This is a genomic window from Rhodomicrobium sp. Az07 (assembly GCF_018619475.1).
In the GTDB taxonomy this organism is placed as follows: Bacteria; Pseudomonadota; Alphaproteobacteria; order Rhizobiales; family Rhodomicrobiaceae; genus Rhodomicrobium.
This window is the reverse complement of the sequence record NZ_JAHFZG010000004.1, coordinates 170,141-226,933: the sequence shown is the minus strand read 5'-3', so window position 1 is coordinate 226,933 and position 56,793 is coordinate 170,141. Positions and strand designations below refer to the sequence as shown.

51 protein-coding genes and 2 tRNA genes (2 of these 53 only partly in view) are annotated in these 56,793 nt (G+C 63.7%); 33 read left to right on the top strand and 20 right to left on the bottom strand.

What is annotated here, in order from left to right:
• The 4 genes from KKP04_RS04910 to KKP04_RS04895 all read right to left on the bottom strand — a co-directional run.
• Window positions 1-226, bottom strand: partial view of a metallophosphoesterase gene (locus KKP04_RS04910; protein ID WP_215027558.1) — the 5' end (the start) only. Its footprint begins 515 nt before the window's first position; the window shows 226 of its 741 coding nt (coding positions 1-226); it begins with the start codon at window positions 224-226; the stop codon falls past the left edge of the window.
• Between the two features lie 171 nt (window positions 227-397).
• Window positions 398-1,021 (bottom strand): hypothetical protein, encoded by a 624-nt coding sequence (locus tag KKP04_RS04905; protein ID WP_215027556.1) that lies wholly within the window; start codon window positions 1,019-1,021, stop codon window positions 398-400.
• Between the two features lie 16 nt (window positions 1,022-1,037).
• A complete protein-coding gene (locus KKP04_RS04900) occupies window positions 1,038-1,616 on the bottom strand; it encodes a DUF1214 domain-containing protein (protein ID WP_215027554.1) in 579 nt (192 codons plus the stop codon).
• Window positions 1,617-1,674: 58 nt separating this feature from the next.
• Window positions 1,675-3,846, bottom strand: a complete 2,172-nt coding sequence (locus KKP04_RS04895) for a PBP1A family penicillin-binding protein (RefSeq protein WP_215027552.1) — start codon at window positions 3,844-3,846, stop codon at window positions 1,675-1,677.
• A gap of 102 nt (window positions 3,847-3,948) precedes the next feature.
• Here KKP04_RS04895 and KKP04_RS04890 point away from each other — a divergent pair, with 102 nt between their 5' ends.
• The 6 genes from KKP04_RS04890 to KKP04_RS04865 all read left to right on the top strand — a co-directional run bounded on the left by KKP04_RS04890 (window position 3,949) and on the right by KKP04_RS04865 (window position 8,029).
• Window positions 3,949-4,410 (top strand): YcgN family cysteine cluster protein, encoded by a 462-nt coding sequence (locus KKP04_RS04890; protein ID WP_251133904.1) that lies wholly within the window; start codon window positions 3,949-3,951, stop codon window positions 4,408-4,410.
• Between the two features lie 231 nt (window positions 4,411-4,641).
• Window positions 4,642-5,058 carry a hypothetical protein gene (locus KKP04_RS04885; protein ID WP_215027548.1) on the top strand — a complete coding sequence of 139 codons (417 nt, stop codon included), beginning with the start codon at window positions 4,642-4,644 and terminating at the stop codon, window positions 5,056-5,058.
• Between the two features lie 81 nt (window positions 5,059-5,139).
• The gene (locus KKP04_RS04880) at window positions 5,140-5,406 is read left to right on the top strand and encodes a hypothetical protein (RefSeq protein ID WP_215027546.1); all 267 of its coding nucleotides are present in this window, start codon (window positions 5,140-5,142) and stop codon (window positions 5,404-5,406) included.
• A gap of 18 nt (window positions 5,407-5,424) precedes the next feature.
• Entirely contained in the window at window positions 5,425-6,117 is a 693-nt protein-coding gene (locus KKP04_RS04875; protein WP_215027544.1) for a response regulator transcription factor, read from the top strand.
• Complete coding sequence (locus KKP04_RS04870) at window positions 6,114-7,490, top strand: ATP-binding protein (RefSeq protein ID WP_215027542.1); 1,377 nt, start codon at window positions 6,114-6,116, stop codon at window positions 7,488-7,490. The genes KKP04_RS04875 and KKP04_RS04870 overlap by 4 nt, the downstream gene beginning before the upstream one ends.
• Window positions 7,491-7,579: 89 nt before the next feature.
• Window positions 7,580-8,029, top strand: coding sequence for an RT0821/Lpp0805 family surface protein (locus KKP04_RS04865; RefSeq protein WP_215027541.1), 450 nt, complete (start codon window positions 7,580-7,582; stop codon window positions 8,027-8,029).
• A 169-nt stretch (window positions 8,030-8,198) separates the two neighbouring features.
• Here KKP04_RS04865 and KKP04_RS04860 read toward each other — a convergent pair whose 3' ends face one another.
• The gene (locus KKP04_RS04860) at window positions 8,199-9,602 is read right to left on the bottom strand and encodes a TAXI family TRAP transporter solute-binding subunit (protein ID WP_215027538.1); all 1,404 of its coding nucleotides are present in this window, start codon (window positions 9,600-9,602) and stop codon (window positions 8,199-8,201) included.
• 155 nt (window positions 9,603-9,757) lie between these two features.
• Between KKP04_RS04860 and KKP04_RS04855 the strand changes: the two genes are divergently transcribed.
• On the top strand, window positions 9,758-11,407 hold the full coding sequence (locus tag KKP04_RS04855; RefSeq protein ID WP_215027536.1) for an acyl-CoA dehydrogenase family protein: 1,650 nt from the start codon (window positions 9,758-9,760) through the stop codon (window positions 11,405-11,407).
• Between the two features lie 7 nt (window positions 11,408-11,414).
• Here the strand turns inward: KKP04_RS04855 and hisF are convergent, their stop codons facing one another.
• Complete coding sequence (gene hisF, locus KKP04_RS04850) at window positions 11,415-12,203, bottom strand: imidazole glycerol phosphate synthase subunit HisF (protein ID WP_215027534.1); 789 nt, start codon at window positions 12,201-12,203, stop codon at window positions 11,415-11,417.
• A 21-nt stretch (window positions 12,204-12,224) separates the two neighbouring features.
• On the bottom strand, window positions 12,225-12,692 hold the full coding sequence (locus KKP04_RS04845; protein WP_215027532.1) for a hypothetical protein: 468 nt from the start codon (window positions 12,690-12,692) through the stop codon (window positions 12,225-12,227).
• Between the two features lie 167 nt (window positions 12,693-12,859).
• On the opposite strand from KKP04_RS04845, the gene KKP04_RS04840 reads away from it, so the two are divergent.
• A tRNA-Phe gene (locus KKP04_RS04840) sits at window positions 12,860-12,935 on the top strand.
• Between the two features lie 381 nt (window positions 12,936-13,316).
• Here the strand turns inward: KKP04_RS04840 and KKP04_RS04830 are convergent.
• Window positions 13,317-13,390, bottom strand: a tRNA-Cys gene (locus KKP04_RS04830).
• Window positions 13,391-13,520: 130 nt separating this feature from the next.
• Between KKP04_RS04830 and KKP04_RS04825 the strand changes: the two genes are divergently transcribed.
• The 5 genes from KKP04_RS04825 (at window position 13,521) to KKP04_RS04805 (ending at window position 22,182) form a co-directional block, all read left to right on the top strand.
• On the top strand, window positions 13,521-14,189 hold the full coding sequence (locus KKP04_RS04825; RefSeq protein ID WP_215027528.1) for a protein-L-isoaspartate O-methyltransferase: 669 nt from the start codon (window positions 13,521-13,523) through the stop codon (window positions 14,187-14,189).
• 266 nt (window positions 14,190-14,455) lie between these two features.
• Window positions 14,456-16,057: a TolC family outer membrane protein gene (locus KKP04_RS04820; protein ID WP_251133903.1), complete on the top strand. Its 1,602-nt coding sequence runs from the start codon at window positions 14,456-14,458 to the stop codon at window positions 16,055-16,057.
• A 265-nt stretch (window positions 16,058-16,322) separates the two neighbouring features.
• Complete coding sequence (locus KKP04_RS04815) at window positions 16,323-18,065, top strand: DUF2497 domain-containing protein (RefSeq protein WP_215027524.1); 1,743 nt, start codon at window positions 16,323-16,325, stop codon at window positions 18,063-18,065.
• A gap of 155 nt (window positions 18,066-18,220) precedes the next feature.
• Window positions 18,221-21,133: a valine--tRNA ligase gene (locus KKP04_RS04810; protein ID WP_215027522.1), complete on the top strand. Its 2,913-nt coding sequence runs from the start codon at window positions 18,221-18,223 to the stop codon at window positions 21,131-21,133.
• 299 nt (window positions 21,134-21,432) lie between these two features.
• Window positions 21,433-22,182 carry an outer membrane protein gene (locus KKP04_RS04805; RefSeq protein ID WP_215027514.1) on the top strand — a complete coding sequence of 250 codons (750 nt, stop codon included), beginning with the start codon at window positions 21,433-21,435 and terminating at the stop codon, window positions 22,180-22,182.
• A gap of 100 nt (window positions 22,183-22,282) precedes the next feature.
• Here the strand turns inward: KKP04_RS04805 and KKP04_RS04800 are convergent, their stop codons facing one another.
• The 4 genes from KKP04_RS04800 to fsa form a co-directional block, all read right to left on the bottom strand.
• Entirely contained in the window at window positions 22,283-22,837 is a 555-nt protein-coding gene (locus tag KKP04_RS04800; RefSeq protein WP_215027512.1) for a hypothetical protein, read from the bottom strand.
• Window positions 22,834-23,721: a ParA family protein gene (locus KKP04_RS04795; RefSeq protein WP_215027510.1), complete on the bottom strand. Its 888-nt coding sequence runs from the start codon at window positions 23,719-23,721 to the stop codon at window positions 22,834-22,836. The genes KKP04_RS04800 and KKP04_RS04795 overlap by 4 nt, the downstream gene beginning before the upstream one ends.
• A gap of 94 nt (window positions 23,722-23,815) precedes the next feature.
• Window positions 23,816-24,808: a tyrosine recombinase XerC gene (locus KKP04_RS04790; RefSeq protein ID WP_371818700.1), complete on the bottom strand. Its 993-nt coding sequence runs from the start codon at window positions 24,806-24,808 to the stop codon at window positions 23,816-23,818.
• Between the two features lie 61 nt (window positions 24,809-24,869).
• Window positions 24,870-25,550 (bottom strand): fructose-6-phosphate aldolase, encoded by a 681-nt coding sequence (gene fsa, locus KKP04_RS04785; RefSeq protein WP_215027506.1) that lies wholly within the window; start codon window positions 25,548-25,550, stop codon window positions 24,870-24,872.
• A gap of 251 nt (window positions 25,551-25,801) precedes the next feature.
• On the opposite strand from fsa, the gene KKP04_RS04780 reads away from it, so the two are divergent.
• Complete coding sequence (locus tag KKP04_RS04780) at window positions 25,802-27,496, top strand: thiamine pyrophosphate-binding protein (RefSeq protein ID WP_215027504.1); 1,695 nt, start codon at window positions 25,802-25,804, stop codon at window positions 27,494-27,496.
• A 22-nt stretch (window positions 27,497-27,518) separates the two neighbouring features.
• Here the strand turns inward: KKP04_RS04780 and KKP04_RS04775 are convergent, their stop codons facing one another.
• From KKP04_RS04775 to KKP04_RS04765, 3 genes are all read right to left on the bottom strand, one after another.
• Window positions 27,519-28,106 (bottom strand): hypothetical protein, encoded by a 588-nt coding sequence (locus tag KKP04_RS04775; protein WP_215027502.1) that lies wholly within the window; start codon window positions 28,104-28,106, stop codon window positions 27,519-27,521.
• Window positions 28,107-28,843: 737 nt separating this feature from the next.
• On the bottom strand, window positions 28,844-29,359 hold the full coding sequence (locus KKP04_RS04770) for a disulfide bond formation protein B (protein ID WP_215027500.1): 516 nt from the start codon (window positions 29,357-29,359) through the stop codon (window positions 28,844-28,846).
• Window positions 29,349-29,930 (bottom strand): YqaA family protein, encoded by a 582-nt coding sequence (locus KKP04_RS04765; RefSeq protein WP_215027498.1) that lies wholly within the window; start codon window positions 29,928-29,930, stop codon window positions 29,349-29,351. The genes KKP04_RS04770 and KKP04_RS04765 overlap by 11 nt, the downstream gene beginning before the upstream one ends.
• Window positions 29,931-30,054: 124 nt before the next feature.
• Between KKP04_RS04765 and KKP04_RS04760 the strand changes: the two genes are divergently transcribed.
• Both KKP04_RS04760 and KKP04_RS04755 read left to right on the top strand, forming a co-directional pair.
• On the top strand, window positions 30,055-31,164 hold the full coding sequence (locus KKP04_RS04760; protein WP_215027495.1) for a RuBisCO large subunit C-terminal-like domain-containing protein: 1,110 nt from the start codon (window positions 30,055-30,057) through the stop codon (window positions 31,162-31,164).
• The gene (locus KKP04_RS04755) at window positions 31,161-31,628 is read left to right on the top strand and encodes a cupin domain-containing protein (protein WP_215027493.1); all 468 of its coding nucleotides are present in this window, start codon (window positions 31,161-31,163) and stop codon (window positions 31,626-31,628) included. The genes KKP04_RS04760 and KKP04_RS04755 overlap by 4 nt, the downstream gene beginning before the upstream one ends.
• A gap of 15 nt (window positions 31,629-31,643) precedes the next feature.
• Here KKP04_RS04755 and KKP04_RS04750 read toward each other — a convergent pair whose 3' ends face one another.
• Together KKP04_RS04750 and KKP04_RS04745 are read right to left on the bottom strand one after the other, a co-directional pair.
• Window positions 31,644-32,675: a poly(3-hydroxybutyrate) depolymerase gene (locus tag KKP04_RS04750; RefSeq protein WP_215027491.1), complete on the bottom strand. Its 1,032-nt coding sequence runs from the start codon at window positions 32,673-32,675 to the stop codon at window positions 31,644-31,646.
• A gap of 14 nt (window positions 32,676-32,689) precedes the next feature.
• Window positions 32,690-34,312: a tetratricopeptide repeat protein gene (locus KKP04_RS04745; protein ID WP_215027489.1), complete on the bottom strand. Its 1,623-nt coding sequence runs from the start codon at window positions 34,310-34,312 to the stop codon at window positions 32,690-32,692.
• Window positions 34,313-34,438: 126 nt separating this feature from the next.
• Here KKP04_RS04745 and KKP04_RS04740 point away from each other — a divergent pair, with 126 nt between their 5' ends.
• The 8 genes from KKP04_RS04740 to KKP04_RS04705 all read left to right on the top strand — a co-directional run bounded on the left by KKP04_RS04740 (window position 34,439) and on the right by KKP04_RS04705 (window position 44,750).
• A complete protein-coding gene (locus KKP04_RS04740; protein WP_215027487.1) occupies window positions 34,439-35,761 on the top strand; it encodes a glycoside hydrolase family 3 N-terminal domain-containing protein in 1,323 nt (440 codons plus the stop codon).
• 57 nt (window positions 35,762-35,818) lie between these two features.
• Window positions 35,819-36,883: a glycosyltransferase gene (locus KKP04_RS04735; RefSeq protein WP_215027485.1), complete on the top strand. Its 1,065-nt coding sequence runs from the start codon at window positions 35,819-35,821 to the stop codon at window positions 36,881-36,883.
• A gap of 50 nt (window positions 36,884-36,933) precedes the next feature.
• Entirely contained in the window at window positions 36,934-37,326 is a 393-nt protein-coding gene (locus KKP04_RS04730) for an MAPEG family protein (protein WP_215027483.1), read from the top strand.
• A gap of 299 nt (window positions 37,327-37,625) precedes the next feature.
• Window positions 37,626-38,756 (top strand): AI-2E family transporter, encoded by a 1,131-nt coding sequence (locus KKP04_RS04725; protein WP_215027481.1) that lies wholly within the window; start codon window positions 37,626-37,628, stop codon window positions 38,754-38,756.
• 9 nt (window positions 38,757-38,765) lie between these two features.
• Window positions 38,766-39,461, top strand: a complete 696-nt coding sequence (locus KKP04_RS04720) for a DnaA ATPase domain-containing protein (protein ID WP_215027479.1) — start codon at window positions 38,766-38,768, stop codon at window positions 39,459-39,461.
• A gap of 281 nt (window positions 39,462-39,742) precedes the next feature.
• Complete coding sequence (locus KKP04_RS04715; protein WP_215027477.1) at window positions 39,743-41,968, top strand: RNA degradosome polyphosphate kinase; 2,226 nt, start codon at window positions 39,743-39,745, stop codon at window positions 41,966-41,968.
• Window positions 41,969-42,134: 166 nt separating this feature from the next.
• Complete coding sequence (locus KKP04_RS04710; RefSeq protein WP_371818699.1) at window positions 42,135-43,703, top strand: exopolyphosphatase; 1,569 nt, start codon at window positions 42,135-42,137, stop codon at window positions 43,701-43,703.
• 114 nt (window positions 43,704-43,817) lie between these two features.
• Window positions 43,818-44,750 (top strand): DnaJ C-terminal domain-containing protein, encoded by a 933-nt coding sequence (locus KKP04_RS04705; RefSeq protein ID WP_215027475.1) that lies wholly within the window; start codon window positions 43,818-43,820, stop codon window positions 44,748-44,750.
• On the opposite strand, the gene KKP04_RS04700 is transcribed toward KKP04_RS04705, so the two are convergent.
• Window positions 44,708-45,079: a hypothetical protein gene (locus KKP04_RS04700; RefSeq protein ID WP_215027473.1), complete on the bottom strand. Its 372-nt coding sequence runs from the start codon at window positions 45,077-45,079 to the stop codon at window positions 44,708-44,710. The genes KKP04_RS04705 and KKP04_RS04700 overlap by 43 nt on opposite strands.
• Before the next feature lie 184 nt (window positions 45,080-45,263).
• Here KKP04_RS04700 and KKP04_RS04695 point away from each other — a divergent pair, with 184 nt between their 5' ends.
• Window positions 45,264-46,208, top strand: a complete 945-nt coding sequence (locus KKP04_RS04695; RefSeq protein ID WP_215027471.1) for a fumarylacetoacetate hydrolase family protein — start codon at window positions 45,264-45,266, stop codon at window positions 46,206-46,208.
• Window positions 46,209-46,554: 346 nt separating this feature from the next.
• Here KKP04_RS04695 and KKP04_RS04690 read toward each other — a convergent pair whose 3' ends face one another.
• Both KKP04_RS04690 and crtD read right to left on the bottom strand, forming a co-directional pair.
• Window positions 46,555-47,316, bottom strand: a complete 762-nt coding sequence (locus tag KKP04_RS04690) for a carotenoid 1,2-hydratase (protein ID WP_251133902.1) — start codon at window positions 47,314-47,316, stop codon at window positions 46,555-46,557.
• Window positions 47,317-47,447: 131 nt separating this feature from the next.
• Window positions 47,448-49,016, bottom strand: a complete 1,569-nt coding sequence (crtD, locus tag KKP04_RS04685; protein ID WP_215027469.1) for a 1-hydroxycarotenoid 3,4-desaturase CrtD — start codon at window positions 49,014-49,016, stop codon at window positions 47,448-47,450.
• 157 nt (window positions 49,017-49,173) lie between these two features.
• On the opposite strand from crtD, the gene KKP04_RS04680 reads away from it, so the two are divergent.
• The 8 genes from KKP04_RS04680 to pufL form a co-directional block, all read left to right on the top strand.
• Complete coding sequence (locus KKP04_RS04680; protein WP_215027467.1) at window positions 49,174-50,298, top strand: methyltransferase; 1,125 nt, start codon at window positions 49,174-49,176, stop codon at window positions 50,296-50,298.
• A gap of 83 nt (window positions 50,299-50,381) precedes the next feature.
• On the top strand, window positions 50,382-51,347 hold the full coding sequence (gene bchC / locus KKP04_RS04675; protein WP_215027465.1) for a chlorophyll synthesis pathway protein BchC: 966 nt from the start codon (window positions 50,382-50,384) through the stop codon (window positions 51,345-51,347).
• Window positions 51,344-52,354: a chlorophyllide a reductase iron protein subunit X gene (locus KKP04_RS04670; protein WP_215027463.1), complete on the top strand. Its 1,011-nt coding sequence runs from the start codon at window positions 51,344-51,346 to the stop codon at window positions 52,352-52,354. The genes bchC and KKP04_RS04670 overlap by 4 nt, the downstream gene beginning before the upstream one ends.
• A gap of 18 nt (window positions 52,355-52,372) precedes the next feature.
• Window positions 52,373-53,968 carry a chlorophyllide a reductase subunit Y gene (gene bchY / locus KKP04_RS04665; protein ID WP_215027461.1) on the top strand — a complete coding sequence of 532 codons (1,596 nt, stop codon included), beginning with the start codon at window positions 52,373-52,375 and terminating at the stop codon, window positions 53,966-53,968.
• Window positions 53,962-55,413 carry a chlorophyllide a reductase subunit Z gene (gene bchZ, locus KKP04_RS04660; protein ID WP_215027459.1) on the top strand — a complete coding sequence of 484 codons (1,452 nt, stop codon included), beginning with the start codon at window positions 53,962-53,964 and terminating at the stop codon, window positions 55,411-55,413. Before bchY ends, bchZ begins: the two co-directional genes overlap by 7 nt.
• A gap of 392 nt (window positions 55,414-55,805) precedes the next feature.
• Window positions 55,806-56,024, top strand: a complete 219-nt coding sequence (pufB, locus tag KKP04_RS04655; protein WP_127077445.1) for a light-harvesting antenna LH1, beta subunit — start codon at window positions 55,806-55,808, stop codon at window positions 56,022-56,024.
• Window positions 56,025-56,043: 19 nt separating this feature from the next.
• Window positions 56,044-56,220 carry a light-harvesting antenna LH1, alpha subunit gene (gene pufA / locus KKP04_RS04650; RefSeq protein ID WP_127077444.1) on the top strand — a complete coding sequence of 59 codons (177 nt, stop codon included), beginning with the start codon at window positions 56,044-56,046 and terminating at the stop codon, window positions 56,218-56,220.
• A gap of 113 nt (window positions 56,221-56,333) precedes the next feature.
• Window positions 56,334-56,793, top strand: the 5' portion of a protein-coding gene (pufL, locus tag KKP04_RS04645; protein WP_215027457.1) for a photosynthetic reaction center subunit L. Its footprint extends 365 nt past the window's final position; only the first 460 of its 825 coding nucleotides appear in the window; it begins with the start codon at window positions 56,334-56,336; the stop codon falls past the right edge of the window.

Sequence of the window (56,793 nt, the reverse complement as noted above, 5' to 3'; positions counted from 1 at the left end):
GGATCGCGGGATCGCTCACGGCCGCGTCGTGATTGCCCATGACGGCGATCGCGCCGCCCGCCACAAGCTCCGTCGCCTTGTCGATGCACCAGACGGGGTCGGCACCGTAGCCCACGAAATCGCCAAGAAGCACGTGGCGTTCAGCACCGCGCGCCTTTGCATCATCGAGACACGCGGTGAACGCCTGCCGGTTCGCGTGGATGTCAGCCAGAAGCGCGATAAGCATGGGCTCTCCCCAAGGATTCGTTTTTGGATACCCTACAAAACTTTGCGGGGCCCGTCTGTTCGATTTTCGTTTGGGAAAGGCCGGTTCGCGGTCATTTCGTGCGCTTCGCCGAAACCGGTGCATAACTTTTGTGACGCGAGCCAGCTGCTCAAGTCCGCACCCGGAAGAAATTCAGCGGTTGCGCCGCCGCCGGGGACGAGGCTGCGGCGCGGGCGGTTCCTCGGGCGGCGCCGCTACCGCCGCGACCAGAGGCTCATCGGGCTGCAACTCGCAGCGAGCCTTTTGCAGTTCGCGGATGGTCTGGTTGCGGAAGCTCTCCCCGCGAATCGGCGCGCGGATCGCCACGATGCCCGCCTCGGCCGGCGCGACCACGATGTTCTGATCGTCGCCCTCCACGGTCGTTTCCGTGCTGGCTTCATCCGAAAGGCGATCCCGGCGGATCAGCAAAAGACGCACCTCGGATCGTTTCGAATCGGCACCGGCGACCAGATAGAAGTTTTCGCCGGAGCGGGTGGAAACGGCAAGCGTCCAGGCCGGTTCGGACAACGGGGCGCGTATGATCACATTGCGTTCGGCGAGATCGTAGAGGCAGTAGGCCGTCACGACGTCCGGCGACGAAAAAGGCAGCGCCGGGGCCGACTTGGCGTCCGGTAGAACGATGGCGTTACGCGGCATCGCGTCCGCAAGCCTCGACCATGCGTCTCCTTCGGCGAGCGACGATATGCCGAACACCGCGAGAATGTGGATAATGCCTCCGGCGACAATTCCGCCGAGCACCCAGGGCAACTTTCCCATCACGGGCACCCCGCCATTACGAGCACTCCATCAGCTTGATCGACGGCAGCACGTGCCTGCCCGCGTTCAGCAGTACGTCGGGAGCGAGCGGGCGAAGAACCGTCATGCGCAGCGCCACCCGCTCGCCTCGCTCCGAGGGAAGCCAGTTGCCGGGCTGGACATCGGGCGAGAGTCGCACGACGAAGGCGCCATCCGGAGCGGCGAGGATGTTCGCGCTTGTAAAGCTGGAGCGGCCGGTCTTGTTCGGCATCGTCTCACCGTTCTTGCGGAAAGCCGCGAGATTCCACCAGAGTGCCGGAATGGCATAGCCCTTCACTTCATAGGTGCAGTCGCCGATGAGCCGCGATCCGGCGCTGTCGCGCGTCGCGGTAAAGGTCATCGCGCTTGCCGAGGTAAGCGGTAGCGAGCCTTCTCGCGCCGTGTGCGCGGCCGTATAGGGATCGGCGTCGCCCGTGCCTTCGCGGAGCCAGAACGTCCACGGACCGTGGCGCGCGGTCGTGGCGAAGAAGCCGCCGCTGACGGCGCGCCATGTCGTGCCCAGACCCAGGATCAGGGCGATGCTCGCGAACAGCAAGAACCGTGTGAGGAATGGCATGGCGCTGACACCTGACGGGGGCCTTACCGGAAAGTGCGGCAGGCGGCGATTGCGAGTGTTATTGCGTCCTCACGGGGAGGTTGTCCAGAGTGGCGTCGTTCTGCGTGTCGGCGGCCTGAAGTTTCGGCGCTCCCTTCAGGAGCTTCGACAGCGAGGTCAGCGCCTTCCGCGTCTTGGCGGGCATGCGCCGCGCCGCATCCTGGCCGCTGGCGAAGCCCGGCTCGTCGCGCCGGATTTCCAGAAGCCGCTGCCGTTCCTCGACTTGCCGCGGATGCAGTGGAAGGCCCGGAATCTGCGGAATGTCCATGCTGGTGTGCGCCGCCGCCATGTATCGATGCCAGGTGGGGGCGGAGAGCTGGCCGCCAGTGGTGCCCGCCGCCATTTCGCTGAAGTCGTCTTTGCCGAACCAGACACCCGTCACGTATTGGCCGGTGAAGCCCATGAACCACACGTCGCGCGGCCCGGAGCTCGTGCCCGTCTTGCCGACGGCCGTCGTGAAGTCGAGTCGCGCCCGCGCGCCCGAGCCTTCCGTCACGACTTTTTCCAGCATCGTATTCAGCGTTTCGATGTCCTCGCGCTTGAAGATCTGCGCCGGCACCGGCTCGTCGCGCTCGCGCGAATAGACGAGTTCGTCCTTCGTATTGCGCAGTTCCAAGATGGCGTAGGGCTTGATCGCCTTGCCGCCGCTGGCGAAAACGGCGAAGCCCGCGGTGTGATCGAGCGGCGCGATGCCCGTGTCGCCGAGCGCCATCGAGCACGTCTTGCGCACAGAGGTCAGGCCGATCTTGTGCACATTTTCGAGCAGTTTGTCGCGGCCGACATCGAGCGAAAGCCTCACGGCGATCGTGTTGACCGACCGCGCCATCGCCTCGTAAAGTGTCATCGCACGGCCGCTGACGCCGCCGCCGTAGTTCGACGGCGACCAGTTTCCGCATCTCGGCGCGACGTCCGGATAAACCTTGTTCGGCCGGATGCCGCTTTCGATGGCGGTGAGGTAGACGTAAGGCTTGAAGGACGAGCCGGGTTGCCGCAAGCCCTTGGTGGCGCGGTTGAACTGGCTGTCGCCGTAGTCCCGGCCGCCGACGATCACCCGCACCGCGCCATCGGTATCCATCGAGACGAGCGAAGCCTGCGTCGCGCGCGCATATTTCGCCTCGCGCTCGAAGGCGTCGTCGATCACCTGCTCGGCGAGTTTCTGAAGCGGTACGTCAACGGTGGTGCGCGCCGTCAGCACATACTCGCCTTTACCCCTCATGAGGCGCTGCACTTCCTCGAAAGCCCAGTCGAGGAAATAATTCGGAACGTAGTCTTCCTGCCGGTCGATGATCTTCGCGGCATTGAGGCGCGCCGCGTGAACCTGCCCCTCGGTCATGAATCCGGCCTCGACGAGGTTCGTCAGAACCTGATTGGTGCGGGCGCGTGATTCGACCGGGTTCGAGTGCGGCGCGTATTTCGTCGGCGCCTTGAACAGGCCCGCAAGCACAGCGGCTTCCGCGAGGTTGATGTCGCGCACCGATTTGCCGAAATAGAACTGGGAGGCGGCCTCGACGCCGAAGGTGCCGCCGCCGAGATAGGCGCGGTCGAGATAGAGCTTCAGGATTTCCTGCTTGGACAGGTGCGCTTCGAGCCAAAGCGCCAGATACAATTCCCGGATCTTGCGCTGGATGGAGCGCTCCGAGGACAGGAACAGGTTCTTGGCGAGCTGCTGCGTCACCGAACTGCCGCCCTGCACGACGGTATCGGAGCGGGCGTTTTGCACGAGCGCGCGTGCCGTGCCGATGATGTCGATGCCGAAATGGTCGAAGAAGCGCCGGTCCTCTGTCGCCATGGTGGCCTTGACAAGGACGTTGGGAATTTCCTCAAGAGGGACCGCGTCGGAAAACTGGATGCCTCGCTTGCCGATCTCGTTGCCGTAGCGGTCGAGGAAGGTGACGGAAAATTCGCTGCCCGTCCGCCAATTCGGGTTCTTCGTGAGTTCTATGGCCGGAAGCTCGAACATGAGCACAACGGCGAGGCCCGCCGTGCCAAGCGTCATCGCCTCCGAAACGAACTCGGTGGCGATGCGGCGCGGACCTGTCACCCGAAAGCGCTGGAAGAAATTGTTGTAGTTTGCCCACGAGTCTTTAAATCTCGCATACAGGCCGTAGAGTGAGGAATCGATCCAGGAATCGAGCGCGAGCCAGTTGATGGTGCGATTGCGCTTGTTCGGTTTGGTGATCCAGTCCCGCACGTGTCTTCACAGCTTCCTGTTGTCTTCCGTCCGGCCGGTACTATGCCAAGAAACGAGTCTGCAAAACAGTTAAAACGGCAGGGCTTAATTGCCGATCCGGGCATGAAATCCACCGCCGGGGACGAAGCGCCGTTCTGGAAGACGAAGGCGCTCGAAGAGATGTCGACCGACGAGTGGGAGTCTCTTTGCGACGGCTGCGGCCAGTGTTGCCTGATCAAGCTCGAAGACGAAGACACCGGCCAGATCGGCGTCACGCGCCTCGCCTGCAAGCTCCTCGATCTCGGCACCTGTCAGTGTTCGAATTACTCCGAGCGGCAGGATCATGTTCACGATTGTGTCAAGCTGACGCCCGAAGATGTGCGCCGGATCACATGGCTTCCCGAAACATGCGCCTACCGCCTTGTCGTGGAGGGAAAAGCCCTCGGCTGGTGGCACCCGCTCATATCGGGCACGCAGGAGACCGTGTTCGAAGCGGGCGTCGCGATAAGGGGTTCTGCCATCAGCGAAAAAAAGGTGCGCGTGGAGCGCTACCCGGCCCATATCGTCGGCTGGCTGAAACCCTGATTCGAAGCCCGCTTTCCGGGCGCCATATTCTTCCGAAAAGCCGCAAAATGGCTTCAAAACCGTAGCACGGTTGCGCGCGCTTCGAAGCGGTTCCTTCGAAAAGCCTTGATCGTCGGTGATCCGCAACCCGGCTGTTAAAGGCATTGCATTCCTTCCGAACTGAAGTTTTTATTAAAATCGGAAAATATGGCAGCGATCGCGGGTGTCGCGCGGTTCGTGTGAGATTAGAGCATGACGTTTGCGCAGGGCGGCGAAATTTCTCTGGAGGTGGACCTCGGCGGAACCGGCGTTTTCGTGCCGGTTGGCCGCCTGTTTCAGCCGTCGCTCGCCCTGACCTCAGCGCTGAGGGAGCTTGACCGCGAGCAAACGCAAGGGGAACGGCACGGCGTTCTTCTTTACACATTCGCCACGAGAATTTCGGGCGAATGTGCGGTCGCCAACGAAACCATGCTCCGCGGCTTGAAGGAGGCGTGCGCCGCTTCGGTGGCGCTGGAATGGCGGATCGCGGTTCCCGCGCTCGGCGCGGTGCGCGCCCTTTTCGCGGTCGCGACGTTGGAAGAGACAGCCAACGCGGGAAGCTTTCGCATGACTTTACAACTCGCCGGCCAACCGGCGCTTGAGACTTTCTGTTGCGACAATAAGTGCTAGAATTCCGCGCGATCCGCATTCGTGGTCATTTGTTCATCGTGTGTTCAGCATCAGGAGTTCATCTCTGGCTTGGAACCGCACATGAAATACATGCTCGCTGCCCTCGTGATTTCGATCGCAGCCGGCGGAAGCTCTTCCGTTTCGGCCAGCGAAGCTGCATGCTCTGCAAGCTGGAGCCGAGGCAACTACAAGACTTATCAGCAGATCCAGGACGAGCTGAGGGATCGCCTCAGAAACGCGAAAATTCTGAAACTCTCGCTTTGCTCGGGCGCGTCCGAGCCGTATTTTCAGGCGACGATCCTTAACGAGTCCGGCAAGGTGGTGATCGTGAGGCTTGCCGCGCGCTGATCGAGGCGGGGTGACTTAATGCGCATTCTCGTGGTCGAAGACGATATAGATCTAAGCCGCCAGCTTGTCGCGGCGATGACCGACGCGGGCTATGCGGCCGATGCCGCCTTCGATGGCGAGGAAGCCGCGTGGCTTGGCGAAACGGAGCCTTACGACGCCATCATCCTCGATCTCGGCCTTCCGAAGCTCGACGGGCTGTCCGTTCTCGAACGCTGGCGCAAGGCCGACGTCAAGACGCCCGTGCTCATCCTCACAGCGCGCGATCGCTGGAGCGAGAAGGTAGCGGGCATCAACGCGGGCGCGGACGATTATGTCGCCAAGCCCTTCCAGATGGAGGAAGTGATTGCCCGCATCCGCGCGTTGGTGCGCCGGAGCGCGGGCGTGGCGAGGGCGGAACTCGAATGCGGCGAACTCAGGCTCGACACGCGCACCGCACGCGTGACCTTCGGGGGGACGGCGGTGAAGCTGACGGGCCTCGAATTCCGGCTCCTTTCCTATCTGATGCACCACAAGGCGCGCGTCGTCTCGCGAACGGAACTCGTCGATCACCTCTATCAGCAGGATTTCGAGCGCGATTCGAACACCATCGAGGTTTTCATCGGCCGACTGCGCCGCAAGATCCCCGCCGATATCATCCACACGGTGCGCGGGCTCGGCTATTGCCTCTCAGCCGCCGCCGACCCCGAAGGGAGCGCGAAGAAGGGCTCATGAAGGGCAATTCGCTCGCAGTACGCCTTCTGATCTCGTCGGCCGCGTGGATCGTCACTATCCTCTCGATCACGGCCGCGATCCTGATATCGCTTTTCAACAACATCCTCGAAGCCAGCTTCGACGCGCGCCTCAACCAGTACCTTGAAAACATCATCGCGCGGACCGCTCCGCAGGGCATGCATGACATCCGCCGCCCCGACGACGATGGCGAGCCGCTGTTCTCCAAGCCGCTGTCCGGCGCATATTGGCAGATTCGCCCGCAAGACACCGCGACCGAGCCCACGTTCAAGTCCGCCTCCCTCGTCGGAGAGGACTACAAGACGCCGAGCGACCTTGGGGTGAAGCCCGATGAGCGGCAATTGCGCCAATCCTATGCCGATGGCCCGGACGGGCAGCTTCTTCGCGTGCTGGAACGGGACATCGACTTCGGGCAGGAAAATGAACGCCGCATCTTCTCGATCTCGGTGGCTTTCGACACGGCGGACATCGACGCCGAAGCGAGATACCTCACCAACACCATTGTTCTGACGCTCGCGTTTCTCGGCGGCGGGCTGCTGCTGGCGACGTTCTTCCAGGTACGGTTCGGACTGAGCCCCTTGCAGGACATGGGGAGGCAACTCGCCGCCATCCGCGCGGGCGAGAAAGCGAAGCTCACAGGTACGCCGCCAGCCGAAATCCAGCCCCTTCAGGAAGAGCTGAACGCGCTCATCGAGGCGAATCAGAACGTCGTCGAGCGCGCGCGGACGCATGTCGGCAACCTCGCGCATGCACTCAAGACGCCCCTCAGCGTGATTGTGAACGAGGCCGCGCCGCAGGAGGGGGAGTTCGCGGGCAAGGTTTCACAGCAGGCCACGATCATGCGGCAGCAGATTTCGCACTATCTCGACCGGGCGCGCATCGCGGCGCAGATTCGGCCCGCCGTGGGCGTTACCGACGTCGGCGCGGAGCTGACCGCGATTTCCCGCGCGCTCAACAAGATCCACGAAACGCGCGCGCTGACGCTGGAGGTGGAGTGCCCTGGCGGCGTGCGCTTCTTCGGCGAGAAGCAGGATTTCGACGAGATGGCGGGCAACCTCATGGACAATGCCTGCAAATGGGCGCGGTCGAGCGTGCTGGTGAGGGTGGAGCAGCCGGCGGTCGTGCGCGGCGAGCGCACCTTCAGGCTGATTATCGAGGACGACGGGCCGGGCCTGCCCGAGACGTTCCGCCGGAGCGCGGTCAAGCGCGGCCAGCGCCTCGACGAAAGCGTGCCCGGCACCGGCCTCGGCCTGTCTATCGTCGCCGATTTGTCGCACCTTTATCGCGGCTCTCTCAGCCTTGAAGAGGCGGACGGCGGCGGCCTTCGCGCATGCCTGAAGCTGCCGGCTGCGTGACGGACGCAAAATTGCCCGAATGAGCCGTAAACGCTTATAAAAGGTTAACGGCTGGGACGGGCAGCGATTCGGCTGCCTTGCAGGGGACAATGAAGAAAATCACACTTGTATTCGCTTCGCTCGCGCTGGCAGTCGTGTCGACCGGGTGCGCCACCAAGGAAGACACGGGGACGCTCCTCGGCGCAGGCACCGGCGCGCTGATCGGCAATCAGTTCGGCCATGGCGGCGGACGCGTGGCTGCGACGGTCGGCGGCGCGCTGATCGGCGGCTTCATCGGCAACCGGATCGGCAAGTCGATGGACGAGGAGGATCGCCGCCGCGCCTATGAAGCGCAATATGCGGCCTTCAACAGCGGCCAGCGCACCGAGTGGCGCAATCCGAAGAATGGCCGCTACGGCTACGTGACGCCGCGCCGGAGCTACACCTATCAGAACTACCAGTGCCGCGAGTTCGAGCAGACGGTCTACATCGACGGCCGCCCTGAAACGATGGTCGGCAAGGCGTGCCAGCAGCCCGACGGAACGTGGCGCGAGGCATGATCGGAGCGGCGTAGCGAGACCGATGTCCGATCGACGAACCAGTTGACCGCACCGCCGCTCTATCGGTTTTGCGGCGCGGTTTGCCCTTTTCACTCCGTTCAGGCGGCCGCCTGAGCGGAGTTTGTCATTTGAGACGGCGAGCGGGAAACCTGGCGCCAGTAGCGTCTCTTTACACGCCCGCTTCAAGCGCGGGCTCATCGGCGCGCGCCGGATCTCTCGCGATTTCGGGCGTTGTTGACGCACCAGTAACCGTCGTGACGTCGCGCAACGACTGGATGCGCCGCCGCACGAACTCGACATGGTCGCGCAGCGTGTAAAGGTCAGCCGAGAGGTGCGTCGGCACGGAAAGGCGCCAAACGGCCTCTTCGACCCGGTCGAGGTCTCGCTCCTTCTGGTCGACGAACTCGGCGGACGCCTTCTTGTATGTGAGGTTCTGCTCGATCCGCTTCAACTCGCGATACCAGTGCAGGATGCGTTGCCTCATCCGCCAGTTGTAAAGAAGCGGCGCGATGCGCGCGAGCGGGATCACCACGCCGATCATGGGAAGGATCAGGATTGCGGCCCGATCGATGAGCGTCGCGAGCCAGAACGGCAGCACGCGCTGGAAAAAGGTCGGGCCGGATTTGTAGACGCGCGTGGCATCGTCGATCATCGGAAATTCGGGATCTTCGACGAGGCTTTCCGTGCCGAGCGCGAAAATCTTCGATTCGCCCGTCGGCTTGAGCGTCGGCTGACTCTGCACCTTCAACACGGCCTGTGCGAGAATCGCAAGCAGTGCCGGGTGCAAATCGTCGCGGATGAGCAGCATCGCCTTCGTGGCGACAAGCACGGTATCGGCGGGCGGGATGTTCTGCGCGAAATCGACGACGCCCCTTCGCATCGTGACCTGCGTCAGATAGGGGTAGCGCTGGATAAGCGCATCGGCCTGCGCCATGCTCATCAGCCTGGTTCCGTCCTGATGCAGCAGCCGCTGCACCGTTTTCGCCTCGGGGCCGAGAACCAGAAAGCCGGCATCCGCGCCGCCTTGCGCAAAGGTTTCGACATAGTCCGGTAGCTGCATCGCGATCAGCGTCGAGTTCTCGGCCGTAATGCCGTTCGCGCCGAGAAGCCGCTTCGCGAGCGCCGCCGTGCCGCTGCCCTCGGGGCCGATCAGGATGCGTTTTCCCTTGAGTTCGGTGATGCTCGAAAGCGGGGCGTCGCCGCGATAGAAAACCCATACGGGCTCGATGATGAGCCGCCCCATCGAATAGAGCGACGGCGAATCGATGTGGTTCGTCAGGCCGCCCTGCGCGATTCCGGCCTGAACATCGCTCGTTTCGTCCTTGAGCAGGCGGAGATTGTCGAGCGAGCCCTCGCTTTCGCGCACTTCGAGCTTTACGCCCTTCTTCTCGGCCTCCTCCTTGAAACGGAGCGCGAGGTCGTAATACGGGCTGCCCTTGCTTGCGGCCGCCAGCACGAAGGTGTCCGGCGGCGCGGGTTTCACGTACCGCAACGTGAACCACACGGCTGCCACGGCCAGCGCCAGAGCCGGTATGAAGACGGCAAGATATTCCCAGGTGAAGAAGCGTCTCATGGGCAGCGCTCCGGACGGGTTAGGCCCTTTTCCTCTTACGGGCGCGAAAGGGTTAACGCAATGTTAAATGTCGCAGGCTGTATCAGCACAACGCGGCGCTTGCCGAAATGCGACCGCTGGCGTTCAATCTGATAAAAATGTCAGGGGAGGAACGTATGGTCGATTACGAGCCGCGAACAAACCTCGATACGCACGACGTCACCAATATGCCGCCCCCTTTTGGCGCGCTGAACCTCTACGAGACGGACGTTGCGCTGACAGAAGCCGCGCGGCTTCACGGCGGCGAATGGGTGGACGGGCCGCTGTCGGCGCTGGGCGCGGCGGCGGGGACAGACGATGCGTTGCAGGCGGGCGAGGACGCCAACCGCTATCTGCCCGAGCTTCGCATTTTCGACCGTTTCGGCGCGCGCATCGACGAAGTTCGCTTTCATCCCGCCTATCATCAATGCATGGCGCTCGCGATGGAGCACAGCATCCACTCCATCGGCTGGCGCGAGAGGCGGCCGGGCGCGCATGTCGCCCACGCGGCGGCGCTCGCCATCGGAAGCCAGGCGGAAGCGGGAACGATGTGCCCCATGAGCATGACCTACGCCAGTGTGGCCGCCCTTCGGAAACAGCCGGACGTGGCGGAGGCGTGGCTGCCGAAGATCGTCGACGGCATCTATGATGCGCCGCTGCGCCCCATCGCGGAGAAGCGCGGCGTCACAATCGGCATGTTCATGACCGAGAAGCAGGGCGGCTCGGACGTGCGCGCGAACAGCACCCGCGCCGTGCCGATGGGCGCGGGCGGTCCCGGCGGCGAATATCTGCTCACCGGGCACAAATGGTTCTGCTCCGCGCCGATGTCCGACGCGTTCCTCACCCTCGCCTACACGGATCGCGGGCTGTCCTGTTTCCTCGCGCCGCGCATCAAGCCGGACGGCGCGCGCAATTCGATGAACCTGATGCGGCTGAAGGACAAGCTCGGCAACCGGTCGAACGCGTCGGCGGAGTTCGAATATAACGGCGCGTTCGCCTGGATGATCGGCGAAGACGGGCGCGGCGTCGCCACCATCATGGACATGGTGCATCACACGCGGCTCGACACCACGGCGGGATCGCTTGGCATCATGCGGCGCGCGCTGGCGGAAGCCATGCACCATGTGCGCCATCGCCGTGCGTTCCAGAAGACGCTGATCGATCAGCCCGTCATGCGCGCCGTGCTCGCGGATCTCGCGCTCGACTACGAGGCGGCGGCGATGTTCACCATGCGCATCGCGCGCGCCTATGACGGGACGACGCCGGAAGAACGCGGCTTCGCGCGGCTGGGCGTGGCGCTCGGCAAATTCTACATCGCCAAGCGCACCGCGCCCTTCGTGGCCGAGTGCATGGAGTGTCTCGGCGGCGGCGGCTATATCGAGGAGGCCGCGACGGCGCGTTATTATCGCGAGGCGCCTGTGAACGCGATCTGGGAGGGGTCGGGCAATGTCATCGCGCTCGACATCCTGCGCACGCTTCAAAAAGAGCCGGTCGCGCTCGACGCGTTGCTGGCCGAGCTTGCGGCAGCGCGCGGACGCCATCCGGCTTACGACGCGAGCTTCGATGCCCTGCATCGCCAGATCGGCGGCGGCATTGCCGAGGCCGACGCGCGCTGCATCGCCGAGCGCATGGCGCTGGCTCTGCAAGCGGCGCTGTTGCTCCGCCACGGTGCGCCGGATGTCGCTTCGAGCTATTGCGATGCGCGGCTGTCGGGGGAGGCGCGCGGTATCAATTACGGCTCTGGCGGTGCGAGGATTGCCGTCGACGCGATCCTTGCGCGCCAATGACTCTACTTCACGCCGCCGCGTCGAGCCGCACGGGAAGCCCTGCCGCAGCCATGTGCCGCTTGGCCTCGCCAATCGTGTAGTCGCCGAAATGGAAGATCGACGCGGCGAGCACCGCCGTTGCGCCGCCGTCGCGGATACCCTCCACGAGGTGGTCGAGATTGCCGACGCCGCCCGAGGCGATCACCGGCACCTGCACCGCATCCGAAATGGCGCGCGTCAGCGGCAGGTCGAACCCGGCGCGCGTGCCGTCGCGATCCATCGAGGTCAGCAGGATTTCGCCCGCGCCGAGCGCCACGACCTCTTTCGCGAACTCGATCGCGTCGATGCCGGTTCGATTGCGCCCGCCATGCGTGAAGATTTCCCAGTGAGCGCCGCGCCCGTCGCCTTCATCCTCGACCCGTTTTGCGTCGATGGCGACGACGATGCACTGATTGCCGAACTTCTCCGCGGCCTCGCCGACGAAGGCGCGATTCGTCACTGCGGCGGTGTTGATCGACACCTTGTCCGCGCCAGCCCGCAGCAGCGTGCGCACATCGTCGAGCGTGCGAACGCCGCCGCCGACCGTCAGCGGCATGAAGCAGCGCTCCGCCGTGCGCGCCACCACGTCGAGGATGGTGCCGCGCTTCTCGTGGCTCGCCGTGATATCGAGGAAGCAAAGCTCGTCCGCGCCCGCTTCGTCATAGGCGGCGGCGGCCTCGACGGGGTCGCCCGCATCGCGCAGATCGACGAAGTTGATGCCTTTGACGACGCGGCCGTCCTTCACGTCGAGGCAGGGAATGATGCGAACTTTCAGCATGGGGGTCTTCTTTTGCGAGGGTCAGGCACGGCCACGCGACCGGAAAGCCGCCGTCCAAGGCCCACCATTGTCGCGCAGAACCAGAAGCAGAAAAACGAGCAGCCCGCCATCGAAAAGGAACGGCGCGGCGCCGAGATGCGCCATGTTCCAGACGAGCGCGGCACCCGCCACCGAAGCCGCCGCCGCGAGCACATAGCCCGCAGCCAGCGCGGGCGAAAGGGGCGCGCCGAGCCGCCACCACAGGATGGCGCCCGCCGCGATCAAGATCACTGTCTTGAAAATCGCCATGGCCCCGATGAGAAGCGCGAACTCCGCCGAGGTGTCGACCGCGCCGCTTGAACCCGAGGACGCGAAAATCGCAGCCGCGACGGCCAGCAGGCATGCGGCGACGAGCGCGAGCCGCTCTCGCGTCAGAGCAAGGAGCCCGGTCTGTGGCAATTCGTTTTCCGTGACGTCGTCAGGCGTTTGATTGTCGGGGCGTTGGAGCATGGCGATGACCTCCTTGGCACTGTAACATAGGCGATCGCCGCCAGCGATAAAGTGCGCGGGACGCGCCCCGCCGACGCTGGCGAAAAGTTCGATATTTGCGCGCCTCCCCCCCTCGACATCGCCGTTCAAACCCCGTATAAGGCCGTCTCCGACGCGCGAAAGCGCATGCCCAGGTAGCTCAGTTGGTAGAGCAGCGGACTGAAAATCCGCGTGTCGCTGGTTCGATTCCGGCCCTGGGCACCATTCCTAAATTGGGCCATTGTTTTTCCTCGCTTTTTTGGCCAACTTTGTCCCACCGGTTTGCGAGCGCGCGGCATGCCCTCAGCGCGCCTTCCCGATGATCGGCCGCACGCTCACCGTGATGAAAACCGAAGCACGTTCCTGCCTACGCCGGCGCGTCTGCGGAACGCCGGTCGCTGTAGTCGAGGCGAAGCTCGACGCAGCAACTTCCCTATGCGGTTCAACCGTCCGTCTCAGACGACCCGTTTGATAGTCGGCTATCGACCCTGGCTGCGTGAAAACGGCATGAATCTCGAAAAGAGAACGAAAAGTGTCCCACCGACGCTACCGGGAGTGCCCCATTGACGATAACCAGTTGATTTGTATTGATTTTTTTGAAAGAGATGGAGGCCACGCCCGGAATCGAACCGGGGTACGCGGATTTGCAGTCCGATGCGTCACCACTCCGCCACGTGGCCTCTGCCTGACTTGGTAGCATGTCCGACGGCGCATGAAAAGTGCTCATGCAATCGGCTTTCGTGCCTCTATTCACGGGCGCTATTTTTTGGTACCCATCGCAGTGGCAGGAACTTCAGGGCACGGCATACGATGAACTATGCAACGGCGCGGCTTCACATGGTCGAATCGCAAATCAGGCCGAACGGGGTGCGCGACCCTCTGATACTGGACGCATTTGCATCTCTGCCGCGCGAGCTTTTCGTCCCGGAGCAACGGCAGCCCCTCGCCTATATCGATAAGGGCGTGCTCGCGGTCGAAGCCTCCGGCGACGAGCCTGCGCGTTATCTTCTCCAGCCGATGGTGCTCGCGCGCCTCCTTGAGGCGGCGGAGCCTTCCCAGGCGGACAACGTGCTCGACGTCGGCAGCGCGACGGGCTACAGCGCGGCAATCCTTTCGCGCATCGTCGCCAAGGTCGACGCCGTCGAAACGTCCGCCGCGCTTGTCGAGGCCATGAAAAAGCGTCTTTCGTTTGTGGGTGCAAGCAATGTGGACGTTCACGAGGGGCCGCTCGAAGAAGGCGTGCCGTCGCAAAAGCCGTTCAGCCTCATCCTCGTCAATGGCGCCGTCGCCAACGAACCGAAAAGTCTGTTCGGCCAGCTTGCCGATGGCGGAAGACTCGTTGTTGTCGTGCGGAAGGGCTGGATGGGCAGCGCGTGGCTTTTTGAAAAGAGCGGCGGCAATGTTTCGGGGCGCCCGCTGTTCGATGCTCCCGCAGATTATCTTCCCGGTTTCGAGCCGAAGCCGGAGTTTACGTTTTGATCGAAACGAATCGTGCAGAAGATTTGTACAATTGTAAGAATGCGTCGCAAGTTTTTAACGGAATGTAACGTCTTGTCACAGAATTATCGCCGCTGCTGCAACTGAGCAACGGACTTGGCAAAAACAATCGAAAGACGGGCGCGACGAAGCGATTTAACTTTTGCTTATGGCTTCTCGTGGATAGCTTTCCGCAGGCACACTCCATGTGCCGCGTTTGACGATGTGGTGCGTGCGTTGGTGCATTTTGCGAACAACGGAAGCAGTCCATGCCGTTCAGAAGTCTCTCTTTTTCCGGTTTTTTCAGAGCGTCTCGGACCCTGTGCTCGGCCTTGGCCTTGAGCATTGCGCTGGGAGGCCCTGTCAGCGCCGAGACCCTGAAGGAAGCGTTAACGGCAGCCTACCTATACAATCCTACGTTGAAAGCCGCAAGGTCACAACTTCGTTCCACGGATAATCAGGTGGCGCGTGCCAAGTCGGGCTACCGGCCCCGCGTCAATGCCACGCTTCAGGCGGGCCGCGCCGATACGCGGACACGCTACGATAACACGAACATTGGCGGCGAAGTCGCTTTGGCCGCTTGCGAAAGCACCACGTCGTGCGAAAACCCTTCGCCGCTGGCGTTCAGCACCTTCAACAATCAGCAGGGCTCCAACGGCGTCTACAGCCCGCGCACGGCGAAGGTCGCCGTCCAGCAGAATCTGTTCGACGGGTTCCGCACCTACAACAACGTGAAGGGTGCGGAGGCCGCTGTCGAAGCGGGCCGCGAGGAGGTGCGCAACGCCGAGCAGACCATGCTCCTGAACGCGGTGACCGCCTACATGGACGTGGTGCGCGATCAGGCCATCGTGAACCTTCGCCAGAGTAATGTGCGGGTGCTCGCCGAACAGCTCCGCGCCACCGAAGACCGCTTCAGGGTGGGCGAGGTCACGCGCACCGATGTGGCCCAGGCGCAGTCCGGTCTCGCGCAGAGCCAAGCGGATCTCTCCATCGCGCAGGGAACGCTGTACGGCGATCAGGCCCGATTCGCCCAATACATCGGCCATCCCCCCGGAACGCTTCGCGATCCCGGTCCGGCGACGGGATTGCTGCCGAAGACCCTTGACGAGGCCATCGCAATCGGTCGGTCGGAAAATCCGCAGATCATTGCGGCGATCTTCCGCGAACGCGCGCAGCAGCATCAGGTAAAGACGGTCAAGGGCGAACTTCTGCCGAATCTTTCCGTCGAGGCGAGCTATACGAAGGGCGTCCAGACCCAAAGCCCGCTCATCAATCAATATGACGATGCGCGCGTCATCGGCACCCTCAACATCCCGATCTACGAAGGCGGCGAGGTCTCGGCTCGCATCCGCGCCGAGATCGAGACGCTGTCGCAGCGCCGCCAGCAGATCGACGAAGCGCGCGAGATCACCCGCCAGCAGGTCAGCTCGGCATGGGGTCTTCTCATCGCCGCGAAAGGCAACGTCGCGGCTGGCGAGGCGGCTGTCGAAGCCACGCGGATCGCGCTTCAGGGCGTGCGCGAGGAAGAGCGCGTCGGCCAGCGCACTCTGCTGGACGTGTTGAATTCGGAGCAGCAGAACCTGAACGCCCAGGTCAATCTCGTGTCCTTCCGCCGCGACCTCGTCGTCGCGTCGTACTCGGTGCTTTCGGGAATGGGACGCCTCACGGCATCCGATATTTCGCTTCAGGCCGAGCTTTACGATCCCACCCGCTATTACAGCCAGGTCAAGGATGCGTGGTACGGCTGGGGCGCATCCATCGAAAGCCAGGAAGATCCGCGCGTTGCTCCCGTCGAGGATCCGGGCCTCCTTCCGGGGCAGGATTCGGGTGATGGCCCTGCTTATACCCAAAAACTGCCGCAAATCCCGTAGAACCGGTAGCGGAGCCGGTTCGATTATACCGATTCTGTTGCATCCGTTTTGGTCCACGTGCTGCACGCTCACAAGCGAACGCGGGAGCACGGGCAACCACTTCATTCTCGTGCGGTTTCGAATTTACATTGATGACACCACCATGGGGTTGTAATCGATGTAAACTCTCTGCATGGGCTCTGATGCGCTGGTTTCGGGTCGTGCTTCGAGGCATAAGTCAAGCGCGCTCGCTCGGAAGAGGGCGCGCTCGTACAGGGTGATTGGCATGAACCGCGCAGATCAGACTCCCGAACCGTCAATGGAGGAGATCCTCGCCTCCATCCGCTCGATTATCGCCGACGACGGCAAACCCCCCGTGGGCGAGAGCGCGCATGCCGCGCCGACCGCGTCTCCGGCCGCCCCCGCCGAGGACGACGTCCTCGACCTCACGGAGGAACTCGTCTTTCCTGTGGAAAGGCATGCGACGCCCGCGTTCGAGCCCGGTCCCCATGCGGCACAGCAAACCGAGCCCGTTTCGCAAGCGGTCCAGACCGGTCAGGAAGCGCAATACGACGCTCAGACGGCAGGCGCGCAAGCCCAATCGCCGATGGAACGCATCGCCGCGCATCTCGAAGCCCCGCATGACGAAACGCCACGCGCCGACACCCGCCGCCCGGATGCTCATCGCTCCGAAACTCCGCAATCCGAAAACCGGAATGCGGAGCCGCCGCGAGCCGAATCCCCGCGTGCCGAAGGCGATCCGCGCGAATCCCAGCCGCTCCCGGCGCAGGCGGCACCCCGCTCGATCTGGTCTCGGCGCGAATTGCCCGGTACGCCCCCGCCCGCTCCTGCATCCCCCGCGATTCCGCGCGCGACCGTCGAGTCGCGCACGCCGAGGCCGCAGAAGCGGTGGACCGAGGACATTCACATGCCTATTCCCGCCGACGGTCCGATTCCCCTCATACCGCAAGACATCCAGCCGCGTGCCGAACAGCCGCTAAAGTCTTCAACCGCAGCGGCGCCGGACTATGACACGACAGCAGCCGCCGAGCCGGAAGATTCGGAGATGGCTTTACTCGCCGAACGCCTTGCCCGCGACGCCGCTGGCGCGATGGACGACGAAGAACTCGCGCAGGCGGGCGATGTCGATTTCGAGTTGCTTGCGGATCAACACAAGGCCGAAGTGACCGAAAGCTTCGCCAGCGCCATCGAGCGGCAGAGCGACAGCAGCCCCGGCCAGCCGCTTCCGAGCCTTCTGGATGAAGTGCTGCGCCACGGGTTCCGCCGCGATGCGGAGGAAGACCAGGGCGAGGAGACGGAGGCCACCGCCGCTTGCGAGCCGGATTGCGCGCGCGAAGACGCGGCGCTGGCTGACGACGCTGTGGATCATGCGTCGGCGAACGCTGCCGAAACAGCCCCTGCGGACGATGCCGTAGCGGAAGCCGAGGCCGCGCATCCCGAACCCGAAACGGAGCATTTCCGCGAGATGGAAGACGCGCGGTCCGAAGATCTGCCGTCCGAAGAGGCAGAGGCCGACGAAGCTGCGGCCGAGGAGCGGCGCGTCGAGCAGGAGCATTTCCAGCAAAGGTATTTCGAACAGCCGGAGGAGCAGCGTTTCGACGCCCCCGCCCAGCGCGATCCGCGTCCGGACTTCGCGCCGTGGCTTGTTGCTTCTCCTTCGCTTGACGATGAGGCGACGTCCGAGCCGGATCAGGAACCGGAGCCGGAGCCGGTCCGCGAAGAGGCCGAGCCGCCGCTTGCGCAGGCCCGCTTCATGGGCGCCGAGCCATCGCCGTCGTCCTACGCCTCCCAACTCGTTGCCGCGCCGCAAGCGCCCGCTCCCGCGCCGTCTCAGCCCGCCGCGGTTCCGCCAACCGTCTCCGGGCCGCTCGAAGCCGCCGTCCGCGAGATGCTGCGCCCGATGCTCGTCCAGTGGCTGAACGAAAACATGCCGCGCATTCTCGAAAGCGCCATCCGCGACGAAATCGCGGCGCGCGGCGTTTTCCCGAAGTCGGACGATCAGGTATAGGCGAGCGCTGGCTCGCCTTCGCTCGCATCCTCGCGGCTTTCAGCCCGCGATGCACAAGGCAACCCGGCGCGGCCCGCTTTAGCGGTTGCCGCGCGCTTGTCGTTTTTCTACATCTATCGGACCTTCAAGCTCATTCAAGTCAGGCGCTCACGCCAATGCTCGAAAAAACTTACGATCACGCCGCCATCGAACCGCGCATGTCCAAAGCCTGGGAGGACGCAGAAGCCTTCCACGCCGGGAAAGCGCTCGAAGTCAATCCGAAGGCGGAGCCGTATTCGATCGTAATTCCGCCGCCGAACGTGACGGGCTCGCTGCATATGGGCCACGCGCTCAACAACACGTTGCAGGACGTGCTCGCGCGGTTCTACCGCATGCGCGGCCGCGACGTGCTGTGGCAGCCGGGCACCGACCACGCGGGCATCGCGACGCAAAGCCTTGTCGAGCGCCAGTTGATGGAGAAGCAGGAACCATCGCGCCGCGACCTTGGCCGCGAGGAGTTTCTGCGCCGCGTCTGGGCGTGGAAGGAGCATTCCGGCGGCACCATCGTCAACCAGTTGAAGCGGCTCGGCGCCTCATGCGACTGGTCGCGCGAGCGCTTCACCATGGACGAAGGACTGTCGCGCGCCGTCGTCAAGGTGTTCGTCGACCTCTACAATGAGGGCCTGATTTACAAGGACAAGCGGCTCGTCAACTGGGATCCGAAGCTGCAAACCGCGATCTCCGACCTTGAGGTGATCCCGGTCGAGACGAAGGGGCATCTCTGGTATTTCAAGTACCCGATCAAGGACGCGGAAAGCCTCGAACGGAAGTTCGTCGTCGTCGCCACGACGCGCCCCGAAACGATGCTCGGCGATACGGCCGTCGCGGTGAACCCCGAGGACGAGCGCTGGAAGCCCTATATCGGCAAGACTGTCGTGCTGCCGCTGGTCGGCCGCGAAATCCCGATCGTCGCGGATGAGCACGCCGACCCGGAGCAGGGCTCCGGCGCGGTGAAGATCACGCCCGCGCATGATTTCAACGACTTCGAGGTCGGCCGCCGTCACGATTTGCCGCTGATCAACATCTTCGATCAAACCGCACATCTTTCATTCGCGCTTGACAGAGAGTTTTGGAAAAATACGAACTTTGCCAATAAATATGGAGGCGCCGAAGCCGTACGCGATCTTATCGGCGGTATGGACGGCGATCCTGCAGAATACGTCCCGTACAAAATCGACGATCTGGAATTGGATGAACTTCGGAACCTGAACGGGTTGGATCGTTTCATCGCCCGAAAGCGCATCGTTGAAATGATGGAATACAGGGGCTTGCTTGAGAAAGTTGAGCCTCACACCCTCAAGGTCCCCTATGGTGACCGCTCGAATGTGGTCATAGAGCCGTTCTTGACGGTGCAGTGGTATGTCGATGCGAGAACCCTCGCTAAAGAGGCTATCTCTGCTGTCGAAGATGGCCGAACTCAATTCATCCCAGCGAATTGGTCAAAAACTTACTTCGAATGGATGCGTAACATTCAGCCGTGGTGTATTTCGCGGCAACTTTGGTGGGGACACCGTATTCCGGTCTGGTATGGCCCTCTAGGTAGAGAATTTTGCAATACTGTTGAAGATGAGGCAAAAAGGAGCGCCGAATTAGAATTTAAAAAGCCTGTCAAGATAGTGGATCGCGAAGAGGCCCTGAAATTATTTCTTCTGCATACAGCTTACAAAGGCACGACTCCTGTTAGCTTTGAACACGACTTTGTGCCACTCTATCGTGACGAAGACGTGCTCGACACGTGGTTTTCGTCCGGGCTGTGGCCGTTCTCGACGCTCGGCTGGCCCGACGAGACGCCGGAACTCGCGCGCTACTACCCGACATCGGTGCTCGTCACCGGCTTCGACATCATCTTCTTCTGGGTCGCCCGCATGATGATGATGGGCCTGCACTTCAACAAGGAGGTGCCGTTCCGCGACGTCTACATCCACGCGCTCGTCCGCGACGAGAAGGGCGCCAAGATGTCGAAGTCGAAGGGCAACGTCGTCGATCCGCTCTCCGTCATGGACAATTACGGCGCCGACGCGCTGCGCTTTACCATGGCCGCGATGGCGGCGCAGGGCCGCGACGTGAAGCTCTCCATGCAGCGCATCGAGGGGTATCGCAACTTCGCGACGAAGCTCTGGAACGCCGCGCGCTTCTGCGAGATGAACGGCTGCGTGCGGAAAGAAGGCTTCGATCCGGCAGGCGCGAAGCTTACGCTCAACCGCTGGATTTACGCCGAGTCGCAAGCCACGGCAGCCGCCGTCACCGAAGCCATCGAGGCGTACCGCTTCAACGACGCGGCGGGCGCGGTCTATCGTTTCGTGTGGAACCGCTTCTGCGACTGGTATCTCGAATTCGCGAAGCCCGTCTTCATGGGCGACGACGAAGCCGCGAAGGCCGAGACGCAGGCGATGGCGGCGTGGACGCTCGACGAGATCCTGAAGCTCTTGCATCCGTTCATGCCCTTCGTCACCGAGGAGCTTTGGACGGTGACGGGCGAAGAAGGCCCCGCGCGCGAATCGCCGTTGACGCTGGCGTCGTGGCCGGTCCCCGCGAAGGACACGGACGCCAACGCGCTCGCCGAAATCGATTGGGTGATCGACCTCATCAGCGAAATCCGCTCGCTGCGCTCCGAAATGAACGTGCAGCCCGCGACGCTCCTACCGCTCACGCTGTCCGGCGCGACGGAAGACACCAAGGCGCGCGCGGCCCGCTACGAGACGTTCCTGAAGCGCATGGCGCGGCTGTCGGACATCGGCTTCGCGGATGTGCCGCCGCAAGGCTCGGCGCAGTTCGTGCTGGGCGAGGCGACGATGGCGCTGGCGCTGGCGGGCGTGATCGACATCGCGGCGGAGCGCGAGCGGCTGACGAAGGAGATCGGCAAGCACGTGTCCGAGATCACCAAGATCGACGCGCGCTTCGCGAACGAGCAGTTCGTGGCGAAAGCGACCGAAGAGGTGCTGGAGGATAACCGCGAGCGCCGCGCCGAGGCCGAAGCCGCAGCCGAGCGGCTGAAGGCGGCGCTTCAGCGGCTTGCCAACGTTGCCTGACGGCGGTCGATGGCCAAGCTTCTGTAAACGGGTGGCGCGCGTCGCCCGTTTCTTCCGGCTGATTGAGAAATAGTTGGGCCTGGTCAACGCGCCGCCGAAGCCAGTGGACGCGGAGACGCCGCGCCTTTCTTGGCGCCCCACTCCGCGCGTCCGGACCCGCGCAATCGCCCTTTCGCCCCTCAAGCTTGCGCGTGCCTTGCCGACGCCCAATTCGGATGATGGCTTTACCGGCTCTTAACCATCCGACATCAAGGGAGCCGTCTTTTCCGGGCGCGCTCCGCTGAGGGGGATCTTCGGAAATGCATACAGTTCGTTATCGGTCTCTCTGTCTCGCGCTCCTCGGTGCCGCGGCCACGGTGCCGCTCGGTGCCAACGCCGCCGACATCTACCGCGCGCCTGCACCCGCCACATACGCCCCGCTGCCGCCGATTGTTCAGCCCAACACGTGGGCAGGCTTCTACCTCGGCATCAACGGCGGCTACGGCTGGGGCGCGGACGACGATTCGATCAACCTCCCTTCAGGCGCCACCGGCACGCGCGGCGACGTCGAAGGCGGGTTCGGCGGCGGCCAGATCGGCTACAACTTCCAGAGCGGCAATTTCGTCTACGGCCTGGAAACCGACATTCAAGCCGGGCGAATCACCGGCAAGTCCAGCGGACTGGACGGGAACGATGCCTATACAAGCCGCGACACCACCGACTGGTTCGGCACGTTGCGCGCCCGCCTCGGCTACGCCTTCGGCAATACGCTGCTCTTCGGTACGGGCGGCTTCGCCTATGGGGGCGTGAACCAGAAGCTCAACTATGCCGACGTGCTGTTCGACAACAACGACACGCGCACCGGCTGGACCGCGGGCGGCGGCATCGAATACAAGGTTTCGCAAAACTGGTCGCTGAAGGGCGAATATCAGTATGTCGACTTCGGCAAGGAGGATCTGTTCAGCGCCGCCGGCACATCGATCGAAGGCCCGGAAACGTCATTCCATGCCGCCAAGATCGGCCTGAACTATCGCCTTGGCAGCAGTTCGAGCTACGAGCCTTTGAAGTAATACCACGCCACGGCAAGCGGCGATGAAAGCCGCTTGCCGTCACACCTTTTGTGTCTCGCGGTCACGTCTCGACGCGGAGATTGGCACCGCTCGAAACATGTCAGCTCAACGCGGAAAATCGCCGCTTCACCCGCTCGGCCGCGCTGCCTACGATGGCGTCGACGGCGGACGCCTGCTCCACATCGCGAATAGCCTGCGTCAGCGTCCGCTGGCCGGGCAAGCGCTGCGCCTTCACAACCTCTTCAAGCTGCGAACGGTCGAGCCGCCCCAGAAAGGCGCGCGCCTCCTGCTCGCGGCCGGTCATAACCGCCGCCTCGATATGGCATTCGAGGGGATCGAACGTCACGCCGTCGAGCATTGAAGGGGCGTCCGGCGCGGCGCGAGGCGACTGCGCGGCGCGCGGCGACTCGGCGGGTGGACTCCACGATGATGGAGCCCGAGGCACCCATGGCGGCGGGGGCGGCGCATTGCGGGGCGGCGCGAACCGGCTCGCGATGGTTTCGGCGTCAGGCCCTGCGGGAGCGCGGTCGAGGATGCTGTGAAGCGAAGCCTCGACCCGCCGGGCGAAGGCCGGGTTCGCGTCGGCTTCCCTTGCGATGGCTTCGAAAAGCGCGCGCAGCTTCAGAAGCAGCGCCTTCGTCTGCGGCTCGCTCATGCGGCGGCCTCGCGCTCATAACGCAGGATAATGGAGTCGACCGTTTCGCCGCAGAGCGCGCGCACAACGCTCGACGCGGAGCCGTATTTCTCATCGAGCGAAAGCGGGTCGCCGCGATATTCGAAAGCTTCGGCGATGCCGTCGTCCTGCGGGATCGCCGTTCGCATCACCGGATGCGCGGCGGCGACATTGCCGTAATGCAGCCGCTGGAAATTGCCGTCGCGCCAGAAGTTTACGAGGCCGATATAGCGGCGCTTTTCCTTCGGGACGGCCAGCACGGTGTGAAGGTCGCCGCTATCCTCGATCACGGTCGAGATGCGGTCGATGGCGTAGCTCGACACAAAGTCCGGGCGGAAGGGCACGATCACCTTGTGAGCAATGCGGAGCGCCGCCCGCGCGGAGAAGGAAAGGCCGGGCGGGCAGTCGAAAATCACCACGTCGAACGCATCGGCGAAATCTTCGAGCATCGAGCCGAAGCGCGAGATGATGCCTTGCTCGGCGGCGCGAAGGTCTTGCCCGGCGCGCGCGCGGTTGTGAAGCAGCTCGTTCTCCACGTCTTCGAGGTCGAGCGAGCCGCAGAGCACCGAGAGTTGGCCCACCGGCGCTTCGATATCGCCGACATCGTGCAGGATGAACTCGTCCGGGCGAAGTCGCGGGCGGTCGTAGCGCTCGTTGACGAAGTCGGCGATGGTTTTCCCGTCGCGTCGCGCCGAGTCCCACTTTTCGCCGCCGGTCAGGATGATCGACGAATTGCATTGCGTGTCGAGATCCACCACCAGAACGCGCTGCTCGCCCGTCGCGGCGAAGCCATGCGCGAGCATGGTTGTAATCGTCGACTTGCCCACGCCGCCCTTGCGGTTGGCGACTGTCAGGATGATGCCCATCGCGCCCTCTCTTTACGAGACACTCCGGCGCGGATACGCGATTCGGTCAGCCGAGACGTGTCGTTAAGGTTCGCGCGAGCCAAGTGTACACAACTTATGCCCGCGGGTGCGCTTTTGAGTAAGCCTGAAAGAGGCGGTCGCGGTCAACCGCCGTGTAACCCTGGGTAGTCGAAAGGCTTGCATGCCCCAGCAATTCCTGGATGACGCGCAGGTCCGCGCCCCGGCTGAGAAGGTGGGTTGCGAAGGAATGGCGCAGCGCGTGCGGAGTGGCCGTCGCGGGCAGGGCGAGGTTGTTCCGCAGGCGCGCGAGAAGAAGCTGCACGATGCGCGGACTAAGCCGCCCGCCTTTTACGCCAACGAACAGCGGGCCTTGCGGCTCAAGCGTATGCGGGCACTGCTCGATGTAATCGGCGATGGCGGTCTGCGCGACGGGAAGCACCGGCGCGAGGCGTTCGCGGCCGCCCTTGCCCTTGATGCGCAGCACGTCGCGGGGGCCTAGCGGCGCGTCCTTGCGGTTGAGGCCCAGCGCCTCGGAGATGCGAAGCCCCGAGCCGTAGAGGAGAAGCAGCACGGCCTGATCGCGCGCGCCCGTCCATGGATGCGCCGAAAGCTCGCCGTCAAGGGCTGCCTCGTCGAGAACCTCCTTCGCCTTCGCTTCGGTGACGGGCTTCGGCAGGCGCGGCGGCAGCTTCGGCAGGGCGACGGCGAGGATGCTGCGATTTTGCAGCGCGCCCGTGCGTTCGAGCGTGCGGAAGAGCGAGCGCAGCGCCGAGAGCGTGCGCGAGAGGGAGCGGCTTTGCGCGCCCTCGTCGCGCCGGTCGGCGAGGAAGCTGCGGAAATCGTGGGGCGTCAGCGCGTTCAGCCGCGCGAGCGTGACGGGCCGTGCGTCTCGTCCGGCGAGATGGGCGAGGAACTGCCGCGCGTCGCGCTCATAGGCTTCGAGCGTGTTGTCGGCATAGCGGCGCGCGTCGCGGAGATAGGCGAGCCAACCGGCGACCGCGTGACGGACGTCGGGCGCGGCGAAGGTTTCGGGACCATAGGCTTCGTCGCCTTCGCGGCTTTGCGGGTCGTCCCGATCGTCAGGCACAAAAACGCCCTCTCCCTCGTCGGGAGAGGGCTGGAGCGCCGAGCGCTCATCAAACCATGCCTCAGACGGTTCGCAGGTCGTCATCGTTGAGGATCGTCTGGCCCGTCTTCGCCCAGTCGGAGACGAAGGTCGCGAGCCCCTTCTCGGTGAGCGGATGATTGACGAGCATCTTCATGATGGAGGGCGGGATGGTGGAAACGTCCGCGCCGGCAAGGGCTGCGTCCGTCACATGGCGCGGACTGCGCAGCGACGCCGCAAGGATCTCCGTGCCGAAATCCGGGTAGTTGTCGTAGATCTCGCGGATGTCGCGGATGAGGCCGATCCCGTCCTCGCCGATGTCGTCGAGGCGTCCGACGAACGGCGACACGAAGCTTGCACCGGCCTTGGCCGCGAGCAGCGCCTGATTGGCCGAGAAGCACAGCGTCACGTTCACCATCGTGCCTTCGTTCGCGAGCGTGCGGCACGCCTTGAGGCCGTCCCACGTCAGCGGCACCTTCACGGTGACGTTCTCGGCGATGCGCGCGAGCTTGCGGCCTTCCGCGATCATGGTTTCGGCGTCGATGGACGACACCTCGGCGCTGACAGGACCGGGCACGATGGCGCAGATTTCGCGAATCGTTTCGATGAAGTTGCGGCCCGTCTTCGCGATGAGCGACGGGTTCGTTGTCACGCCGTCGAGCAGTCCCTTGTCGGCCAGATCGCGGATTTCGGCTACATCGGCCGTATCGACGAAAAATTTCATGGAAGCCTCCTGTTGGCGAAGGCGCACTTAAGGCGAGTGCGCAACCTAGCCGGTTTGTGGTTTAGATTCTGTTAATCGCCTTGTTACCCGCGCTTAACGCATCACGGCAAGGATAATGGCTGGACCGGTCCGCTTTGGCCGAATCGGGCGGCGGGTTGCCGACTCAGCCGTTAGGCACATTAGAGGCCCCGTGTTGCAAACCCGCGATGCTCTCCAAAATATAGTGCATTACGAGAAAAACCGGAGGTTGCGTGTCTGAAACATCGAGAAGCGGGGGACAGATTCTGGCGGACCAGCTTCGCCTGCATGGTGCGCGGATGATCTTCGGCGTGCCCGGCGAAAGCTATCTCGCGGTGCTGGACGCGCTTTACGATCACGAGCGCGATATGCCCTTTATCGTGTGTCGGCAGGAAGGCGGCGCGGCGATGATGGCGGAAGCCTATGGCAAGCTCACGGGCGAGCCGGGCATCTGCATGGTCACGCGCGGGCCGGGCGCGACGAATGCGAGCGCGGGGCTTCACGTGGCGCGGCAGGATTCGACGCCGATGATCCTCGTCGTCGGGCAGGTGGGCCGTTCCATGCGCGACCGCGAGGCGTTTCAGGAGATTGATTTCCGCCGCATGTTCGGCGAGGTGTCGAAATGGGTGGCCGAAATCGGGGAGGCGGCGCGCATCCCGGAATATGTAGCGCGCGCGTTCGCCACCGCGACGAGCGGGCGACAGGGGCCGGTTGTGCTCGCGGTGCCGGAGGATGTGCTTCGCGAGCGCGCCACCGTGGCCGACGCCGTGCCTTACAGCCGCGTGGAAGCGGCGCCTGCGCGTGCGCAGATGGCGGAGTTTCGCAAGCGCCTTGCGGCGGCAGAGCGCCCGCTGATGATCGTCGGCGGCGGAGGCTGGGACAAGGACGTCGCGCTCAAGATGAAGGCGTTCGCCGAACATGCGGGCCTGCCCGTGGCCGCTTCGTTCCGGCGGCAGAGCTATCTCGACAATACGAGCCCCTGCTACGTCGGCGATCTCGGTATCTCTCTCAACCCGGCGCTGAAACGGCGCATCGCCGACAGCGACCTCATCATCGCGTTCGGCCCGCGCCTCGGCGAAATGCCGAGCCAGGGCTACTCCCTATTCGACATTCCGAAGCCGAAGCAGCCCTTCATCCACATCCATGCGGGCGCGGAAGAACTCGGCCGCGTCTATCAGGCGGATCTTGCCATCAACGCCGGGCCCCACGCTTTCGCGGACGCGCTGGAATATATGCAGCCGCTAAACGGCTCGGGATGGGCGGCATGGCGGGAAAGCGCGCGCGCGGACTACGAGGCGTGGATCGCGCCGGAAAAGACGCCGGGCGCGCTGCAATTGGCCGAGGTGGTGGCTTACCTGCGCGAGACGCTGCCGGGCAACGCGATCATCGCCAACGGCGCGGGCAACTTCGCCGCCTGGGTGCATCGCTTCTACACCTACCGCGAATGCGGCACGGGCCTCGCGCCGATCTCCGGTTCGATGGGCTACGGCGTGCCCGCGGGCGTCGCGGCGAAGCTCGTGCATCCGGGGCGAACGGTCGTGACTTTCGCGGGCGACGGCGATTTCCTCATGACGGGGCAGGAGTTCGCCACTGCAATGCAGTATGGCGCGGCGGTGATCTTTCTCGTCGTGAACAACGGCATGTACGGAACCATCCGCATGCATCAGGAGCGGCATTATCCGGGGCGCGTGTCCGGCACCTCGCTGAAAAATCCCGACTTCGCCGCCTATGCGCGCGCGTTCGGCGGCCATGGCGCGTTAGTCGAGCGCACGGAAGATTTTCCCGCCGCGTTCGAGGCGGCGCGCGCTTCCGGCTTGCCCGCGATCCTCGAATTGCGCATCGATCCGGACGCGATCAACCCGAAGCAGTCGCTCACCGAAATCCGCGCGGCGGCGCTAGGGGAGAAGTCCGTGCCTCGCGACGGCTAAATGGTTTTCGGTGCGGTTACGCCTACAGAGGCTCTTCGCCGAGATGGCCGTCGCTTGTACGGCCCCGGCGCGCCGTCGTCAGTATGATGGCGCCCACCACGAGCAGCATGAGTAGCACGAACACGAGAATGAGCGCCGATTCCTCGATCCAGGCGATGGCGGGCACGGACATCGCCATCACGAGGCCCAGCACACAGGTCTGCCAGGAAAGCGTGTGGACCCCCGCAACAAAGGTGCCGAGCGCGAGCAGCAGCAGGATCGCCAGCCCCGTTGCATCGGTGCTCAACATGCGCTGCACGTCGGAGATGAGCAGCAGGTTCATGGCCACGAGAAAGGCGGTCCAGTGGAGCGCCTGGGTCCACACGAGACGCACGCGGTCGGCGCGCGTATGAGCGTGCGGCCACCCGCTGATGACGCAGACGAGGCCGGTCACGAGCGCGAGAAACTCCCAATAGCCGACGAGCGCCTGTCTCGTCATGCTCGTATAGGCGACGCCGATAAGCGTGAGCACGAGCACGACGACCTGCGGGATGGCCTTGTACAGCACGTGGCTTGTGCGCCGCTCGGCCGCTTCCGCGTCAACGCGGCTTTCAACATCGGAGTCTGCCATGGTGACTGCCCCTGCTTTGAGTCCGGAGCAGTATCGCCGGGAAAGCCTTCGGGACTCTGCCCGCCCGCACCGTGTTTCGATTCAAATTGCGGGGGCGAACGGCGGGAAGCGCCGCAGATTGAGTTCTCGCGCTTGTCGCAACGCGGAATTGGCTCTGTGGCTCTGCTTCGAGTGTGCGCAACGAAAACCGGGTGCGCCTGGACATTCCCAGGCACATCCAGCTTGCTGGCCGCCATCAGGGGCGGGGAAGCTATTTAATCCCGCTCTTCATATTGAGAAGAAATACGGAGATAACTGCCGACAGAACGATGATATCCACCCAGATCCAGACGGGGTCCATGGAAATCCTCCTATTTTGACGCAATCATCAAGTTTAATTCGAGACATCGCGGCCGCGAACTTGATGCGATAAAGCAAAATAGCGCGATTTCGCTTGAAATTGGGCGCAGGTTGTTGCTTCGCATCTCAACTTGATGACATAAAACTACACGATACAATATATCCTAGTAAATAAACCAGTTTCACGCCTTGCGTGCAAATGTGTATGGCAACGCGCGAGCGTTGCTTGGGTCGTTTATATTTTCTGTGTATTTTCCGCTGTTTGCGTCAGCGTTTTGGCGCGATGCGACATTGCGTCTCTCGCTGCGCGACCCCCGATTGCGGGCGGTCGTCGTAAGAGCGTTTATAAAGCAGAGTCTGATGCGTCAGGGTGCATCGACCGACGATCGGTCTTCGTGTCAACGGCTGCGCCAGATGCCGAAGCCCGCCACCGCCGCGAGCGCGGCCGAAATCAGCACGTTGTAACCCGCGAGCGAAATGCCCCAGATGCGGATCGCCGCCTCGTCGCAGCGCACTGCGTTGTTGTTCTGCAACGCCTTGATGAGTGACCCCGTCTTGAGCGTGCCGTCGCCGCCCGCGCAACTGTCCGGCCCCGGCCAGAATTTCCATTCCGCGCCGGCGTGATAGACGCTGAGGCCCGCGTTGTAGAGGAAGCCCAGCACGAGCGCGGCAAGGATCGTCGCGGCGAGCTTCGGAGCGCGCATGGCCAGCCATGCGGCGAGAATGCCGCCCGGAAGCCCCGCGTAATAGGGAACGCGCTCTTCAAGGCAGAGTTGGCAAGGTTCGATGCCCGCAAGCTCGAAAGCCCAGGCCGCGGACAATGCGATGGCGCTCACCGCCGCGATGACGAGAGCGGCGCTCCGCGCATCGAGAAATGCCCGCTCGCGGGAAGCTGTTGCCGAATTATATGACATATCGAACGATCAGAAATCCCGAGACGATCACCGCCGCGAAGCCCGCCGTCACCATTTCGAGGCGGCGTTCGAGGAACTCGCGGATCGGTTCGCCGTAGATATGGAGCAGTGTGGCTTCAAGGAAGAAGCGCATGCCCCGGGTGATGATGGAAAGTAGCACGAACAACCAGAAATCGTAACCCGCGAAGCCGCTTGCGATGGTCACGAGCTTGAAGGGAATGGGCGTCAGGCCCTTGATGAGGATGATCCACGCGCCCCACTCGGCGTAGGTGGCGCGGAACGCCTCCATGTTCTGGCCATAGCCGTAGAAGTCGATGATCCATTTGCCGAGCGTGTCGTAAAGCAGCGCGCCGATGGCATAGCCGACGATGCCGCCGACAACCGACGCCGCCGTACACCACGCCGCAAGCTTGAAAGCGCGCTCGCGCTGCGCCAACACCATCGGAATAAGCAGCGCATCCGGCGGGATCGGAAAGAAAGAGCTTTCCGCGAAGGACACCAGCACGAGCGCGAGCAGGGCGTTTGGCCCTTCCGCGAGGCGCATGGTTTTTTCATACAGGCGTCGAAGCATGAGCGGGGCTTTCGGAAATGCTGCCGCCGGATAGCCCGGTCCGCTCCGCTCGTCATGCCGGAGCCTTGTCTTCGCATGCGCTTGCGTTACGAAATGTGCAACAATAAGGCTGAGGCAGGTGCGAATGTCCCGAGTGAGCGTAACTTATCGTGTGCGTGGCGACGCGGCCTCGATCGAGGAAAGGGCGGCGGCGCTCGCGATCGAGCAGAGCGTTGAGATGCCGCTCGATGCCATAGCCGATGCGCGCATCCGCCGCGACATCGTGGGCGAAGTGCAGGGCATCAGCGAGGCGAAACCGGGTCTGTTCGAGGTCCGGATCGGGCTTGCGGCCGACACGACGGGCTACGAGGCGGGGCAGCTTCTCAACATGCTGTTCGGCAACAGTTCGATTCAGCCGGACGTGACGCTCGTCGACGCGGAGATTCCGGAAGCCATGGCGCGGGCGTTCGGCGGCCCGAACCTCGGCACCGAAGGGCTACGCGAGAAGGTCTGCGCGGGCGCTCGCGCGCTCGCCTGCGCCGCGCTGAAGCCGCAGGGCCTTTCGCCTGACGAACTCGCCGCGCTTGCCGCCCGGCTTGCTGGCGGCGGCATCGATGTCATCAAGGACGACCACGGCCTTGCCGATCAGATTTACAGCCCGTTCGCGGACCGGGTGAAGGCCGTGGCCGAAGCGGTGCGCGAGACGAATGCGCGGACTGGCTACGCCACGCTCTATGCGCCGAATGTGTCCGGCAGCTTCGACGCGGCGGCGGATCAGATCGCGCTCGCGGAGGCGGAAGGCATCGAGGCCGTGCTCATCGAGCCGATGCTGATGGGCGTATCGAACTTCCATCGTCTCACGCGCCTGTTCTCGAATGTCGCGTTCATCGCGCATCCCGCCATGGCGGGCGCGGCCCGCATCGCGCCGCCGTTCCTGCTCGGCACGCTGTTCCGCCTCTTCGGCGCGGATGTCACCATCTACCCGAACTACGGCGGCCGCTTCAGCTATTCACCCGAAACCTGCCGTGCCATCGCGGAAGCCGCGCGGAGGCCCTGGGCGGGGCTCAAGCCCTGCTGCCCGTGCCCGGCTGGCGGCATGACGCTTCAGCGCGTGGACGAACTGCTGGATTTCTACGGCGCGGACACCATGTTGCTCATCGGCGGCAGCCTGCTCGCGGCGCGCGAGCGCATGACGGAAGAGGCGGCCGCGTTTCAGGCGCGCGTGGTGCGCCATTTCGAGGGAGCGCCAGAATGACGGATCGCGAGCGCTCCAACATCCGCGATGCGGCAGCCGAAGGCTTCCGCTGGGAGGGCGTCGACCTTCTCGCCTACAAGCAAGAAGGCAGCGCGCCGTTCAAGGCGATCACGCGGCAGGTGCTGTTCCAGCGGCCCGAGCTTGCCTGCGAGCTTCGCTATTTCGAGATGGCGCCGGGCGGCCATTCCACCTTCGAGCGGCACGAGCATGCGCATGGCGTGATGATCTTTCGCGGGCGCGGGCTGTGTCTCGTCGGCGAGGAGGTGCGCGAGGTGGCGGCGCCCGACCTCGTTTTCATCCCGCCGATGATCTGGCACCAGTTCCGCGCGAACGTGGGCGAGCCGTTCGGCTTCCTGTGCATGGTGAACGCCGAGCGCGACAAGCCGCAAGTGCCGACCCCGGAACAACTGGCGGAGTTGAAGAAGAACTCCGCCATCGCAGCTTTCCTCGCGGAAGCGGAGTAGCCGGGCGGGCGCGCATCACTTCCCGAGCGCGGCCACCATCGCGGCGACGGCCTTCATCTGCGGCGCTTCCTTCGTGAGGAAATCGAGCCCGGTATAGCCCCACCAGTCCCAGCAGGCTTTGGGGTTTGCGCTCGACGGTTCAACCTGCGGGAACAGCACGATCAGACGGTTCGTCGCGGCCCAATCCGCGAAGCCCGACTTTTTCGTCACCGCATCGCCGACGAGTGCGCGCGTTTGCCTGCATCCGTGGAAAACCACATGCACGCGGCAGCCGCCATCGCGGCAGGCGCGCGGCACGTAGACCACGCCTTCCTCGGCCATGGTCGCGTCGAGCGTGGCATAGGGGCGTTGGTCGAAGGCGACGAAATCGGCGTCGGCGTCGCCCTTCGGTTCGAGGGAGCCAAGGAGGAAGCGCAAGATCGCCTCGGCCTGATCGTATCGGCAATTGTTGACGAACGGCGGCTCGGACAATTCGCACGCATTGCCCGTGCTCGCCGTCGCAAACGCGTGGCCGCCCTCGCCGCCCGACACGAAGTCGATGTTCATATCGGGCACGCCCGCCGCGAGATAGAAGTCGCGCGCGGCCTCGACCACGGCGAGCGCGACCGTGCGGTCGTTCGCGCCGGAATAGAGATAGATCTTCGCCGTCTTGAGGTTCGAGAGCGGATCGATAGCGCCCGCGTCGGCGAGGGTCTTCGCCTGCGCCAGCAGCCGCTTCGCATCCAGCACGCCGAGCGAGGACAGGTAATCGGCCATGCATCCGTTTTGCGCCTGCGCGGTGTTCAGCGCGAGCGCAGCCGGAAAGAAGGGGACGGCTTTCGCGCCCGCGCTCATGGCGCATCCGAACGGCCCGGCCGCTACGATACCGGCTCCCTTGACGCGGTCCGAAAAGGCAACCTGGAACTGCCCGGCCATGTATCCGCCGGATGAGAGCCCCGATACGGTCTGCCTCGATATGTCGGCCTTGAGCGCGGGCAAGCCGTCAGCCGCGATGGCTGTGCATCCTGCCGCCGCCAACGCTGACGCCGCCGCCGCCGTTTTCGCCATCCGGGCAAGCCACCTCACCGGAAGAGCCAGCCTAAAATGCTAGGGCCGCCGCGACGCCCGCCGCTGCCGCCGCCAAACACCGACGACAAGGGGTTTTCGTCACGCCGCACGGCCACCGGCGCTTCCTGCCGCGGCTTTCTCAGATCGTAGACGCTCGAAAGCCCGTCGGTATCCGTTACGGTGACGGCATATTGCGTCCATGCCCATTTCGACTTTTCATCGCCCGTAATGTAAGGCTCGATGCCCGCCACCTGGGCGCGGGACAGGTCGATGATGGCGACATATTCATGAGGAAGGGCGCCCTTCTCTCCCGAGCGGTAGCGCAGAAGTCCGATCCCGGCGAGCGTATCCTTCAGCAGCGTCCATTCGAGAATCTCCGGAGGCGCCGCGCCTTGCGTTTCGAGCATCACCGGCATTTTCGGATAGCGTTCGTTCAGCGCGATATGATAGCCGGGCGACGAGCGGAAAATCTCCCAGCCGTCGACGGCGGGGGCGAGCGGCTTCACCACGGCGTCGGCCGTTTCGCCGCTCGCGGTCTTGTAGCCGTCGCGCAGGTCGCGATTGAGCGGGTCGAATTCGAGCGCCTTGCGGTAATCTGCGATGGCCTCGTCGCGGCGCCCGCCGCGCTCACGATAGCTGCCTCGGTAGCGATAGGCCTCCGCATGGGAGGGGGCGAGTTCGATGGCCCTCGAGAGATCCTCGTCCGCGCCTTCCGCGTCGCCGGTTCCGTATTTCGCCTGACCGCGCCAGAACCAGGCGTCGGCGGCTTTTGCATCGAGCGAGATCGCGTGGTTCAGGTCCTCCAGCGCGAGGTCCGCCCGCTTGCGTTCGAGATTCAGCGAAGCGCGTCCGATCAGCGCCGGAACATTGTCGGGAGCGAGTTCGACGGCCTTCGAGAAATCGCGAAACGCCTGCGTCCAGCGCCTTTCCTTCGCATGGGCTTGACCGCGCGCCACATAGAGCGCCGCGTTATCGGGTGCGAGGGCGATCACCTTGTCGAGATCGCGCGCGGCCTCGTCGTTCCGCTTCAACGCCGCATAGATTGCCGCGCGGTTCTGATAGGCGGGCGCGAACTGCGCGTTCAGGGCGATGGCGCGGTTCAGATAGCGAAGCCCGGTATAGAGGCGGCCCGAGCCGGCCGCGATCCGCCCGCAGCCGTTCAGCGGTATGGAGCTTGCCGGCATCAGTTCAACCGCCTTGCGGAAGTCCTTCTCGGCCGCTTCGGGGCGGTTGAGTTTCTGACTCGCATTGGCGCGATTCGCATAGGCGGCGCCGAAATCGGGGGAAAGCGCCACCGCGCGGTCGAAATCCCTGAACGCTTCCTCGGGTCGGTTCAACTCCAGAAACACGTTGCCGCGATTGTTATAGGCGAGCGCGTAGTCCGGGTTGAGCGATACCGCCTTTGTGAAATCGGCGGCGGCTTCGTCGAGTTGATTCAGGCGCCATTTCGCCACGCCGCGATCGCTGAGGATGGTTGCCTGACGCGCTGGCGGCAGGCCCGCCTCGCGCAGCGCCTCGTCATAGGCCGACACGGCGAGGTCGTATCGTCCGCGAAGAAGCGCCGAGCTTCCTTCCTGCGCCTTGAGCGCGCTCTTGTCCGGCGCGGCCATCGCCTGCCCTGTGATACCGAATGCCAAGGCTGCCGCGCTCAGGATCGAGGCGGCAGCGACGGCCGCGCCTGTGCGCCGAATATCAAGAAACGCGGCTTTACCGTGCTCCCGCATTCCGCTAACACAATGAAAACCACTGCGACGTTTGAGCCTATGGCGCATCGAAACATTCCCATCCTGCGCGGACTTGCTCTTGGCCTAGCCCTTATCGCCGCCGAACCTTGCGCGGCGAGCGGCGCGCAGGAGTATAACGGCGCGGCGGTCCACAAGGAAGCATCGCCCGAAATCCGCCGCACCGAAGACATTACCGCACAAAGGGTAAAAACCGCGCAAAACAATGGCGCGCGGGGCGACGAGGCGACCGCTGAAGCGCAACGGAAGCTGAAGCAGGAGCTTGACCGGCTGCGGCGTCCGCCTCGCGACGGCTGGGCGGCAACCACGCCGATCACCCAGCCGAAGCCGCAACGGCCGGTCGGCTCGACCGCAACCGCTCAAGCCTCGCAGAAGCCGAAAGCCGCCGCTCCTGCGGTCGCACCCATCGAGGCGTCGCTTCCCGATGGCCCCGCCATCGATCGGGAGGTGGACCGCGCGGCCGGAAAGGTGCTGTTTCTTCGCTTTTACGGTACGACACCCACCGATGTCGGCGCGAAAGCCATGCGCGCCCTGCTGCAAAACGGCCGGATCGCGGGCGTCATGTTTTCGCCGCGGAATATCGCCTCCAAGGCCCAACTGCGCGGGCTCGTGAAATTCCTCTGGCAGGGGAATGCCGCTCAACGGCCATACTTTGCGGTGCGCGAGATTGGTGGCGGTGACGACGCGCTTCCCCGGCTGAAGGAATTCGAGGCGTGGCCGACGCCGAGAAGCATCGCCGCGAGAGGCGATCCGGAATACGCCTATTCCACCTATCGCTCGCTCGCCTCGACACTCTCGCATCTCGGCTTCAACATGAATTTCGGCCCGTCCCTCGGCCCGTCCGGAGCGGCGCCCGACTCGTCGAGTTTCGGCGCGAATCCGCTTCAGTCGGGCGTGTTTGCAAAGACGTTCATCCTTGGGCACAAGGACACGAACGTCATCCCCGTGCCTGTGGTGGATCAGAGCGAGCTTTCGGTGCGCGCGCTGAAGTCGCTGCTCGTCGCCTATCCGGGCACGCCGGTGGGCGCGGCGATCGGCGCCGAGACCGCTTCGCTCGCCGTCTATGAACGCCTCGTGCGGGGCCCGCGCTTCTGCTTTCTGACGATGACGGCGGGCGCCGCTGACACGGTGTCCTCCTTCGCGAAGGGCTGCGATGTGCTTGTCGTGGACGATGGCAAGGAAAGCCCGGCGGCGACGCGCGCGGCTCTCGTGGCGGCGATGGCCGATGCAATCAGGAACGGCACGCTTTCGCTCGCCGACCTTCAGGCATCCGCGCAGCGCCTTTCGACGCTTCGAAGTTCTGCGGCATCCCTATCCACCGGGTTTACCACCAGGTCGCAGTAAACACTTGATATCGCAACCTTGGGTTGCTATGAGCCGCTAAACTTCGGCGAGCGGCCCATGGCGACTATCGCGATCCTGCATGCGAACCACAACCATCCCGCTTACACGAGCGCTTCGCTACGCACGGGCGCCGTGGCCGGAACCGAAAGCTCGGCGATTTATCTGGCGGAGGCGCTCGCCCGGCGGGGCCATTGCGTCTTCGCGCTGAACCGTCTCGACGAGCCGTCCGTGGAAAAAGGTGTGACGTGGCTGCCGCTCCACCATCGCGCGAGCCTGCCTCCGGTCGATGTCGCCATCGCTCTCAATTCGGACCGGCTCTATTGGGGCTTCAAGTCGCGCCACAGGCTGACATGGCTGCATACGCCGCCGACGCTTGGCAAGTATCTCAAACGGCGCAACATGCTCGCCCTTCTATGGCACCGGCCGTCAGCGGTGCTGCTCGGCCGCTACCACGCATCGACGCTCGACCGCCGCGTGCCATATCGCTACCGCGTGGAGATCGCTCACGGCGTGGCAGACATGTTCTTCGCGCCGGAGCCAGACGCGCGGCCGCGTGCTCCAAAGGCGGTGTTCTGTTCGCGGCCTTCGCGCGGGCTCGATTACGTGGCGAGGGTCTGGCCCGTTATCCATGCTGCGGTGCCGGACGCCGAATTGCACGTTTTCTGCCCGCAATCGAGCCTCGACGAAGCCGCGGCGCGTATCGGCAACGCGGTGCCGGGGGTGCGCATGCGGGGCGGTGTGGCGCGCGCCGACCTTGCGGCCGAACTCAGGACGGCGCGCGTGATGCTCGTCCCCGGCGACCGGGACGAAACATTTTGCCTCGCAGCTGCCGAGGCGACGGCTTCGGGTGTGCCGCTCGTCACGCTCGGCATCGGTTCGCTGAAGGAGCGCGTGCGCGATCGCGAGACCGGCTTCCTTGCGAACGGCGCGGACGATTTCGCGCGGCACGCGAGCGCGGTGCTGGGCGATGACGCGCTTTGGCTTCGCCTCAATCGCGGCTGCATCATGGAGGGCGCGCTCGCCCGCTGGGATGACCGTGCCGCGGAATGGGAGCGGCTTTTCGCGGCGCTCGAAACGTGCGAAGCCCCGGCGCTCGAACCGTTTCTTGTCGCCGCTCGTTGAATACGGCAGGCTTCGCTGACGCCGGATCGCAACATGTTGGAGTGGACGCCATGACCACGGAAATGACGATGCTGGCCTGGACCATAGGTCTTGCCATCGTACAGATCGGCCTTTTCTCCATCGCCCGGACGGTGCAATACGGCGCAAAATGGAATATGGGCGCGCGGGATGAGAAGCAGCCGCCGCTGAACCCTGTCGCGGACCGGCTCGGCCGCGCGCAGGCGAACCTTTACGAAACACTGCCGCTGTTCATCGCGGCTGTGCTCCTCGCCCATGTCGCGGGGCGGGAAAACGCCACAACCGCGCTCGGCGCGCAGCTTTATTTCTGGGGCCGGGTGGCGTATGTGCCGCTCTATGCGTTCGGGGTGCCATACATCCGCACCCTCGCGTGGGGCGTGGCGACAGCGGGGCTTTTCATGGTGCTGTGGCCGCTTTTCGGATAAAGGCCGCGGGAGCGCCGCCAAAGCGAACGCCTGCGAGAAGCCGCCTTTTCGATCAGGTCGTTCCGATCCTGAGCCGCCCGCACCTCGAAGCGCTCCCCTTATGACTTGCCACTTTCGGGCGCGCGGCTACAGTTGCGCGCGCAGACCGCAGCGCGAAGGAAACCCGGACGACACCTCGAACGTTGATGCGAGCGGCCCTCGCTTCGACAGGCGGCGAGGCCGTCGCTTTTGGAACGGTCGATAAACCAATCGAGCGGACTCTGTCGGAAAGCCGCAAATTCAGGGAGTAAAGCGTCAGCATGGACAACACGATCCGACTCTCGCCGCACGGAACCTTCTGGTTGGTGATCGTCGCCCTCGGCGCGATAGGGCTCATGGTGTTCGCCGACGTGCTCATGCCTTTCGCGGCGGGGTTCGTCCTCGCCTACCTCTTTCATCCGCTGGTCGACCGGCTCAATCGCATCGGCGTGCATCGCGGGGCGGCGGCGTTCGCGATCATCGCGGTTCTGAGCCTTGTCTTCGTTGCGATTTTCGCGTTGCTCATCCCTCCGCTGGTCGACCAGTTACGGCAATTCGCGCAGGACTTGCCGGTCTATTACCAGCGTGCGCGCGCCTATCTCTGGGAGAATTATCCGCAGTATCTCCGGTCCCTTCAGAGCACCGTGCAGCAGCAGGAGGGCGGAGCCGCCGGGCAGGCGCAGGATTTGGCGGGCCTGGTCGCGGGCTATCTGAAGGGCCTCGCGGAGAGCAGTCTCGCCTTCTTCAACACGCTCGCGCTCCTTTTTCTTACTCCCATCATCACGTTTTTCCTGTTGCGCGATTGGGACCAGATGTTTGCCTCCATCGACAGCCTGCTTCCGAAAAGGGACGCGCCAACCATCCGCAAACTCGCGGGCGAGGTCGACGACACGATTTCCGGCTATCTGCGCGGCATGTTCATCGTGCTGTCGATCCTGTCGATATTCTACATGGTATCGCTTGGCCTGATCGGACTGAATTACGGCCTCCTCATCGGCCTTTTCGCCGGGCTCATAAGCTTTGTGCCTTATCTCGGCTCGACGACAGGGCTGCTGGTGGCGGGCGGCGTCGCGCTGGCGCAATTTGCGCCGGATTACTCCATGGTGGCGCTCGTCGTCGGCGTCTTCATCTTCGGGCAGATTATCGAAGGCAATGTGCTGACGCCGAACATCGTCGGCAATCAAGTCCGGCTGCATCCGGTCTGGCTGCTTTTCGCGCTGGTCGCGGCGGGTTATCTTCTGGGTTTCACCGGCCTGTTGATTTCTGTGCCGCTTGCCGCGGTCATCGGGGTGCTGGTGCGCTTTGCACTCCGCAAATACCAGGAAAGCGAAATCTATGACGAGGAGAACAGCGAGGCGGCAGAGGAGGCGGTCGAAGGCGCAAAGCCGCGACAATCAGCGACTATCGGCTGAGGCCGGGTGATGACGTCCCAACTCGCTCTCGATCTGCCCCGGCGTCTCGTCTATGACGAGAGCGATTTTTTTGTCACGGCGCGAAACGGCCGCGCCTTCGGGCTCGTGGGCCAGTGGCCGGACTGGCACGCGCCCGCCGCCGTGATCTGGGGCCCTCCGCAATCGGGCAAGACCTATCTCGCGCATATCTGGAAGGCGCGGGCGAACGCGGCGTTCGCCGACCCCGCCGCGCTCGATGGCCACGTCTGGGCCGCGCCCCGTCAACCGCTCGTTCTGGAGGATGTCGATGCGTCGCCGCTCCCGGAAACGGCGCTGTTCCATCATTTGAACCTCGCGCGCGAACACGGATCCTTCATCCTCCTGACCGCGCGAACGCCCCCCGGAAGCTGGCGGATCGCGCTGCCGGACCTGCGGTCGCGCATACGCTCCTATCCCACCGCCGAAATCCAGCCGCCGGACGAGGAGCATCTGTCGGCGCTGCTGCTGAAGCATTTCAGCGATCGCGGCATCGAGATCGCCCCGGACGTGATCGCCTATCTCGTCCAGCGCATCGAGCGCTCGATGGCGGCGGCGGATGCCGTGGCGTCGCTTCTCGACAAGGCGGCGCTGGCCGAACGCCGCCGGGTCACGCGCGCCTTCGCGGCGAAGGTATTAAGGGCCGTTGCTGGCGGGCCGGAGTTCGATGACGACGCCCCGAAAGAATAGGCGCGTTAGCGCTACGGCGCCGACGCATGCCAGTCTCTTTACCTGGTAATGGGGATGGAAGTTAAAGCCGGATAAGCCCTTGCGGCGGCGCGGGTGCGGCGTCATCTTTTCGTTAAACAGTTTGTCCGTCGCGTGAAGGTCGCGCACCATCGGCCGCTCTGAGCGAAGCGTCGTCACGCCGTTTCGCTTAAGCGTTTTGTGTTTGTCATGTCACAAAGCGCTTCCAAGCTCTGAGTGCGCAATTCACGCGTCGCCAAGACGCCAAACGGAGATCGTGGACCATGAAAATCGCCAAAGCCGAACCTGCCCCCACATATCGGGACAGAATAGAAGCCTTTGGCGCGGAACGCTTTTTCAACCGGGAGCTGTCGTGGCTCGCATTCAACAGGCGTGTTCTTGAGGAATCGGCCAACAGTCGTAACCCGCTTCTTGAGCGCGTCCGCTTTCTGGCTATTTCCGGGTCCAACCTCGATGAGTTCTATAGGGTCCGCGTCGCGGGCCTCCACGAACAGGCTGCGACCGAGATCGTCGAGCTGTCACCTGATGGACTGACGCCGAAGCAGCAGGTGGAAAGAATTAATGCGGCCGTCATGCCGCTTTCGGCCATCCAGCAGGAGCGCTGGAATGCGCTTCGCGAGGAAATGGCGGATGAGCGGGTTTCCGTCATCTCCGCCGATTCGCTGTCGGACGCGGAACGGGACTGGCTCGAAATCTATTTCATGCGGCGCGTATTTTCGGCGCTGAGTGCGGTGGCGGTCGATGCGGCGCATCCGTTCCCGCACGTGCAGAGCCAGGAACTCGTGCTTGTGCTCGAATGCACGCGGGAACTCGCTCTTGCCGGCGATCCGGATTTCGATGACGAGCCACGCCTCATGTATGCTCTCGTGGTGATTCCGAACGGCCTCGACCGGTTCGTCCGGCTGCCGCACACGGAAAGCGCGAACGCCAAGCCCGCGATCCGCTTCATCGCGATGGAGGCGCTGATCGCACTTCACGCACACGCGCTGTTGCCGGGCTTCAAGGTGAAGCATGTCGGCCTCTTCAGGCCGCTGCGAAACAGCGGAATCGAATTTCAGGAAAAGAGCGAAGACTTGCAGAAGGTGCTTCGCAAGGCGCTCGTGCGGCGGCAGCTCGGCGAGGTGATCCGCCTCGAAATGAGCGAATCGCTGCCAAAGGCCGCGCGCGAACTCATCATCGCCGGCCTGAAAATCAGCCGAGAAGATGTCGTGATGTTGAGCGGCCTGTTCGCCATCGCCGACGTTTCGCAACTTATCGTGAGCGACCGGCCCGACCTGCTCTACAAGCCGTTTGAAATCCGTTTTCCCGAGCGGATCGCCGAATTCGAAAACGACTGCTTCGCCGCCATTTCGGCGAAGGACATCATCATTCACCACCCTTACGAATCGTTCGACGTGGTGCTGCAATATCTGCGGCAGGCCGCGTCCGATCCCGATGTCGTCGCCATCAAATGGACGCTCTACCGCACGTCGAAACGCTCCCCCATCGTGGAGGCGCTCAGGCAGGCGCGCGAGGCGGGCAAGAGCGTCACCGTGATGATCGAGGTGACGGCGCGCTTCGATGAATTGAACAATCTCGAATGGGCCAAGCAACTCGAAGAGGTGGGCGTGCATGTGGTCTATGGCCTGACGCAGCTCGACCTCAAGACGCATGCGAAGCTCGGCCAGGTCGTTCGCAAGGAAAACGGCGAGCTTCGCACCTATTGCCACATCGGCACGGGCAATTATCACCCGGCGACCGCGCGCATCTACACGGACCTCTCGTACTTCACCGCCGACCCCGCCATCGGCCGGGACGTGTCGCGTATCTTCAATTACGTGACGACTTATAGCCGCCCCAACAACCTCGAACGCATGTATATCTCGCCGCACGGTATCAAGGCGCGGATCATCGAGGAAATTCACAACGAGATCGCGCATGCCAAGGCGGGCCGCCCCGCCGCGATCTGGATGAAACTCAATGCGCTTGTCGATCCGGAAGTGATCGACGCGCTCTACGAGGCGAGCCTGTCGGGCGTGCCCGTCGACCTCGTCATCCGCGGCATCTGCTGCCTCAAGCCGGGGATTAAAGACCTTTCCGAAAACATCCGCGCGAAAAGCATCATCGGCCGGTTTCTGGAACATTCACGTATCTATTGCTTCGGGGCAGGGCACGGATTGCCTTCCGAGGACGCTCACGTGTATATCAGTTCCGCCGACATGATGCCGCGCAACCTGGAGCGGCGCGTCGAGGCCATGACCGCGATAACAAATCCCACCGTTCACGAGCAGATTCTGGACCAGATCATGATCGCCAATCTGAAGGATAATCTCCAGAGCTGGAAAATCTGCGCCGACGGCAGCTCCCAGCGGCTTCATCTGAAGCCCGGCGAGGAACCTTTCAGCGCGCACGAGTACTTCATGACAAATCCCAGTCTTTCGGGGCGCGGCGGCGCGCTCAAGCAGAACTTCCCGCGACGTTTCGCGGTTGCATCGGCACCGCACGCCTAGTGCAATCGTTTCGCATTTGATGCACACCTGCGGTGGCCCGATCAGATGTGAAACTCCAACCGAGCTAAACTCAACACGTTGCCCGAAGGTCTCGAAGCGCCTCCGAGTGCTTGAATGTGGGCAGCGCCTTGGAGCAAAAACATGCGCCAGAACACGAGGATGATTCGTGGATAATACGACGCTCGGTTCGATAAGTGGACGGTTGCCTGGCGCGCGCCCGGTGGCCGTCATCGACATCGGTTCGAACTCGATCCGCCTCGTCGTCTATGAAAGACTGACCCGCGCGCCGACGCCTCTCTTTCAGGAGAAGGCGATGTGCGGCCTCGGCCGTTATCTCAACGAATTGAAGCGCCTCAATCCCGAAACCGTGCCGAAAGCGCTCGCCTCGCTCGCGCGCTTCCGCAAGCTCGCTGACATTTGCGGCGTGCGCGAGCGCGACATCCATCCCTTCGCAACGGCGGCGGTTCGCTGGGCGGAGGACGGGCCGGACTTTCTCGCGAAGGCTGAGGAAGCCTGCGGCGTCCCCATCCGCGTGATCGGCAACGCAGAGGAGGCGGAGCTTGCCGCCACGGGTATTCGCGCGGGCTTCGTCAATCCGTGCGGTATCGTCGGCGACCTCGGCGGCGGCAGCATGGAACTCGTGCGCATCCATGGCGACACGATGTCCGACAAGATTTCGCTGCCGCTCGGCAGTCTGGCGCTGGCAGAGCGAACCCATGGCGAGAAGACCGAAGCGATCCCCATCATCGAGGATGCGCTCGCCTCGGTGGACTGGCTCAACCATGTGCGCGGCGAGAATTTCTACGCGATCGGCGGCACATGGCGCGCGCTGGCGAAGCTCCATATGGCCCAGACCAACTACCCGCTTTCCGCCGTTCACGGCTACAAGCTCGATGCCAGAAAGGCGCTTCAGATCACCGCGCGTTACGCCAACAACTCGCCAACGGGGTTGAAGCGGCTCGCCGGCATGTCGGCCGGGCGCGAGGAAACCGTACCCCTCGGCGCGCTGCTTCTCAACTCGCTGATCCGCAAGATGCAGCCGTCCGATCTCATCTTTTCGGCATTCGGCGTTCGCGAAGGCACGATCTACCGGCTTCTCAACGAGACGGAACGCGCCGAAGATCCGCTGCTTTCAGCATGCGAAACGGTGGCGATGTTGCGCGCGCGCTCGCCGCAGCATGGGCGCGAACTCATCTCATGGACCGATGGGCTTTTCGCGACCTCGAACGATCACGAACACGAGGATGAGCGCCGCCTGCGTCACGCGGCCTGCCTTCTCTCCGACATCTCCTGGCGCGCGCATCCCGACTATCGCGGCGAGCAGAGCGCGGTGCTCATCTCGCAATCGGCGTTCGCGGGGATCGATCATCCCGGCCGCGCCTTCCTCGCGCTGTGCGTGTATCATCGCTACGAGCGGAAGCTTCAGGGCGAGTTGATGCCGAAGCTTGCGCAACTTCTGCCGCGCCCGCTCCAGAAACGCGCGCTTATCATCGGGCAAACGGTTCGCGTTGCTCACACGCTGACGGCGGGAATGAAGGGCCTCCTGCCGCAGACCACGCTTCTGTGTGAAGAGGGCAAGCTTGTGCTGTCCTTGCCGACGAAGCTCGAATCGCTCGACGGCGAGCAATTGCGGCGGCGTCTGCGCTCCGTCGCGCGCGAAATGACGCTTCAGCCTGAGGTTGCGATATCGAAACACGTGAAACAGACATTTTTCAGCGGCTTGTTCGGGGGATAATTCGCGTCCGCGAACCGGCCGGACCGAAGCGGGACAAGTTAAGCTTGACTCCCATCGTTCTGTAACGGTCTTTGCATAGTTCGCAACGCTGACAACTCCTGCACCCAACGTTCCATGGACCAAGATCTCTACGCTGTTCTAGGGCTGAAGCGCACCGCGACGAACGACGAGGTCCGTCGGGCGTATCGCAAGCTCGCCAAAGACCTGCACCCGGACCAGAACAAGGGCGATCCGGCCTGCGAGGAGAAGTTCAAGCGCGTGTCGGCGGCGTTCGCCGTGCTCGGCAGCCCCGAGAAACGCAAGCGCTACGACGCGGGCGAGATCGACTCGATGGGTAATGAGCGCGCGAACCCGTTTTACCGCGATTACGGCGCCGGCGGCGCGGGCCGCGATCACGATGGCTTCGGCGCGTCTCACAATGGCGGCGCGGGCGGCGACTTTTCCGACATCTTCGGCGACCTGTTCGGCAGGCGCGGGCCGTCCGGCGCGTTCACGATGCGCGGCATGGATTACCGCTACAACCTCGAAATCAGCTTTCTCGAAGCCGTCAACGGCGTGAAGAAGCGCGTGCAGTTTCCCGATAACGAGACGCTCGACATCACGGTCCCGGCGGGCGTCGAAAGCGGGCAAACGCTCAGGCTTCGCCACAAGGGCGGCCCCGGCGCGGGGCGAGGCGAGCCCGGCGATGCGCTCATCGAACTGAAGATTCAGCCGCATCCCCTGTTTTCGCGCGACGGCGACAACATAACGCTGGAATTGCCGGTTTCGCTTGACGAGGCCGTGCTCGGCAGCCGCATCGAGGTGCCGACCATCGGCGGGCGTGTGACGGTTGCGATCCCGAAGGGCGCATCGAGCGGGCAGGTGCTGCGGCTGCGCGGCAAGGGTGTGCGCAATGCGCGCTCCGGTACGCATGGCGACCAGCTCATCACGCTGAAAATCGTGTTGCCGCCCGTCATCGACCCGGAGCTTGAGCGCCTCATGCATGAGTGGGCGAAGAAGCAGCCCTACGATCCGCGTGCCCGCTTCCGGGAGGCGGCGGGCGCCTGAGTGGCGTTTTTTCGCCCCGCTTGGCTGTCCAGCTCGGACGGCCTCGGGTTTCGCGGCTTCCTGCCGATCGCCGCCACGATTTCCACGATCACCCAGACCACGATAACCGCGCCGAGGATAGCGATGGCCTCGACGGTGTGCATGCCGAAATTCAGGATGGAAAACAGCTCATCGCCGTAGTCGCTTCCGAGAACCGGGCAGGGCAGCGATTGGCCGGGATCGAGAGCGCATCCGGCGACACGCGCCGCCGCTCCCGCGCCGATCAGAGCCAGAATCGGCACAAGGCACAGAATCACCACGACGAGCATCAGCAAACGAAAGGCACGCATGGGCTGTTCCCTCATTCGGCGAGCCAACTCCTACATACTCTAATTCATGCGTCTTGCGTAGGCCCGACCGATTTCGTTCTCGATTGCGCGGGGTTCCGCTCCGCCGCAAACTGGAGAGTGTGAGAAAGCCGGGTAAGGCAAGTGAAGCGCCGAACGCCAAACGCTCCAGCCGAAGGAGAATGTCATGACCACCATCGAGGTGCCGCTCGATTCGAAACTGAGGCTGCTTACGTTCGCGGACGAGCAAGGGCGCGCGAGGCTCGGCATCGTGCGACCGGACGGCCATGTGACCGATGTCGCCGAAGCGGCGCGCCGCGCGGACCGTTGGCTCGGTTTCGACGGCACATCCATGCGCGCGCTCATCGAGGGCGGGGCGGAAGCGCTGGCGGAAGTTCGCGAGCTTGCGGAGATGGTGCCGCACGGCGGTTTCAATATCTCCGCCGTGCGAATCCTTCCGCCGCTGCCGCGCCTCAACGGCAACATTTTCTGCGTCGGCTGGAATTTTCCGGAGCATTTCAGCGAGGGCGCTGCCTTCCGCGACCCGAACCAGAAATTGCCCGAGCATCCGGTGTTCTTCTCGAAGGGGGTCGCCGCGCTGAACGGCCCGTTCGATCCGATCCCCTACGACGCCGCTATTTCGGCGCAGATCGACTGGGAGGCGGAGCTTGGCGTCGTGATCGGCAGGCGCGGCAAGAACATCAGCGAATTCGAGGCGCTGGACTACGTGTTCGGCTATACCGCGATCAACGACGTGTCAGCGCGCGATGTTCAGAAGTCGCGCCATGGCGGGCAATGGCTGAAGGGCAAGAGCCTCGACGGCACCGCGCCCATGGGGCCGTGGATCGTACCAGCGGGCGAGTTCGACGCGAGCGCGGTTCGCATCGTAACGCGCGTGAACGGCGCCGTGAAGCAGGACGGGAACACGCGCGACATGCATTTCAGGATCCCGCGCGTCATCGCGGAGCTTTCGCGCGGCATGACGCTTCAGCCGGGCGACGTCATCTCCACCGGCACCCCGCCGGGCGTCGGCATGGGGCGCACGCCGCCGGAATGGCTGAAGCCCGGCGATGTGCTGGAAACGGAGATCGAGGGGATCGGCACCATGCGCAACGTCATCCGCGAGGCGTGATGCCGAGCGCTCCGGCGGGACGGTGGCAGATGTCGGCAATACTGTGGGGCGACGATGACGGAAACCCGAAACGAAACGGAGCGCGATTTCTCGCGCCCCGTCTTTCGACCGAAATCGGAAATGAGCCTACTTGCCCTTCTTCGCCTTCGGAGCAGCCTTCGCCGGAGCGGCGGCGGCCTTGGCCGTAGCCGGCTTCGCGGCGGGTTTCGGAGCTGCTGGTTTCTTCGCCATCGTCTTATTGCCCCTTAGCAATATGTTGCGGACATCGAATCGTGAGCCCGATTCGTATCGTACAAACAAATAACGGCCGTTTGTTTCCACAGTTATTGAAGGGGAGTGCTACTTTTTATTCATATTTCTCCCGGTCCATTCCGAAGACTCCTCGGGAACTCCCCTGAAGCGTCACGCGCGGCATGCGCCAGCCGAGCAGCGATTGCACCCAGCGCTTGCGGAACCTGTCGAGCGAAACGCTTTCGTGCATCGCATGTACCGGCTCGCCGAGAAGGTGCGTGGCGATCATGGAGCGCGAATAGAACGGCGTGTCTTCGAGCGTCTGCACGACGTTCGCGGTGTGGCCCGCGTCGACCCGCGTTTCGCGCGGCATCTTCCAGTAGCGCGTGGGCGGAAGATCGCGGCGCTCGTGAAATTCCACCGGGCTGACGCTGCCGTCAGCCGCGATCCTGATGCCCATATTGAACTTCTCGCGATTCTGCCGGACTCCCTCGTAGAGCATCACGGCGCTGTCGGAGAGGCAGGCACGCGACCAGTTCCAGTAGGAGAAGCCGTTCTCCAGCGGCTCGTCGCCTCGATTGGTGTCGAAATAGCCGGTGCCCGTCCACGACACGGCGGGCGCGTCGAAACGCGCTTCCACCCGCGCGCGCGGCGCAATCGGCGCCCAGAGATGGCGGCCGCCCGTGCCGAAATCGGAGGCGAAGTCGCTGCGTATTTCGGGTTCGAGCGTGACGACGCCTCGAACGGGCAGCCCCGTGACCGGCGCTTTCTCGTCGATGTTCACGGTGAGGCGCGTTCCGTCCCACGAAAGGCTCGACGGTCCCACGGCGAGAAGGTCAGGCGTCGCGCCGAGCGCATGGCGGCATCGCTCGGTCATCGCCCAGCGTGCAACGCCCCGGCCATAAACAGCGACATTGATGGAGCAATGCTGCGCCGGATCGACGATCGCGCGGCGGCGTTCCTTCGCGTAGTACGGCGAGAAGACGCTGCCGATGAACGCGATGATTGTCAGTCCGTAGCGATGGTCTGCACTGAACGCATCGACATACCACCAGGCGTAGCCATTCGGCGCAACAGTCTCGGCAAAGCGAGGTCCGCAACCAGCGCCTCCGATGCGAGAGCGCCAGACAGCGCCGCCATCGGAATGCCCGGCCCCGGATGAACGCTCCCCCCCGCGAAATAGAGGCCCGGCATCGCCGAGCGTATCCCCTGTCTCTGGAACGACGCCATCCAGCCGTGCGAAGCCCGGCCGTAGATCGCTCCCCCCGTTCCCGGCAAGAGGTTCTCGAAATCCTGCGGCGTGGTTCTCACCAGCGCCCCCGGCAGCGGGCGAAGCGTGAGGCCGCATGTTTCCATCAGCCGGAAAGTCTTCGTCTCGCATTCTTCGATCTCCGCTAGGCTCAGGCCGGAACCATTGAAAAGGGCAGGCGCGTTGACGACGGTCAGGAAACGCTCGGCTCCGTTTCCGCTTCGCTCGCCGCGTCCATCGCGATCCTGCGCGCAGAGATAAACCGTTGGCGCGGACGGAAGTTTTCGCTGCCTGAAAATAGCGTCGAATTCTAGGTGATATGGCGCCGCTGGAAAGAAGACGGTATGCCGCGCAAGGGGCAATCCCGAAACTTCGGCCTGAAAGGCAAGTGTCAGCGCGGACAGCGAACGGCGGCGAGGCGGAACGCGGCGCGTGGCGCTCGCGGCATCGCGGCCGAGACGACCGGCGGCGACGGGGGAAGGGTCGGCGTTCAGCACAACGGCGTCGGCGGCGATATGCTCGCCGCTCGCAAGACGCACGCCGGATGCCCGCCCGAATTCGGCGGTGACCGCGGCCACTTCCTTGCCGTAGCGGTAGACGACGCCGAGCCGCCGCCCGAGCGCTTCGAGCGCACTGGCGATCTTGTGCATGCCGCCTTCCACGAGCCACACGCCCTGCTGTTCGACATGGGCGACGAGCATCAGCGTGGCGGGCGTGGCGAAGGGCGAGGCGCCGCAATAGGTGGAGTATCGCGCGAAAAGCTGGCGTAGCCGCGGGTCGCTCATGTGGCGGCAAACGGCGTTCCAGAACGTTTCGTAAGGATTCATGCGCCAGAGGTCGGAAAAGGCGAGTGGCCCGACGCGCCAGATCAGTTTCGGCAGGCTCGGCTTCTGCGCGCGGATGAACGAACGGTCGAGGATGCGGTAGATTTCCGCCGCCTCGCGGCAGAAGGCGCGGTAGCCTAGCGCGTTTTCAATGCCCGCGAAATCCGCGATCGCGTCGAAGCTGCGCGCTTCATCCGCGAAAAGATCGAGCGTGCTTCCGTCCTCCCAGGCATGCCGAGCGATGATTTCGGCGGGCCTGACGGTGAGATAATCGGAAAGCGACGCGTCTGCCTTCTCGAAGATGGCCTCGAAGACCTCGCGCATGGTGAAGACAGTAGGCCCCGCATCGATGGCCACGCCGCCTGCGTGGACTTCGCGCATCTTGCCGCCCGGCTTGTCGAATTTCTCGACCACGGTGACGGCAAATCCTTCGGCGGCGAGGTTCACGGCGGCGGACAGCCCGCCTATCCCCGCCCCGACGATAACGACACGAGTCTCCGGCAAATGAATCTCCCGCAAGAACGGCGTTGACACGCCGACCGGTGACCGTCCAGAAGTGACGGCAGGGCTTGGGACAAAAAGCAGAACGCACAGGCCACGCGCGGTGACTCTCTCTCGAAATATTGCAAATTTGCATAAACGAAGCAACTTTGACACGTTGATGGATCGCGTGTTTGCGTTCCGCGACCGGGTGCTGTCGAGCCCGCGCTTCATCCGTTTCGCCGAGACGTTCCCGCTGACGCGCCCCATCGCGCGCCGCGAGGCGGGGGCGCTCTTCGATCTTTGCTCCGGTTTTATCTATTCGCAAGTGCTGCTGGCGTGCGTTCGGCTTCGTCTGTTCGATCACCTGCGCGCGGGACCGCTCTCGCGGGACGAAATCGCGCGGCGGCTCGGGCTTGGCGAGGACGCCACGGCGCGGCTTCTGACGGCGGCGGTCGCCTTGCGGCTGGTGGAGGAGCGGAGCGGCGGGCGTTACGGCCTCGGGCGGCTCGGCGCGGCGGTGCTGGCGAGCCCCGGCCTCACCGCGATGGTGGAGCATCACGGCCTCGTCTATCGCGATCTCATCGACCCGGTTGCGCTGCTGCGCGGCGAGGCGAAGGCGCATGGCGCGGCGGTTGCCTCCACAGCCGACAAGGGCACGCATCTCGCCTCCTACTGGCCCTATGCCGAGGGCGACACCGGTGCGGACCGCGACGCGGTTTCCGCCTACACGGCGCTGATGGCGGCGACGCAGCCCGCCATCGCCGAAGAAGTGCTCGACGCCTACGATTTCACGCGCCACCGTTGTCTCATGGATGTCGGCGGCGGCGACGGCACATTCCTGCGCGCGGCGGCAAGGCGCGTGCCCGGCCTCGACCTCGTTCTGTTCGACGTGCCCGCCGTGGCCGATCTCGCCGATGCGAAATTCAAGGCGGCGAACCTCGCTCACCGCGCGAAAGCGGCGGGCGGCGATTTCACCAAGGAGTTGCCCAAGGGCGCGGACGTCGTGACGCTCGTTCGCGTGCTGCTCGACCATGACGATGACACCGGGCTTGCGATCCTTTCGTCAGTGCGCGCCGCGTTGCCGCCGGGCGGCGTGCTTGTCGTGGCCGAACCGATGGCGGGAACGCGCGGCGCCGAGAAGGTCGCGGCCTATTTCAGCCTCTATCTGATGGCAATGGGACGCGGCAGGCCCCGCACCGAGGCGCAGCTTCGCGACCTGCTGCAACGCGCCGGCTTCAAGACTGTCAGGCGCCGTGCGACCCATCAGCCGCTTCTCGTCCGCGTGCTCGCAGCCACATCTTGACATCTAGAACGAGTGTAAGTTTGAATTGACATATAAGTCGGTCAAGCTAGGATGACACGGCTTCCGAAGAGACTTAGTGCGCCATGGCCCTCCTTCAAGAGTTCCCAACCGAGACTTTAGCGGTCGTTCTGGAAGAGCCCGAAAAGCTCGGCCTGCGGCGGCTTGCGCTTCCGTCTCCGGGGGATGCCGATGTCGTCATCGACGTCGAGTGGAGCGGGATCAGCACGGGCACGGAACGCCTCCTTTACACCGGGCGCATGCCGCATTTTCCGGGCATGGGCTATCCGCTTGTTCCGGGCTATGAGTCCGTGGGCCGCATTTCATGGGCGGGTCCGGCCGCCGGAATTTCCGTTGGCGAGCGCGTGTTCATCCCCGGCGCAAATTGTTACGGCGACGTTCGCGGCTTATTCGGCGGCACCGCCTCCCGCATCGTGATGCCGGGAGCGCGCGCCATTTCGATTGCCGAAAGCCTTGGCGAGCAGGGCATCCTGTTCGCTCTCTCGGCAACCGCTCATCACGCGGCGTTCTCGGACAAGGGCGTGCCCGCCGACCTGATCATCGGTCACGGCGTTCTCGGCCGTCTCATCGCGCGCATCGTGGTCGCGAGCGGCGCGCCAGAGCCGACGGTCTGGGAAAAGAATCCCGCGCGTTTCGATGGCGCGCAAGGATATACGGTTGTCGATCCCGATCAGGATCCGCGCCGCGATTATCGGGTCATCTGCGACGTGAGCGGCGACTCGACCATCATCGACTCGCTCGTAGCGCGGCTCGCGCCCGGCGGTGAAATCATTCTCGCCGGTTTCTATGCCGACCGGCTCTCCTTCAGCTTCCCGCCCGCCTTCATGAAGGAAGCGCGGTTCCGGGTCGCCGCACAGTGGCAAAAGGCCGACATCCAGTCCGTGTCGAAACTCGTGGACAGCGGCCTTTTGTCGTTTGACGGGCTAATCACGCATCGCGTTTCTGCTGACAATGCGCCTGCCGCATATCGCACGGCGTTCGAAGATCCGGCCTGTCTCAAGATGGTATTAGATTGGAGAACGTTAGCATGAGCCTTGACGCCAACGAAGCCAACGCCCTCGAACGGCAGGCGGCGCAGCTTCGCGCCGAGGCTCACGAAGAGCCCGCAGCCGTGCCTACGGGCGAGGTCAAGAAAGAAACGCAGATCATCGCGATCTACGGCAAGGGCGGCATCGGCAAGAGCTTCACGCTCTCGAACCTGTCCTACATGATGGCCCAGCAGGGCAAGCGCGTGCTTCTCATCGGCTGCGACCCGAAAAGCGATACGACATCGCTTCTGTTCGGCGGGCGCGCCACGCCGACCATCATCGAGACCTCGTCGAGGAAGAAGGCCGCCGGCGAGGAGCTGCGCATTGAGGATGTGTGCTTCAAGCGCGACGGCGTTTTCGCCATGGAGCTCGGCGGCCCGGAAGTGGGGCGCGGCTGCGGCGGGCGCGGCATCATCCACGGCTTCGAGACGCTGGAGAAGCTCGGCTTCCACGAATGGGGCTTCGACTACGTGCTGCTCGACTTTCTGGGCGACGTGGTTTGCGGCGGCTTCGGTCTGCCGATCGCCCGCGACATGTGCCAGAAGGTGATCATCGTCGGCTCGAACGACCTTCAGTCTCTCTATGTGGCGAACAACGTCTGTTCGGCGGTGGAATATTTCCGCAAGCTCGGCGGCAATGTCGGCGTCGCTGGCATCGTCATCAACAAGGACGATGGCACGGGCGAAGCGCAGGCTTTCGCCGAAGCGGTCGGCATTCCGATTCTGTCGGCGATCCCGCAGCATGAAGAACTGCGCCGAATGAGCGCGAATTATCAGATCGTTGGCATTCCCGGCACGACCTGGGGGCCGGTGTTCGAGACGCTCGCCACCAATGTGGCCATAGCGCCGCCGGTGCGTCCGACGCCTCTTTCGCAGGACGGTTTGCTGAATCTGTTCAAAGGTGATGCGGTCGGCCGTGGAATCGTGCTCGAACCGGCATCGCAGTCCGACATGCGCGGGCACGAGATCGTCGAGAAGCCCTCCCTCGAAATCGTTTACGACGTAGCATAAGGCAGTTTGCGAGTTCACATGACAGCACTTGAACGCCAATCCTCAGAAGCCGCCTCCGGCGAAGTCGTTTACGACGACGCCGGACGGGTCGCGGTTGCGGAGGCGTCGGCCGTCAAGGCTGAGGCGGGCGTCGACGTCACCGCTGGCGTCGGCTGTCATGCGGGCGCGGCGGAGATGAAGAAGGCGGCTGCGGCTGCTGGCCAAAGCGAGCTTCTGGAGCAGTTCGCGAAGGACTATCCGCAAGGCCCGCACGACCAGCCGCAGACCATGTGTCCGGCCTTCGGGTCGCTCCGCATCGGGCTTCGCATGCGCCGCACTGCGACGGTTCTCTCAGGCTCCGCCTGTTGCGTTTACGGCCTGACCTTCACCTCTCATTTTTACGGCGCGAAACGCACCGTCGGCTACGTTCCCTTCAGTTCGGAAACGCTCGTCACCGGCAAACTCTTCGAAGACATCCGCGACGCTGTTCACAAGCTCGCCGACCCGGATCAGTACGACGCGATCGTCGTCACCAACCTTTGCGTTCCGTCCGCCTCCGGCGTTCCGCTGCGTCTCCTGCCGAAGGAGATCAACGGCGTCCGCATCGTAGGCATCGACGTGCCGGGCTTCGGCGTACCGACGCATGCGGAAGCGAAGGATGTGCTGTCCGGCGCGATGTTGCGCTATGCGCGCGGCGAGGCCGAGGCGGGCCCGGTGCAGGCACCGCGCGGTGGTCGCTCCGAAAAGCCGACCATTACGCTTGTCGGCGAGATGTTCCCGGCCGACCCCGTCACCATCGGCATGATGCTTGAGCCGCTCGGCCTCGCCGCCGGGCCGGTCGTGCCGACGCGCGAGTGGCGCGAGCTTTACGCCGCGCTCGACTGTGCCGCCGTCGCCGCGATCCATCCATTTTATACTGCGTCCTTCCGCGAATTCGAGGCGGCTGGTCGCTCGATCACAGGCTCCGCGCCGGTCGGCTATGACGGCACGGCAAGCTGGCTTCTCGCCATCGGCGAGCTTTGCGGCGTCGCGCGCGACAAGGTCGACGCAGCCCTGAACCGCATCCTGCCCGCCGTGCGCACCGCGCTCGCGAAGGCGCCGGTCAAGGGCCGCATCACCGTTTCCGGCTATGAAGGCTCGGAGTTGCTCGTCGCGCGCATGCTGATCGAAAGCGGCGCCGACGTGCCCTATGTCGGCACAGCCTGCCCGAAGACGCGGTGGTCCGAATCGGACCGCGAATGGCTCGTATCGAAGGGCGTGCGCGTGCAATATCGCGCCTCGCTCGAACAGGATATCGCGGCGGTGGACGAGTTCCATCCCGACCTTGCCATCGGAACGACGCCCGTCGTGCAGCACGCGAAGGCGAACGCGATTCCCGGCCTCTATTTCACCAACCTCATATCCGCTCGCCCGCTCATGGGCGTTGCAGGCGCCGGCTCGCTCGCGCAGGTGGTCAACGCCGCCATCGCCAGCAAGGCCCGCTTCGAGGAGATGAAGGCGTTCTTCGGCAGCGTCGGCACGGGCTACCAGGCCGGTGTGTTCGATGAGGCTCCGAAGGAGCCCGCGAAGGTCAAGGAATTGCCGTTGAAGAAGCCGTCGGCGACCGACCTCCCGAAGGAGGCCATGGGATGCTGATCGCGGATCTCGACAGAGCTGGCGGCTATTGGGGCGCGGTCTACGTCTTCACGGCCGTGAAGGGGCTTCAGGTCATCATCGACGGGCCGGTCGGCTGCGAAAACCTGCCCGTTACGGCGGTGCTGCATTACACGAACGCGCTCCCCCCGCACGAGCTTCCCATCGTGGTCACGGGGCTGTCCGAGGAAGAACTCGGCAAGACCGGCACCGAAGGGGCCATGAGACGCGCCCACAAGGTTCTCGACCCCAGAGTGCCGAGCGTCGTCGTCACAGGCTCCATCGCGGAGATGATCGGCGGCGGTGTGACGCCCGAGGGCATGAACATCCAGCGGTTCCTTCCGCGCACCATCGACGAAGACCAGTGGCAGAGCGCCGATCGCGCGCTCGTCTGGCTGTGGAAGGAATACGGCGTCAAGAAGAAGGCCAAGGCGAAGCCGAAGGCTGCCGACGCCAAGCCGCGCGTAAACATCATCGGGCCGAGCTACGGCGTTTTCAACACGCCGTCCGATCTCGCGGAAATCCGCCGCCTGGTCGAGGGTATCGGAGCCGATGTCAATCTCGTCTTCCCGCAAGGCACGCATCTGAACGACATTCCGCGCCTCGCCGACGCAGACGCGAACGTTTGCCTTTATCGCGAGTTCGGCCGCCTTTTGTGCGAAGCGCTCGAAAAGCCCTATCTTCAGGCTCCCATCGGGCTGCACTCGACGACGAAGTTCCTGCGCGCGCTTGGCGAGACGCTCGGCCTCGATCCCGAACCGTTCATCGAGCGGGAAAAGCAGACGACCATCAAGCCGCTCTGGGATCTCTGGCGATCCGTGACGCAAGACTTCTTCGGCACGGCGAGTTTCGCCATCGTCGCGAACGAGACATATGCGCGCGGCGTCCGCCATTTTCTCGAAGACGAAATGGGCCTGCCTTGTACTTTCGCAGTATCCCGACTCACCGGAAAGAAGACCGACAACGACGAAGTGCGTCGTTTCATCCGCGAAAAGCCGCCTCTCATCCTGTTCGGCTCGTATAACGAACGCATGTACCTGGCCGAAGCGGGTGGGCGCTCAATGTATATCCCCGCTTCTTTTCCGGGCGCGATCATTCGTCGCCATACGGGAACGCCTTTTATGGGCTACGCTGGCGCTACCTACCTCGTGCAGGAAGTCTGCAACGCCTTGTTCGACGCACTTTTCAATATTCTGCCTTTGGGGAAGGATCTGGACCGGATCGAGGCCACTCCTTCCCGGCTCCTGCGTCAGCTTCCTTGGGATGAAGACGCCAAGGCGCTGTTCGACGACCTCGTCGAGGCGCAGCCGGTGCTTGTGCGGATATCGGCGGCAAAGCGGTTGCGGGATGCAGCGGAGAAAGCTGCGCGCGAGGCTGGTGAAGCAAAAGTTACGGCGGTGCGCCTTGGTCAGTCGACTGCGCTGTCCGTCGATGGGAGGGCCGCATGACGGCCGCTGATCTCGGATCGGGCAAGACTGAGAAGGATGCGGATATAGTGCCTTCCTTGAACACTCAAGACTGCCATACGCACGCACGCATACGGGCGAGAGAGGCGCAGGAGTTTCGGCTGATGTTTATCGCCACTTTTCCGCTTTTTCTGGCTGCGGGACTGGTGAAGCGAGCAGTTTCCCCGCGACGCGGCGACGCGCGGCGGAAATCCGTCTTCGCTGAAGCTCGCGCAGCTGCCAATACATGTATTCCATTCGCATTCATGCGATAGGAAAAGGTTTCACCCGGATGTCCGGGCGAAAGAACTCCATGGCAAGAACGCCATGGCGAACCCGGCCGCGAGGGCAATGCGCGGTAACTGCAAGAGTCCACTTTAGCGGAGATCAAGCTTATGGCTCAAGAAGAAAGGGATGTCTCGCTCACCGGGCTGACCGAAGGCGAGGCGAAGGAATTTCACAGCATCTTTGTTGCTAGCTTCATCGGCTTCAGCATCGTTGCGATCATCGCTCACGTTCTTGCTTGGAACTGGCGTCCTTGGGCTCGCCCGCTCGCCGACCTCGGCGACGGCGTGCAGACCGCGGCCCTGACCATTGTCCAGTATCTCGCCTAATTCATAAGGAGAAAATCACATGTGGCGCATTTGGCTTCTTTTTGATCCCCGCCGGGTTCTGGTCGCGCTGTTCGCGTTCCTGGTTGTCCTGGGTCTCCTGATCCACTTCATCCTCCTCAGCACCACCCGCTACAACTGGATCGACACTCCCGCTCCGGCTGCGGCTGCTCAGAACTCCGCCCTTCCGGCTCGTTGAGCGGTTGGGACCACACAGAATGGCGGATGAGGATAGTCGCGCCTCATCCGCTTTCTTGGGACTTTTTCAAAGGGAGGTCGAGCGGCGGCTCGCCTCCTAATTGGAGGTGAGCGATGGCATTGCTCAGTTATGAAAAAAAATACCGTGTTCGAGGTGGCACCCTCGTAGGGGGCGACCTTTTCGACTTCTGGGTGGGCCCATTCTATGTCGGATTTTTCGGGGTCACCACGCTGTTCTTTGCGCTCCTTGGAACGGCTCTGATCGTTTGGGGGGCTGCCCAAGGGCATACTCTCAATATCTGGAAGATCAACATCGCTCCTCCAGACCTCAGTTACGGTTTGGGTGTGGCTCCTCTAGCCAAGGGCGGTCTGTGGCAGCTCATCACGATCTGCGCGACCGGCGCGTTCATCTCATGGGCGCTGCGCGAAGTTGAAATCTGCCGCAAGCTGGGTATCGGTTACCACGTGCCGATCGCTTTCAGCGTTGCGATCTTTGCGTATCTCAGCCTTGTCGTCATCCGTCCCGTTCTCATGGGCGCTTGGGGCTTCGGTTTTCCCTACGGCATCATCAGCC

Coding starts and splice junctions, on each gene's coding strand:
- KKP04_RS04905 (WP_215027556.1), bottom strand. CDS start 1,021: ATGGGAAAGTTGCCCTGGGTGCTCGGCGGAATTGTCGCCGGAGGCATT.
- KKP04_RS04900 (WP_215027554.1), bottom strand. CDS start 1,616: ATGCCATTCCTCACACGGTTCTTGCTGTTCGCGAGCATCGCCCTGATC.
- KKP04_RS04890 (WP_251133904.1), top strand. CDS start 3,949: ATGAAATCCACCGCCGGGGACGAAGCGCCGTTCTGGAAGACGAAGGCG.
- KKP04_RS04885 (WP_215027548.1), top strand. CDS start 4,642: ATGACGTTTGCGCAGGGCGGCGAAATTTCTCTGGAGGTGGACCTCGGC.
- KKP04_RS04880 (WP_215027546.1), top strand. CDS start 5,140: ATGAAATACATGCTCGCTGCCCTCGTGATTTCGATCGCAGCCGGCGGA.
- KKP04_RS04875 (WP_215027544.1), top strand. CDS start 5,425: ATGCGCATTCTCGTGGTCGAAGACGATATAGATCTAAGCCGCCAGCTT.
- KKP04_RS04870 (WP_215027542.1), top strand. CDS start 6,114: ATGAAGGGCAATTCGCTCGCAGTACGCCTTCTGATCTCGTCGGCCGCG.
- KKP04_RS04865 (WP_215027541.1), top strand. CDS start 7,580: ATGAAGAAAATCACACTTGTATTCGCTTCGCTCGCGCTGGCAGTCGTG.
- KKP04_RS04860 (WP_215027538.1), bottom strand. CDS start 9,602: ATGAGACGCTTCTTCACCTGGGAATATCTTGCCGTCTTCATACCGGCT.
- KKP04_RS04855 (WP_215027536.1), top strand. CDS start 9,758: ATGGTCGATTACGAGCCGCGAACAAACCTCGATACGCACGACGTCACC.
- hisF (WP_215027534.1), bottom strand. CDS start 12,203: ATGCTGAAAGTTCGCATCATTCCCTGCCTCGACGTGAAGGACGGCCGC.
- KKP04_RS04845 (WP_215027532.1), bottom strand. CDS start 12,692: ATGCTCCAACGCCCCGACAATCAAACGCCTGACGACGTCACGGAAAAC.
- KKP04_RS04825 (WP_215027528.1), top strand. CDS start 13,521: ATGAACTATGCAACGGCGCGGCTTCACATGGTCGAATCGCAAATCAGG.
- KKP04_RS04820 (WP_251133903.1), top strand. CDS start 14,456: ATGCCGTTCAGAAGTCTCTCTTTTTCCGGTTTTTTCAGAGCGTCTCGG.
- KKP04_RS04815 (WP_215027524.1), top strand. CDS start 16,323: ATGAACCGCGCAGATCAGACTCCCGAACCGTCAATGGAGGAGATCCTC.
- KKP04_RS04810 (WP_215027522.1), top strand. CDS start 18,221: ATGCTCGAAAAAACTTACGATCACGCCGCCATCGAACCGCGCATGTCC.
- KKP04_RS04805 (WP_215027514.1), top strand. CDS start 21,433: ATGCATACAGTTCGTTATCGGTCTCTCTGTCTCGCGCTCCTCGGTGCC.
- KKP04_RS04800 (WP_215027512.1), bottom strand. CDS start 22,837: ATGAGCGAGCCGCAGACGAAGGCGCTGCTTCTGAAGCTGCGCGCGCTT.
- KKP04_RS04795 (WP_215027510.1), bottom strand. CDS start 23,721: ATGGGCATCATCCTGACAGTCGCCAACCGCAAGGGCGGCGTGGGCAAG.
- fsa (WP_215027506.1), bottom strand. CDS start 25,550: ATGAAATTTTTCGTCGATACGGCCGATGTAGCCGAAATCCGCGATCTG.
- KKP04_RS04775 (WP_215027502.1), bottom strand. CDS start 28,106: ATGGCAGACTCCGATGTTGAAAGCCGCGTTGACGCGGAAGCGGCCGAG.
- KKP04_RS04770 (WP_215027500.1), bottom strand. CDS start 29,359: ATGTCATATAATTCGGCAACAGCTTCCCGCGAGCGGGCATTTCTCGAT.
- KKP04_RS04765 (WP_215027498.1), bottom strand. CDS start 29,930: ATGCTTCGACGCCTGTATGAAAAAACCATGCGCCTCGCGGAAGGGCCA.
- KKP04_RS04760 (WP_215027495.1), top strand. CDS start 30,055: ATGTCCCGAGTGAGCGTAACTTATCGTGTGCGTGGCGACGCGGCCTCG.
- KKP04_RS04755 (WP_215027493.1), top strand. CDS start 31,161: ATGACGGATCGCGAGCGCTCCAACATCCGCGATGCGGCAGCCGAAGGC.
- KKP04_RS04750 (WP_215027491.1), bottom strand. CDS start 32,675: ATGGCGAAAACGGCGGCGGCGGCGTCAGCGTTGGCGGCGGCAGGATGC.
- KKP04_RS04740 (WP_215027487.1), top strand. CDS start 34,439: ATGGCGCATCGAAACATTCCCATCCTGCGCGGACTTGCTCTTGGCCTA.
- KKP04_RS04735 (WP_215027485.1), top strand. CDS start 35,819: ATGGCGACTATCGCGATCCTGCATGCGAACCACAACCATCCCGCTTAC.
- KKP04_RS04730 (WP_215027483.1), top strand. CDS start 36,934: ATGACCACGGAAATGACGATGCTGGCCTGGACCATAGGTCTTGCCATC.
- KKP04_RS04725 (WP_215027481.1), top strand. CDS start 37,626: ATGGACAACACGATCCGACTCTCGCCGCACGGAACCTTCTGGTTGGTG.
- KKP04_RS04720 (WP_215027479.1), top strand. CDS start 38,766: ATGACGTCCCAACTCGCTCTCGATCTGCCCCGGCGTCTCGTCTATGAC.
- KKP04_RS04715 (WP_215027477.1), top strand. CDS start 39,743: ATGAAAATCGCCAAAGCCGAACCTGCCCCCACATATCGGGACAGAATA.
- KKP04_RS04705 (WP_215027475.1), top strand. CDS start 43,818: ATGGACCAAGATCTCTACGCTGTTCTAGGGCTGAAGCGCACCGCGACG.
- KKP04_RS04700 (WP_215027473.1), bottom strand. CDS start 45,079: ATGCGTGCCTTTCGTTTGCTGATGCTCGTCGTGGTGATTCTGTGCCTT.
- KKP04_RS04695 (WP_215027471.1), top strand. CDS start 45,264: ATGACCACCATCGAGGTGCCGCTCGATTCGAAACTGAGGCTGCTTACG.
- KKP04_RS04690 (WP_251133902.1), bottom strand. CDS start 47,316: ATGACCGAGCGATGCCGCCATGCGCTCGGCGCGACGCCTGACCTTCTC.
- KKP04_RS04680 (WP_215027467.1), top strand. CDS start 49,174: ATGGATCGCGTGTTTGCGTTCCGCGACCGGGTGCTGTCGAGCCCGCGC.
- bchC (WP_215027465.1), top strand. CDS start 50,382: ATGGCCCTCCTTCAAGAGTTCCCAACCGAGACTTTAGCGGTCGTTCTG.
- KKP04_RS04670 (WP_215027463.1), top strand. CDS start 51,344: ATGAGCCTTGACGCCAACGAAGCCAACGCCCTCGAACGGCAGGCGGCG.
- bchY (WP_215027461.1), top strand. CDS start 52,373: ATGACAGCACTTGAACGCCAATCCTCAGAAGCCGCCTCCGGCGAAGTC.
- bchZ (WP_215027459.1), top strand. CDS start 53,962: ATGCTGATCGCGGATCTCGACAGAGCTGGCGGCTATTGGGGCGCGGTC.
- pufB (WP_127077445.1), top strand. CDS start 55,806: ATGGCTCAAGAAGAAAGGGATGTCTCGCTCACCGGGCTGACCGAAGGC.
- pufA (WP_127077444.1), top strand. CDS start 56,044: ATGTGGCGCATTTGGCTTCTTTTTGATCCCCGCCGGGTTCTGGTCGCG.